52 protein-coding genes, 1 tRNA gene and 2 pseudogenes (1 of these 55 running past the window's edge) are annotated in these 57,671 nt (G+C 41.6%); 27 read left to right on the top strand and 28 right to left on the bottom strand.

Annotation, left to right across the window (positions count from 1 at the left end; genetic code table 11):
- Positions 1–77 carry the final stretch of an MFS transporter gene (locus ACKTT2_RS31275; protein WP_407894139.1) on the top strand. The gene continues 385 nt to the left of window position 1, outside the view, so the window shows 77 of its 462 coding nt (coding positions 386–462); its start codon lies off the left edge, out of view; it ends in the stop codon at positions 75–77.
- A gap of 162 nt (positions 78–239) precedes the next feature.
- On the opposite strand, the gene ACKTT2_RS31270 is transcribed toward ACKTT2_RS31275, so the two are convergent.
- The 5 genes from ACKTT2_RS31270 to ACKTT2_RS31250 all read right to left on the bottom strand — a co-directional run bounded on the left by ACKTT2_RS31270 (position 240) and on the right by ACKTT2_RS31250 (position 2,755).
- Positions 240–1,106, bottom strand: coding sequence for a pentapeptide repeat-containing protein (locus tag ACKTT2_RS31270; protein WP_407894057.1), 867 nt, complete (start codon positions 1,104–1,106; stop codon positions 240–242).
- A gap of 193 nt (positions 1,107–1,299) precedes the next feature.
- Positions 1,300–1,373 (bottom strand) — tRNA-Pro (locus ACKTT2_RS31265).
- Positions 1,374–1,425: 52 nt separating this feature from the next.
- Complete coding sequence (locus ACKTT2_RS31260; RefSeq protein WP_407894055.1) at positions 1,426–1,791, bottom strand: DUF1818 family protein; 366 nt, start codon at positions 1,789–1,791, stop codon at positions 1,426–1,428.
- Positions 1,792–1,961: 170 nt separating this feature from the next.
- The gene (locus ACKTT2_RS31255) at positions 1,962–2,519 is read right to left on the bottom strand and encodes a hypothetical protein (RefSeq protein WP_407894137.1); all 558 of its coding nucleotides are present in this window, start codon (positions 2,517–2,519) and stop codon (positions 1,962–1,964) included.
- Positions 2,519–2,755 carry a DNA-directed RNA polymerase subunit omega gene (locus ACKTT2_RS31250; RefSeq protein WP_026134604.1) on the bottom strand — a complete coding sequence of 79 codons (237 nt, stop codon included), beginning with the start codon at positions 2,753–2,755 and terminating at the stop codon, positions 2,519–2,521. Before ACKTT2_RS31250 ends, ACKTT2_RS31255 begins: the two co-directional genes overlap by 1 nt.
- 177 nt (positions 2,756–2,932) lie before the next feature.
- On the opposite strand from ACKTT2_RS31250, the gene ACKTT2_RS31245 reads away from it, so the two are divergent.
- A complete protein-coding gene (locus tag ACKTT2_RS31245; protein WP_407894052.1) occupies positions 2,933–3,355 on the top strand; it encodes a fasciclin domain-containing protein in 423 nt (140 codons plus the stop codon).
- A 158-nt stretch (positions 3,356–3,513) separates the two neighbouring features.
- On the opposite strand, the gene ACKTT2_RS31240 is transcribed toward ACKTT2_RS31245, so the two are convergent.
- Positions 3,514–4,974 carry a glycoside hydrolase family 13 protein gene (locus ACKTT2_RS31240; RefSeq protein WP_407894050.1) on the bottom strand — a complete coding sequence of 487 codons (1,461 nt, stop codon included), beginning with the start codon at positions 4,972–4,974 and terminating at the stop codon, positions 3,514–3,516.
- A 1,081-nt stretch (positions 4,975–6,055) separates the two neighbouring features.
- Here ACKTT2_RS31240 and ACKTT2_RS31235 point away from each other — a divergent pair.
- Positions 6,056–6,622, top strand: coding sequence for a PEP-CTERM sorting domain-containing protein (locus tag ACKTT2_RS31235; RefSeq protein WP_407894048.1), 567 nt, complete (start codon positions 6,056–6,058; stop codon positions 6,620–6,622).
- A 126-nt stretch (positions 6,623–6,748) separates the two neighbouring features.
- Here the strand turns inward: ACKTT2_RS31235 and ACKTT2_RS31230 are convergent, their stop codons facing one another.
- The 5 genes from ACKTT2_RS31230 to ACKTT2_RS31210 form a co-directional block, all read right to left on the bottom strand.
- On the bottom strand, positions 6,749–8,473 hold the full coding sequence (locus tag ACKTT2_RS31230) for a ShlB/FhaC/HecB family hemolysin secretion/activation protein (protein WP_407894135.1): 1,725 nt from the start codon (positions 8,471–8,473) through the stop codon (positions 6,749–6,751).
- 925 nt (positions 8,474–9,398) lie between these two features.
- The gene (locus ACKTT2_RS31225; RefSeq protein WP_407894046.1) at positions 9,399–10,535 is read right to left on the bottom strand and encodes a DUF3466 family protein; all 1,137 of its coding nucleotides are present in this window, start codon (positions 10,533–10,535) and stop codon (positions 9,399–9,401) included.
- 644 nt (positions 10,536–11,179) lie between these two features.
- Positions 11,180–13,042, bottom strand: a complete 1,863-nt coding sequence (locus ACKTT2_RS31220; RefSeq protein WP_407894044.1) for a S8 family serine peptidase — start codon at positions 13,040–13,042, stop codon at positions 11,180–11,182.
- A gap of 483 nt (positions 13,043–13,525) precedes the next feature.
- Entirely contained in the window at positions 13,526–17,875 is a 4,350-nt protein-coding gene (locus tag ACKTT2_RS31215; protein WP_407894042.1) for a beta strand repeat-containing protein, read from the bottom strand.
- Between the two features lie 316 nt (positions 17,876–18,191).
- On the bottom strand, positions 18,192–18,437 hold the full coding sequence (locus ACKTT2_RS31210) for a hypothetical protein (RefSeq protein WP_407894040.1): 246 nt from the start codon (positions 18,435–18,437) through the stop codon (positions 18,192–18,194).
- A gap of 68 nt (positions 18,438–18,505) precedes the next feature.
- Here ACKTT2_RS31210 and ACKTT2_RS31205 point away from each other — a divergent pair, with 68 nt between their 5' ends.
- The 5 genes from ACKTT2_RS31205 (at position 18,506) to ACKTT2_RS31185 (ending at position 25,558) form a co-directional block, all read left to right on the top strand.
- Entirely contained in the window at positions 18,506–19,186 is a 681-nt protein-coding gene (locus ACKTT2_RS31205) for a RibD family protein (protein ID WP_407894038.1), read from the top strand.
- 296 nt (positions 19,187–19,482) lie between these two features.
- A complete protein-coding gene (locus tag ACKTT2_RS31200; RefSeq protein ID WP_407894036.1) occupies positions 19,483–19,935 on the top strand; it encodes an Hsp20/alpha crystallin family protein in 453 nt (150 codons plus the stop codon).
- Between the two features lie 479 nt (positions 19,936–20,414).
- Complete coding sequence (locus ACKTT2_RS31195) at positions 20,415–20,762, top strand: hypothetical protein (RefSeq protein WP_407894034.1); 348 nt, start codon at positions 20,415–20,417, stop codon at positions 20,760–20,762.
- A gap of 254 nt (positions 20,763–21,016) precedes the next feature.
- A complete protein-coding gene (locus ACKTT2_RS31190) occupies positions 21,017–21,673 on the top strand; it encodes a hypothetical protein (RefSeq protein ID WP_407894032.1) in 657 nt (218 codons plus the stop codon).
- Between the two features lie 174 nt (positions 21,674–21,847).
- A complete protein-coding gene (locus tag ACKTT2_RS31185) occupies positions 21,848–25,558 on the top strand; it encodes a two-partner secretion domain-containing protein (RefSeq protein WP_407894030.1) in 3,711 nt (1,236 codons plus the stop codon).
- A gap of 71 nt (positions 25,559–25,629) precedes the next feature.
- On the opposite strand, the gene ACKTT2_RS31180 is transcribed toward ACKTT2_RS31185, so the two are convergent.
- Entirely contained in the window at positions 25,630–25,992 is a 363-nt protein-coding gene (locus ACKTT2_RS31180; RefSeq protein ID WP_407894028.1) for a hypothetical protein, read from the bottom strand.
- A 223-nt stretch (positions 25,993–26,215) separates the two neighbouring features.
- Here ACKTT2_RS31180 and ACKTT2_RS31175 point away from each other — a divergent pair, with 223 nt between their 5' ends.
- Together ACKTT2_RS31175 and ACKTT2_RS31170 are read left to right on the top strand one after the other, a co-directional pair.
- On the top strand, positions 26,216–26,629 hold the full coding sequence (locus ACKTT2_RS31175; RefSeq protein ID WP_407894026.1) for a two-partner secretion domain-containing protein: 414 nt from the start codon (positions 26,216–26,218) through the stop codon (positions 26,627–26,629).
- Entirely contained in the window at positions 26,565–27,542 is a 978-nt protein-coding gene (locus ACKTT2_RS31170) for a hypothetical protein (RefSeq protein ID WP_407894024.1), read from the top strand. The genes ACKTT2_RS31175 and ACKTT2_RS31170 overlap by 65 nt, the downstream gene beginning before the upstream one ends.
- A gap of 94 nt (positions 27,543–27,636) precedes the next feature.
- Here ACKTT2_RS31170 and ACKTT2_RS31165 read toward each other — a convergent pair whose 3' ends face one another.
- Positions 27,637–28,203: a Uma2 family endonuclease gene (locus ACKTT2_RS31165; RefSeq protein WP_407894133.1), complete on the bottom strand. Its 567-nt coding sequence runs from the start codon at positions 28,201–28,203 to the stop codon at positions 27,637–27,639.
- Between the two features lie 442 nt (positions 28,204–28,645).
- Here ACKTT2_RS31165 and ACKTT2_RS31160 point away from each other — a divergent pair, with 442 nt between their 5' ends.
- Together ACKTT2_RS31160 and ACKTT2_RS31155 are read left to right on the top strand one after the other, a co-directional pair.
- Positions 28,646–28,855 (top strand): hypothetical protein, encoded by a 210-nt coding sequence (locus tag ACKTT2_RS31160; protein WP_407894022.1) that lies wholly within the window; start codon positions 28,646–28,648, stop codon positions 28,853–28,855.
- Positions 28,852–29,118, top strand: coding sequence for a type II toxin-antitoxin system RelE family toxin (locus tag ACKTT2_RS31155; RefSeq protein ID WP_407894020.1), 267 nt, complete (start codon positions 28,852–28,854; stop codon positions 29,116–29,118). Before ACKTT2_RS31160 ends, ACKTT2_RS31155 begins: the two co-directional genes overlap by 4 nt.
- Positions 29,119–29,313: 195 nt before the next feature.
- Here the strand turns inward: ACKTT2_RS31155 and ACKTT2_RS31150 are convergent, their stop codons facing one another.
- A complete protein-coding gene (locus ACKTT2_RS31150; RefSeq protein ID WP_407894018.1) occupies positions 29,314–29,448 on the bottom strand; it encodes a DUF4926 domain-containing protein in 135 nt (44 codons plus the stop codon).
- 19 nt (positions 29,449–29,467) lie between these two features.
- Positions 29,468–29,611: a DUF6883 domain-containing protein gene (locus ACKTT2_RS31145; protein WP_407894016.1), complete on the bottom strand. Its 144-nt coding sequence runs from the start codon at positions 29,609–29,611 to the stop codon at positions 29,468–29,470.
- A gap of 192 nt (positions 29,612–29,803) precedes the next feature.
- On the opposite strand from ACKTT2_RS31145, the gene ACKTT2_RS31140 reads away from it, so the two are divergent.
- Entirely contained in the window at positions 29,804–30,685 is an 882-nt protein-coding gene (locus tag ACKTT2_RS31140) for a hypothetical protein (RefSeq protein WP_407894014.1), read from the top strand.
- 231 nt (positions 30,686–30,916) lie between these two features.
- Here ACKTT2_RS31140 and ACKTT2_RS31135 read toward each other — a convergent pair whose 3' ends face one another.
- Positions 30,917–31,828 (bottom strand): SDR family oxidoreductase, encoded by a 912-nt coding sequence (locus ACKTT2_RS31135; RefSeq protein ID WP_407894012.1) that lies wholly within the window; start codon positions 31,826–31,828, stop codon positions 30,917–30,919.
- A gap of 120 nt (positions 31,829–31,948) precedes the next feature.
- Between ACKTT2_RS31135 and ACKTT2_RS31130 the strand changes: the two genes are divergently transcribed.
- The 6 genes from ACKTT2_RS31130 to ACKTT2_RS31105 all read left to right on the top strand — a co-directional run bounded on the left by ACKTT2_RS31130 (position 31,949) and on the right by ACKTT2_RS31105 (position 35,900).
- Positions 31,949–32,914, top strand: coding sequence for a helix-turn-helix transcriptional regulator (locus ACKTT2_RS31130; RefSeq protein WP_407894010.1), 966 nt, complete (start codon positions 31,949–31,951; stop codon positions 32,912–32,914).
- 37 nt (positions 32,915–32,951) lie between these two features.
- Positions 32,952–33,230 carry a UPF0175 family protein gene (locus tag ACKTT2_RS31125; protein ID WP_407894131.1) on the top strand — a complete coding sequence of 93 codons (279 nt, stop codon included), beginning with the start codon at positions 32,952–32,954 and terminating at the stop codon, positions 33,228–33,230.
- A complete protein-coding gene (locus ACKTT2_RS31120; protein ID WP_407894008.1) occupies positions 33,227–33,481 on the top strand; it encodes a PIN domain-containing protein in 255 nt (84 codons plus the stop codon). The genes ACKTT2_RS31125 and ACKTT2_RS31120 overlap by 4 nt, the downstream gene beginning before the upstream one ends.
- A complete protein-coding gene (locus ACKTT2_RS31115) occupies positions 33,417–33,713 on the top strand; it encodes a PIN domain-containing protein (protein WP_407894007.1) in 297 nt (98 codons plus the stop codon). The genes ACKTT2_RS31120 and ACKTT2_RS31115 overlap by 65 nt, the downstream gene beginning before the upstream one ends.
- A 625-nt stretch (positions 33,714–34,338) precedes the next feature.
- Positions 34,339–35,241 carry a hypothetical protein gene (locus ACKTT2_RS31110; protein ID WP_407894005.1) on the top strand — a complete coding sequence of 301 codons (903 nt, stop codon included), beginning with the start codon at positions 34,339–34,341 and terminating at the stop codon, positions 35,239–35,241.
- Positions 35,238–35,900, top strand: coding sequence for a hypothetical protein (locus ACKTT2_RS31105; RefSeq protein ID WP_407894003.1), 663 nt, complete (start codon positions 35,238–35,240; stop codon positions 35,898–35,900). The genes ACKTT2_RS31110 and ACKTT2_RS31105 overlap by 4 nt, the downstream gene beginning before the upstream one ends.
- Before the next feature lie 198 nt (positions 35,901–36,098).
- Here the strand turns inward: ACKTT2_RS31105 and ACKTT2_RS31100 are convergent, their stop codons facing one another.
- On the bottom strand, positions 36,099–36,599 hold the full coding sequence (locus tag ACKTT2_RS31100; RefSeq protein WP_407894001.1) for a hypothetical protein: 501 nt from the start codon (positions 36,597–36,599) through the stop codon (positions 36,099–36,101).
- A 300-nt stretch (positions 36,600–36,899) separates the two neighbouring features.
- On the opposite strand from ACKTT2_RS31100, the gene ACKTT2_RS31095 reads away from it, so the two are divergent.
- The gene (locus ACKTT2_RS31095; protein WP_407893998.1) at positions 36,900–37,727 is read left to right on the top strand and encodes a class I SAM-dependent methyltransferase; all 828 of its coding nucleotides are present in this window, start codon (positions 36,900–36,902) and stop codon (positions 37,725–37,727) included.
- Between the two features lie 36 nt (positions 37,728–37,763).
- Here ACKTT2_RS31095 and ACKTT2_RS31090 read toward each other — a convergent pair whose 3' ends face one another.
- The gene (locus tag ACKTT2_RS31090) at positions 37,764–37,904 is read right to left on the bottom strand and encodes a hypothetical protein (protein ID WP_407893996.1); all 141 of its coding nucleotides are present in this window, start codon (positions 37,902–37,904) and stop codon (positions 37,764–37,766) included.
- A 372-nt stretch (positions 37,905–38,276) separates the two neighbouring features.
- On the opposite strand from ACKTT2_RS31090, the pseudogene ACKTT2_RS31085 reads away from it, so the two are divergent.
- Positions 38,277–38,484: pseudogene (locus tag ACKTT2_RS31085) on the top strand (hypothetical protein); the annotation flags it as partial.
- A gap of 908 nt (positions 38,485–39,392) precedes the next feature.
- Here the strand turns inward: ACKTT2_RS31085 and ACKTT2_RS31080 are convergent.
- The 3 genes from ACKTT2_RS31080 to ACKTT2_RS31070 form a co-directional block, all read right to left on the bottom strand.
- Positions 39,393–39,608 (bottom strand): hypothetical protein, encoded by a 216-nt coding sequence (locus ACKTT2_RS31080; protein ID WP_407893994.1) that lies wholly within the window; start codon positions 39,606–39,608, stop codon positions 39,393–39,395.
- 391 nt (positions 39,609–39,999) lie between these two features.
- Positions 40,000–41,109, bottom strand: coding sequence for a T3SS effector HopA1 family protein (locus tag ACKTT2_RS31075; RefSeq protein WP_407893991.1), 1,110 nt, complete (start codon positions 41,107–41,109; stop codon positions 40,000–40,002).
- A 36-nt stretch (positions 41,110–41,145) separates the two neighbouring features.
- Positions 41,146–42,279, bottom strand: a complete 1,134-nt coding sequence (locus tag ACKTT2_RS31070; RefSeq protein ID WP_407893989.1) for a phosphotransferase family protein — start codon at positions 42,277–42,279, stop codon at positions 41,146–41,148.
- Between the two features lie 517 nt (positions 42,280–42,796).
- On the opposite strand from ACKTT2_RS31070, the gene ACKTT2_RS31065 reads away from it, so the two are divergent.
- From ACKTT2_RS31065 to ACKTT2_RS31055, 3 genes are all read left to right on the top strand, one after another.
- The gene (locus tag ACKTT2_RS31065; RefSeq protein WP_407893987.1) at positions 42,797–43,897 is read left to right on the top strand and encodes an NF041680 family putative transposase; all 1,101 of its coding nucleotides are present in this window, start codon (positions 42,797–42,799) and stop codon (positions 43,895–43,897) included.
- A 466-nt stretch (positions 43,898–44,363) separates the two neighbouring features.
- Positions 44,364–48,536 carry a two-partner secretion domain-containing protein gene (locus tag ACKTT2_RS31060; protein WP_407893985.1) on the top strand — a complete coding sequence of 1,391 codons (4,173 nt, stop codon included), beginning with the start codon at positions 44,364–44,366 and terminating at the stop codon, positions 48,534–48,536.
- A gap of 180 nt (positions 48,537–48,716) precedes the next feature.
- On the top strand, positions 48,717–48,947 hold the full coding sequence (locus ACKTT2_RS31055) for a type II toxin-antitoxin system HicB family antitoxin (protein WP_407893983.1): 231 nt from the start codon (positions 48,717–48,719) through the stop codon (positions 48,945–48,947).
- Positions 48,948–49,256: 309 nt separating this feature from the next.
- On the opposite strand, the gene ACKTT2_RS31050 is transcribed toward ACKTT2_RS31055, so the two are convergent.
- On the bottom strand, positions 49,257–49,469 hold the full coding sequence (locus ACKTT2_RS31050; RefSeq protein ID WP_407893980.1) for a type II toxin-antitoxin system Phd/YefM family antitoxin: 213 nt from the start codon (positions 49,467–49,469) through the stop codon (positions 49,257–49,259).
- A 302-nt stretch (positions 49,470–49,771) separates the two neighbouring features.
- On the opposite strand from ACKTT2_RS31050, the gene ACKTT2_RS31045 reads away from it, so the two are divergent.
- The 3 genes from ACKTT2_RS31045 to ACKTT2_RS31035 all read left to right on the top strand — a co-directional run bounded on the left by ACKTT2_RS31045 (position 49,772) and on the right by ACKTT2_RS31035 (position 50,678).
- Complete coding sequence (locus tag ACKTT2_RS31045; RefSeq protein WP_407893978.1) at positions 49,772–50,014, top strand: antitoxin family protein; 243 nt, start codon at positions 49,772–49,774, stop codon at positions 50,012–50,014.
- 143 nt (positions 50,015–50,157) lie between these two features.
- Positions 50,158–50,385 carry an addiction module protein gene (locus ACKTT2_RS31040; RefSeq protein WP_407893976.1) on the top strand — a complete coding sequence of 76 codons (228 nt, stop codon included), beginning with the start codon at positions 50,158–50,160 and terminating at the stop codon, positions 50,383–50,385.
- On the top strand, positions 50,382–50,678 hold the full coding sequence (locus ACKTT2_RS31035) for a type II toxin-antitoxin system RelE/ParE family toxin (protein ID WP_407893974.1): 297 nt from the start codon (positions 50,382–50,384) through the stop codon (positions 50,676–50,678). The genes ACKTT2_RS31040 and ACKTT2_RS31035 overlap by 4 nt, the downstream gene beginning before the upstream one ends.
- Positions 50,679–50,769: 91 nt before the next feature.
- Here the strand turns inward: ACKTT2_RS31035 and ACKTT2_RS31030 are convergent, their stop codons facing one another.
- The 6 genes and pseudogenes from ACKTT2_RS31030 to ACKTT2_RS31005 all read right to left on the bottom strand — a co-directional run.
- Positions 50,770–51,786, bottom strand: coding sequence for a bifunctional riboflavin kinase/FAD synthetase (locus ACKTT2_RS31030; RefSeq protein ID WP_407893972.1), 1,017 nt, complete (start codon positions 51,784–51,786; stop codon positions 50,770–50,772).
- Positions 51,787–51,957: 171 nt separating this feature from the next.
- Positions 51,958–52,506, bottom strand: coding sequence for an NADPH-dependent FMN reductase (gene ssuE / locus ACKTT2_RS31025; RefSeq protein ID WP_407893970.1), 549 nt, complete (start codon positions 52,504–52,506; stop codon positions 51,958–51,960).
- Positions 52,499–54,205, bottom strand: a complete 1,707-nt coding sequence (locus tag ACKTT2_RS31020) for a tryptophan halogenase family protein (protein ID WP_407893968.1) — start codon at positions 54,203–54,205, stop codon at positions 52,499–52,501. Before ACKTT2_RS31020 ends, ssuE begins: the two co-directional genes overlap by 8 nt.
- 250 nt (positions 54,206–54,455) lie before the next feature.
- On the bottom strand, positions 54,456–55,502 hold the full coding sequence (locus tag ACKTT2_RS31015; RefSeq protein ID WP_407893966.1) for a methyltransferase: 1,047 nt from the start codon (positions 55,500–55,502) through the stop codon (positions 54,456–54,458).
- A gap of 105 nt (positions 55,503–55,607) precedes the next feature.
- Positions 55,608–57,194 (bottom strand): cyclic peptide export ABC transporter, encoded by a 1,587-nt coding sequence (locus tag ACKTT2_RS31010; protein WP_407893964.1) that lies wholly within the window; start codon positions 57,192–57,194, stop codon positions 55,608–55,610.
- Positions 57,175–57,465: pseudogene (locus ACKTT2_RS31005) on the bottom strand (hypothetical protein); the annotation flags it as partial. The gene ACKTT2_RS31010 and the pseudogene ACKTT2_RS31005, both read right to left, overlap by 20 nt.
- Positions 57,466–57,671 lie beyond the last annotated feature (206 nt).

Genomic DNA, 57,671 nt, shown 5'->3' with positions numbered 1-57,671 from the left:
CGATCGCCCTTGGCGCAAGCTGTACCCTGCTTATCGCAACTCTTGTGATTTTTCCGTCTTGCATCCGCACGCAATAAGACTATCAAGTATAATTTTTTTAGGGTTATTAGGTCTAATGAGAATTTAAATGCAAAATGCATCGAAGAAACCTCCAGCGTAATGTACTGGAGGTTTTTGGTTTTTGTCGCACTTGTCTCTATTTATATAAAACCAATTGGTAGAAGTGCGACATCTTGGATCTATTTGGATAACTCTGGAGGCAAACCCAATTGTTTACGAAATTCCTCATTGTATTTTGCTTTCTCCCAATTTTTGGCTTGTTTAACTTGTTCAGGAGTTAAGTTTTCGACAAAACGGAGGTCGGCACCACTGAGGTTGGCTTGCCAGAGGTAGGCATCACTAAGGTTGGCACCCTCGAAGTAGGCATCACTGAGGTTGGTATCAATGAGGAAGGTATCACTGAGGTTAGCATTACCGAGGTTGGCATTACTGAGGTTGGCACCGTTAAGGTGGGCTTCTGTGAGGTTGGCATCATTGAAGTTGGCACCACTGAGGTTGGCATTGTTAAGGACGGCACCACTGAGATTGGCACGCCAGAGGTTGACACCACTGAGGTTGGCACCATAGAGGTTAGTGCAGATGCTTTCTACACTAAAGTTTTTTATGGTATGGTTGCAGCCAAGTTCGATCCGATTAAGGTTACTACCTTTAACATTTATTTCAGAAAGACTAAATTCCTCTTTTCTTAATCTTTCTAACGCTAATCTGACCACACCTGATTGTTGGTCTTTTCCATCTTTAACTACGTTCCACGCCTCATAGATTGATTTTTCTCTACGCTCGCCAAATTCAATCAAAAAGACTAACATTACAATCAAAAAGCCAACTTTTTCAAGGATGCGGAATAAGTCAGCCTTGTCAACTAAGCTAGCCAATGGTTCTATCAGCCGTTTTTCTACCATTTTTAATGGGGCTAAGGTAGCAGCGACAAGTTTTTGCTTCAATGTTGGACGATCTGGTGGTACGTAACGCCCGGATCTTCTAAGGTGAAGAAGATCTTCTTCTGAGTAAGGGCGGCGTTTCTTCCGTTGCGGTTTCTCTGGCATCTATCCACCTTCAGAAATTTAAGGACGCCATCGCATTCCGTTTCTGTTCGTCACTCACATCCTTGAAAATTCTCGACAGAAACACTTCCGTAGTGTTTTCTTTGCCTTGTACCTTCTTGAAATTCCATACGGAATCCATACACGATTAAAACCAAAAAACGGTGTTATCAGTACTGATTTAGCCTTAAATCAATCGGAGCGGCGGGATTCGAACCCACGACCTCCACTACCCCAAAGTGGCGCGCTACCAAGCTGCGCTACGCCCCGTAGTCAACCTCTCAATATTAGCAATTAAAATTGAAATAATCAAGAGGTCAGTTTAAAAAACCTCAAGCATTCGAGTTGCTTGCAATAAACCCGGAACGGAGGAAGCTTCCCATTTGCCTTCCACCCCACGTCCCGTGTTGAGAATCAAGCGCAGACTGTAGGCATAAGGATAGCCTTCCACTTCCATCCATATGCGATCGCTTTCAGCTTCACAAGCAATTTTTTCCTCATCCATTAATTCATTTGCAATTTGTTGCATACTATCCGCTAGCTGAGTGAGTAACCGACAAAAATCATTCAACTCAGCTTCTGTTAATTCAATCGCCCAGTCATCTGTACCGACTAAGCCTTTAAATTCTGGTGCAGTTGGATTCCACCCAATACGCCAACCCAATCCGCTTTTTAGAACTCGTTGCATTTTTGCTAATGGCTAATGGTATTTGAACAATGAACCACGAGCAATTACTCCGCTTCGTGCTAGAAGCTTATCTATCAGCCTAGATCGAGCAATGCTCACCATTTAATTTTGGTGGGCAATGCCCACCCTACTAATTGCTTGAGGTATTTTAACAACTGGCTATTAGCAAATTACTTGAGTAGTTGAGCATCACCTGGTTGAGGAGGTCGCGAACGGGTTGGTGCTGATTCTCTTGGCTGCGATGGATTATCTGGGGGAGCAGGTGTACTTTCGGTCTTTGGACTGAAAACATTAACCAAAGCTTGTACCAATGCATCTCGTTGACGGCGGTTCAGACGTGCGATCGCTGCTCGATCTCCATCCAGAGGATTTTGCCGCAAAGTATCATTCCCTGGATACACCCCTTCATACATCACCTCATTTGCACCCAAGTAGTCAGCTAAAGTTAGCTTCCAATCCAAGCGAAAATTCGCAGGACGTGATTTCACGTAAACGTGATACGCTATGAGGCGGCTAACCAGGGTATTATTTTCTGCTTTTTTTCCACTTTCTTTGCTGATGTACTGATTTTCCCGTGGAAAGTTAGGCAATTGTTCGTAAACTAACCGCCAAGCATCACCAGTGCTGATTCTTTGAGCAGACACTGGTTGCAAACCCAAGCTTAAACTCAGAAGAATAACACTCACCAGTGCAGCGAACCCTAACCCTCGACTTCTCCCAACAGACATCATACTTCGCCGATAATTTCTGGTTGAGTCAGTTCATCAGACATCTCAATAATTGCCCGAAGTACTGGTTTCATCATGGCATCATCCGCACTGTCAAAGTCCTCATACCGCCGACGCTTAGCGCGATTTGCCACTTGAACTGTAATGCGGTAGCGATTTGAAGCTGCACTGATGAGTTCTTCAGCACGGTACATAATCTGAGATTGAGTTGTCTCAAATTTGGAACGCTTTAACATAATTACTGTTTTTTTGGAAGTCATGTATCTAAGTCTAGCAGTCGCAATTGAAGTTATTAGCGAAATAATGATAGCTGATTTTTCCGCAATCTCCCCCCTTGATAGAGGCTGAGACATTTTTACCGCTATATAAATAATTTGTAACATTACGCTAACAAATTTAAGTTAAAGCGTCTTATGGCTAACCTTGTTGAAACTGCTATCCAAGCCGGAAATTTCAGTACATTGGTAAAAGCTGTTGAAGCAGCTGGACTCGTTGAAACTCTTTCTAGTCCCGGACCCTTCACAGTATTTGCGCCCACGGATGAAGCATTTGCCAAGTTACCACAAGGAACTTTAGATTCACTGCTTCAAGATACCCACAAACTTAAGAGAATTTTAGCTTATCATGTCGCCAATGGCGATGTCAGGTCTGATGACTTGATTCAAATTGACCATGCAGAAACATTGGAAGGGTCAATTGTAGGAATCCAGTCAGCTGGTGGTAAAGTTACAGTGAATGACGCCAATGTTGTTAAAACTGACATTCTTACTGATAATGGAGTCATTCACATTATTGATGCAGTGTTGATTCCTGCATTGGTTGCAAGCGAATCATAAGCGATTTCCAAGAAATAAATTATGCATCTTCTGTGATGCTTATTGGATGCTTGTGGGATGGGCTTCTAGCCCGTCCTATATTAATGGCGGGCTAGAAGCCCGCACCACAAGACATTTTGATGATTTTATGTAAAAACTTCTAAGCAATTCATTAATGACTAACTACCGAGAATGCAACCGGAACGTGCTGGAAGATTTAAGATAAGCTGCTTAGTTTCGCCTTCTACATTCCATTCAAACTCAGCACTGCCATAAAGAAGCTTATTCGGTTGACTGCTCAAACTGCTAGTATCTACATTACCTTTTGTTGGTGCAGTCCCCGCATTAACCGCAACAATCAATTCTTCAGTTCCTAGAATCCGTGCAAAAATGTAAAGTTCTCCTTGTGCATAAAGAACTCTGTATTCACCAGTACGCAAGCTGGGATAAGAGTGACGCAATGCTATCAGTTCCCGATGCGTTTGGAGAATTTCTCTGTCCCAACTTGCTTCTAAAGGAAAACCTCGGCGAGAGTCTGGATCTATAGCCCCAGGTAAACCAACTTCGTCACCGTAGTAAATACTGGGCGCACCAGGAAAGGTGAGTAAGAGTAAAGTTGCTAATTCAACGCTTGGTTTATCTCCTCCCGCAATCGTTAGCAATCGTGCTGTGTCGTGACTGGCTAACAAATTCAATTGAGTAAGTGCAATTTCCCAAGGATAAAGCTGTAGGAGGTGTTCCATTTTTTCACCATACTCTTTCGCAAACAAGGGTGGATGGGGTTCGTAAGAACGCCCTTGCACTTGTTCTAAGACTACGCGATCGCCTGCCGTAAACGCAATGGTTGGTCCTGCAAACAAATAATTCATCACCCCATCAAATTGGGTTCCATCCAACCATTCACGAGCATCATACCAGACTTCACCAACAATATAGGCATCGGGATTGATTGCTTTGACGCGATCGCGGAATTCTTGCCAAAAGCCAGGAGTTTTTACCTCAAATGGTACATCCAACCGCCAACCGTCCATACCAAATTTTAGCCAATATTCAGCAATTTCCATAATATATTCCCGCACTTCCGGGTTATCATGGTTGAATACTGGCAAAGCACGATTATCCGCCCAACCTTCATAGTTAGCAGGATATTCGCCATTGTAGGGAGAAACAGGCCAATTATGGATTTTGAACCAATCCACCCAAGGGGAATGAGGACCATTTTCCAAAACATCGTGGAAAAAGAAAAAGCCACGGCTAGAGTGATTGAACACCCCATCCAACACGACTTTAATGTTACGCTGATGGGCGGCGTCTAACAATTCCTTGAAAGCAGGGTTACCCCCCAACATGGGGTCTACCTGATAATAATCGTGAGTATGGTAGCGGTGATTGCTTGCAGATTGAAAGATAGGAGTGAAGTAAATGGCATTAATTCCCAGATTCTGTAGATAGTCTAACTGTTCCATCACGCCCCATAGATCTCCTCCCTTGTAACCTTGGAGTGTTGGCATAGCTTCCCAATCTTCCCAACTAGCACTCCGTAACAGTCGTTTGCGGAGTTGTTTGCTTTTTGCAAAACGATCTGGAAAGATTTGATAGAAAACAGCGTGTTTAACCCAATCTGGTGTTTGAATCTGCATAGTTACTCTGTATCCCTTCAACGCAATCGTTACAGATCCCCGGTACTTGTGACTCACACTTTTGGTAGAAAGTGTTCGGAGTTAGTGGTTAGTTGTTAGTTGTTAGTAACCCAAGTTGCTAGTTATTGATTCAGAGATGATTTATAAAGTAAACATTAAGACCTTGTAGGTTGGGTTTCGTTCCTCAAACGCCACGTCACTCAACTCTGGGAACCCCCGCACGTGAGTTCACACCTTCGTTAATACTTTTAACAACCTTTGCAATCGTTACTTTTTCTTTGCTCCTGTTTTAATCGACTCCATCTTTGATAAAGATGGTATTGCTTAGGAGCAGACTTAAGTAAGTCAGCACAATTAAAGTTCACTAGTGAGGAGCGTCATTAGTCATTGGTAAGGATTTCAGGTGTGTTTACCTGCTTGTAATGTAGTTCTGTTTATTTCCGCCTAGCTACTTAAACCTATAGGAATGCAGCATAAGTAGATCGTCACAAAGGGCGCTAACTAATCAGTCCTCGTCATTTGTCATTTATCATTTGTCAAAAGTAAGGGTTTTAGCGTGTTTACATATTTTTACATAGTTCGGTTTTTTCTCACCTACCTACTTACCTCACGAGCGTCTAAAATCTATTCTAAGTCACACTCTACAAAACTTTATAATCGATTATGCGATTGGCATGAGAAGTGCTTGCTGATGGAGCGATTGCTCAGGCTATGTAAAAGTTTTAGCATCTTCTATTGAATTTACTCTTTCCAAGGTGACTTAAGAGGGTTATCAACTACTTTAAAGTTTTTGTGAAGCCAGTAAAGAAGACAACAAAAAGTTTAGTGAATCTACTATGATACGGGTGATTTATAAGGATGCTGTGGTGAGAGGAAATTAGTAGGGAAACCATGCATATCCAGCTATCTCCACAAAATCAACCTAGTTTTATTAAACGAGCGCTCAGTTTTCTTGCTGCCTGAGCGGGGGAAATTTTGTGCTGACGATCGCCAATTAAATCCCTTGCTTCCATCCCGTGCATCTTCAAGTTCAATCGGCTTGCTTTGATGATAGTAGTTCTAATCAGGAGTCCATTCTATCATGAAAACCAAAAAGTTCGCACTCTCGACTATTGTGGCACTAGCTACCTTGGCTGGTACTGGAACGGCTGCACAAGCAGTCTCGCTCGTCAATCAAGCCTTAGACGTTCTCGAATCGCCTCCTTTAGGTGAACCAGTCTTCACTTTCACCGAGCTAGGAGATACGTCCCTGCCATATGTTAGTCCTATTCTCACGACGGGATCTGGACCAGCACTTAGCATTAACAATAACCTGAACAACTTGGATGTCTCTGTCGGTGATATTGTGTATCGTCTGTTAAGCCCTGATGCTCAGTTTAGCACTGTTACTTCAAACCTTTACAAGGTGACGCTATCTGAAAACAACTCCGTTGCAACATTCACAGGCGCACGTGTCAACCCTGGTGAAGTGTTCCGCATTGAGCGCTTGATCAGCGATGGATCGCCTGTCGATTTTATCTTAAGATTATCTACCGCCAATGAAACGAACACGGCTGCTGTTCCCGAACCGACCACAATTGCAGGTCTAGCGCTCGCAGGTGCCGGGGGTGCCTACATCCGTTGGCGCAAACAGCAAGCCGCAAAGTAAACAGCAAGCCGAGATCTCCGACTTCTGAGTTGCGACCCCGATTCTAGGGACGATCCACATCAAGCAGTCGGATATCTGGTTAATGGTAGCTACAAATAACTACCAACTACTAACTACTAACACGCATCAAAACGGCTGATACCGCAGAGAAAAGTAAAGCCCCTTATCTTGCAGTGAGTCTCCTTGATTATCAATGTCTATTAAAGGGACTCCATAGTCCAAACGTAAATACAAAGTTCGAGAAGGTTGCCAAATTAACCCTAAACCCAAACTAGCAATTGTCTGTGGATCGGGATTCTCTGCTCGATTGTTCCAAGTTGTACCAATATCGAAAAAGGGTGCTAACTGCAATGCAGTGTAGCTAGATATTGGGGGAAAGCGAACTTCTAGCGAACCTGTTACACCATTATCTGTAACAAGTTGGTTCTGACGATATCCGCGTACTGTGTCGAATCCACCAATACTGAATTTTTCTAGAGAGAGTAATGAGTCTCCTGTTAATTGTGCGTTCAGTCGTGCCAGTAGTAAAGCTTTTGGTGATAACCTCTGTACCCATTGAAACTGTCCTAACCAGGAAAAGAATTGTCCATCAGTACCCGTATCGTTATTTGTGGCATCAAAAGCATTGATACCTAAGCTAAACTGAGAACGTGCAGCTAACACTCTATTAGCGTTACGATTTACCCAATCTTGAGAAAACCGAACGACTGTCACTTTTGATTTGCCATTTTCAGGTCCTTCTGAAAAGGAATAGGGAAGATCGTCAAGTATAAAAGTTTGATTTCGACGCAAGTCTAAGGATAAACCAAGGGCAAATTCGGAAGTTGGAGTTCTGTATAAAGGTTGACGAATACTAAGGGAGTAGGTCTGTGTTTTACTCTTAATATCTAGTTCTTCAAATGGATCTTCAATAATACGACTATCAGTATTGCTATATCGAAATCCTATAGTACCATTTAGTGAGTTAATAGGGACAGTGTAGTTAATGTCGTACAGATTAAGTCCTTCTGTTCTACCGTATTCGGCATTGAAGCGATCGCCAAAACCGAGTACATTATCATGAGTAATGAAAACGCCTCCTTGTAGGGAACCAATACTAGGGGACTGAGTGTTATCTATAGAGACTCCGGCGTGAAAGGCTTGTGCTTCTTGTATTTGTACTTGTAATATATTTCGACCGGGCGTACTACCAGCTGTTAGCTCTGCATTCACCCGACTGATGAGAGGATCGAGTTGTAGAAGTTGTAGTGCTTCTTCCAAACGTTTCTGATTTAAAGGTTTTGAGGTAGCTCTTCGCAAACGCGATCGCACGTACCCTCTTTGTAACCTGTTTAATCCACTCAGTTCAATATTCTCTAACTCTCCCTCAACAACTTGAATTTTTATCGTTCCACTACTAATATCTTGATTGTTTGGCAAAAATGCTCCACTAGTAACGTAACCATTTTTTAGATACAGTTGAGTAATTTCAGAACGCAATTGAAGCAATTCTTCAAAAGTTACTTCTCCCTTCTTTTCCAAAGGCTCGATTAATTTTTGAATCTTGTCTTGCAAAACCGTACTTCCTCGTACCTCTATTTTCTTAATTAGAATGCGAGTTCCTTGCCTAAATGTAGAATCAGGTGATTCTGTAGTGGGAGGAGTTTCAAGACTAGGTTTTGGTGGTTCTGCTGGAGGTTCTTGAGGAAGAGGGTTTGGTGATTCGTTTGGTTGAGGAGTGATGCGCTCAATTGTGTCAGGTGTTTCTGGAGGAATTGTTACTCCTGGCGGCGGTGCAGATTGAGCAAATGCAGTGGAAGATAAGCAAACAAGAGTGGAAAGAATTACGGTAACATTCGTTACCAAATTTATAGATCTGCAACAGCTAGCGCTGATAATACGCTGTTTTCGTTTTGGCGTTAGGGGTATAACAATATTCTTCAACAGTAGACTCTCCTGTATGACTAACAACACTCTCAAGCCAAAAAATAGCTATGCTAAAAGACAGGCAATTAAAAGCTTGCGATTCTGCAAGCTATATATTGAAATCAATAATACTTGTTATTGATTTAGCGTATTTTGAAACTAGTATTTTTACTGATATTCAAATGGAAAATATCACATTAGGTTTTTTTTTGCAAGTCAATTATCTGATAGTGGCATAACAAATACTCAAGAACCTTTTTTTGAACTGCTCGTTGTCATTACTAGAATAAGGAAAGTAACTGGATAGTACATTCACTATTTCTGCTGAAGCGGTTGCAACTTAAGGAAGAAGAGATTGCAGGAAACTGTAAAATCAGTTTGGTAAATTAAATAAATCTTAGTTAAACAAAAGTATTGGCTCGGCAGTCAATACCTGACGGTTGTACTCCTTCGGTGCCATTCGATTACCTACGGGCGTAGGGTGGGCATTGCCCACCATTTAATGTTGGTGGGCATTGCTACAGTCCTGAAATTTTTTCATAAATTACTTATGATTCTTACATAGCAATCCTAAAAGCATTTGTAAAAAGTTAGATGCCCGACTTCTTAAAGAAATCGGGCATCTGGACAGTACGATCGCAAGATCGCCTTTAGCGCAAGCCATACCCGGCTTATCGCACTATAGCGCTTTTCACTTGAATCCAATACAGTTCTTGTGGGGCGGGCAAGATGCCCGCCTAAAACGTCTGGGACAGACGTTCCACAAGACCATTATTCATGTATTGCAGCCAACTGAAAACCGCTATATTAAACGAACATTTTAAGATACTTTAAGATCGAGAATTTTCTTGAGGCTTAGACAAGAATGCCATTATGGTGCTGGAGCAGCAGTCACATTTGTAGGTTGTAAAAGAAAAGCACGAGTTTGGTTGTTGTAAGTTCCATAACCAACAATCTCTCCTCGATTGTTAATTCCGCGTGCTTCGACTAAAGACCAACCACTGTTGGAATCGATTAGAGTATTGAGATTGGTTATTTTCCGAGTCGTACTATCCCAAATAGCAGCAAATGAGGGTCTATATCTAAGGTTGACATAACCAACTATTTGACCTGAGTTATTAATGTCATTGGCGATGTTAAAGTATGCCGGGGAAAACTCCAGAGCTTGCATTCCATTTGTACTATCCCATATGAAGGCGGGATCGTTTCTGTTGATAGAAGGTGCGTATGCTCCACCAACTACTTGGCTTTTGTCGTTGATGCCATTGGCACTTCTTCCACCTGGTGAAGGATTGCTTAATGCGCCCAGATCTTGCATTCCGTTAGCACTATCCCACAAGAAAGCACCACGACCAGAAATACTTTGAGTGGAAAAACCAACCACTTGACCTTGGTTGTTAATATCGTTAGCGCGGCTATTGGTTAAGCTGCCATTACTACCCAACACGCCCAAGTCTTGTATCCCCTTAGTACTATCCCACAAAAAGGCGCGATCGCCATTCAGGGTAGATGAGTAGCCCACCACTTGATGATTCTTGTTGATAGCATTGGCGCGGCTAAAGCTTGTACCAGAACTATTACTACCCAACACGCCTAAGTCTTGTATCCCCTTGGTAGTGTCCCATAAAAAGGCGCGATCGCCATTCAGGGTAGATGAGTAGCCCACCACTTCACCTTCATCATTAATACCATTTGCGTAGCTAGCGCTTGTACCAGAACTGGTACTTCCCAATACACCTAAATCTTGTATCCCCTTAGTACTGTCCCATAAAAAAGCGCGATCGCCACTAGCAGTAGATGAGTAGCCCACCACTTGACCGTTATTGTTGATGTCATTAGCGTAGCTTGAGATTGTGCTAGAACTGGTATCTAACACACCTACGTCTACAATTGTGTAGGTTGCTGTGCCTGTAGCAGTCATAGTGCTAGTGAGAATTAACACCATTGCAGTACATAACGCCACACCTATTCTGATAATATTTCGTATTTTTCGATGGTTGAAATTCATTCTGGGTTCTCCATTTTTTGTCCACCATACATAACTCAATACCGAAATCCACAAATGAGAGATTGACAGAATAGCCAGTATAGCAGTGCATAACACTACACCTATTCTGGTAACATTCCGCATTTTCCTATGACTGTTTCTGGTGTATATCGGCTCAAAACACTGGACATTTCGTAGCTTATCTCGATATCAAAGACACTATCTGGTGACCTCCATGACCGATAATAAGCCTTCATCAATTGTGACTTTTAATGCTGTACTTTACTTAATATCTCCACACTTGCTCAAATACTTTCCTTAGTACGAGCAGCCAATTGTTGCACCCGATGCTTGCTTATCTTATCAAGATACTTACTTGATTTTGTCTTACCTTGTATTTTTAACTCTAATGATAGTTCTACAGAGAATATTTAATAAATCTTTACTTAAATAGGAAAATTGGTAGTTTGAACATCACCTCTTTCTGCCAAATACTGAATGAATTGAGCTTGAATTTAATCTTTTATGCCCTTACTCCCGAACCGTTAGAAGATTACCATTACACGTAGGGTGGGCACTGCACTGCCCACCATTCGCGCTTTGGTGGGCATAGCCCAACCCTGTAAAGAGAGGTAATTTTAGAGCCTAAAGGGCTAGTAGCTAATTTATGCGACACCTTGTGCTAGTGCCAACGCTCGCCTCACTGCAGCATCAGCATTGATAAATCCGCTACCGTATTCTATATCGTATCCGGATACGCCCAGATCGTAAGCTGTTTGTGAAAGAATTTGCTTGACTTGAGTTGCACTTAAATTGGGATTGGCACTCCAAACTAAAGAAGCGACACCTGTGACGTTTGGAGTTGCTGCGGAGGTTCCGTTAAAGCGATCGCCACTACCAGTGTAATAGTCAAACTGTACTGTACCTGTTGGAGAGATTGCCCTAGTACTGACAACTTCCGATGGTCCCATCAGCGTTAAGCCACTTCCGTACTGCGATCCCCACCCATCTTGCACAACATTGTACTGAATTCGTTCTCCAGGAGTTTTAGCAACACCGTTGCGATCGCTTGTTCCCCACGAAGCACCAACAGCAATAACATTATTGTATTGTCCTGCCAATATTGCCGGATAGGTGAGACTCGTCACACCCGAATCAGCATCATTACCAGAGGCAATAACAAACAGAACATTGGGATTATTGGCAACGAGTTGATTAAATTCAGGGCTGTTAGGATGTTCTAGACTCAGATTAATTATAAGGCGCTGTCCGTTTTGGTTAGCTTTGTTGATTAAGTTTCCTGTCGCTTCAGTCAGCGAGCGATCGTTGGTATCACCACCCAAAACATCTATATTAAAAACAGGAGAATTCCAATTGATCCCACTCATTCCAGATCCATTATTGCTAAGTGCAGCAATAATACCCTGCACTCCAGTACCGTGAGAAACATAGGATTCATCTTTATAGTTATCAGTATAAATAGTTGTGTTACCCAAATCGCTGTGAATAGAGCCAGCGCGATCGCTTGCCAAACCCGTATCTTCAATACCTACCAAAATCTTATTTGAACCAGTGGTAAACCGCCATACATTTTGAACCCCCATCATATGCAAATTCCATTGTTGACCAAACAATGGATCGTTGGGTATCACTGAGAGATTGAGAGTTTTGTCTGCAAATTGAACGCTATCAATTCCTTCAAAAAGGATTTGACTCCCGCTACTAAATGTAATAGTATCAAATAAACGAGTCCCATTACCAGGGTTGTAAAGTAAGCCACCTCCACCACTAGCATTACTGAAGGTAACCGTATTAGAGTAAATACTGGAAAGATCCAGTAAATCTCGCCTCCCGCTACTAAAATCCACATTGCCGTTACCAGAAATCACTGTACGGCTAAAACCAGATTGAAACGTAAACTGGTTAGCGTCTAAAGTTCCCAACACAGTGCGTGTATTATTAACAATAGGTGTTGCAGATAATCCAAGACGGTAGTTAGTGTTGCCAATATTTTGATAAACGCGAACGTAATAAGTTCCTGCTTGCAAACTACCATCTATGCATTCTGTGTTTGTGCCACTAAGTGCAGAAAATGTCAGACGAGTGCCGTTAACATCATATAAGTCTACATTGGCATCTGAAGTTAAACCATTTAAAGACAGGTTAAAGCTACTATAACTTGACAAGTTAAAACTGTATATGTCAGAGGTATCATTAATGCCAACAAAGTCCGTGAAAGTTTGGGGACGTGATAAGTTACCAATATTGTATGCAGCGTTAAAAACACTACCAGGGTCTGATGCAACTAGAGGACTCATCTCTGTTGCAGATAAGCTATATGAGTTATCAATAGCATCAGTAAAGTTGCTAGCAGAAAGATAATCACCATAATCAGTACTTGAACTAGAAGTAGGATACAATCCGTCATTTAGCCCTTCTAGTGTTCCTGGCGATCGCCATGTTAATGAGTTATCCAAATTGGTATTCAGATAGCTAGATCGACCTAACAAATCAGAGCATTCAAACATTTACTTCCTCCTTGCTTAGTTTGTCATCTTTTACGGTAGACTTTCCAAAAATCCTCTAAGAACTTGAAGAGACAACTTACCATCCAAGCGTTCTAACTCCGTAGTAAAAGTGTGTGGAGCACCTGATTATGGTCGCTTTCGTATTCATAATGACCTCAGTTGAAGTATAAATTTGATTGCTTGATGTCTAGAAAAGCTACATACTTAAGAATCTTTTAGATTCCAGTTTTATTTAGATTTTTGTCTGTTGTTTGTTTGTTTGATTCTTATTATAGAGAGAGCTTTTGAGCGATGCATTCACGGTTTCTGCTAAGTGAAGTGCAACTATGGGAAGAATAAATAGCTGAAAACTGCATTTATGGCTAATGAAAACAGTGATTAATAGGTCAATGGGAATTTGCCTTGTTTGCAGTTTAATTAGAGACGGGCGAGACCCCGTCCCACCAGAAAAAATGTCAAATGTGTGACGATTATAATAGAAGTCTAAGAACATTCTCGACTCAAAATAAGTTTCCCTGAAGGCAAGCGATACACGCCAGATGGTTCCACAATAGGATCGCCCTTTTGCCATAAACGCGATCTGCTATCAACAGTGACATTACGTATATCACCTGTGGTATAAGATGAAATAAATACATCCCCAGGACGATTGGGTAAGCCTCCAGAACCTGTGATAGTGAATTTACCCTCAAGTTTACTACGACTACGAGCAATGCAACTATTGGCAATCAGCGCATTGGTATCAATGGGATTTTCTGAGAGTTCGCTGAGGCTGTTTTGAATGGAGCTATCGTCAGGTGTTGAGATTTTTCCAGATGCGATGCCCCCAGTGGCGTTGACATCTACACGATTGTTACCATCAAGTGTTTGAGGGTTAGTAGCGCGCTGTGCGGGTTGATAACCAGAGCCAAAGAAAGCTCTTGTGTTGAGATTGATATCGCCACCTCTACCATCACGAGCAAAAGCCAGGATATCGCTGTCATCGAAAGCAATGATGGAATCAGCAGTTATAGTAATATTCCCTCCTTGGTTTTCACCACTCGCAACATCTGTTCTGATGTCACTGTCTCCAAAAAGGCGAACATCTTTTGCACTAATTCTCATTTCACCTCCTGAAGAATTGGTAGCACTAGTTGTGATATCGCTATTATTAGCACTTAAGGATTGACGAGCAGCGATCGCGATATCACCTGCATTCCCTGTACCAAGACTGCTAGTAGAGATTTGAGAGCGATCGGTTAACGAAAGGGTATTGGTTTGCAGAGTAATTGTCCCACCATCACCGGTTGAGTTTGGGAGAGTACTGGCAAATAGTCCACTTTCACCCCTACCTTCGTTAATTGTGACAGCACGAAATTGCTCGAGTCGCCGAGCGAACGTTCGATCCCATCCAGAGAGGGTGATTCGGTCTTGGACATTCAAAGTAACGTTGCCTGCACGTCCACTGCTCGCAGTAGTAGTCACAATTTGTCCACCATTAATTGCTTCAAATGTGTTGGCGTTGATAACGATATCTCCTCCACGTTCAGTATTTGCTGTGCGAGCATTTACAGACGCTCCGTTAGTGACACGGAAGGAATCTGTGGTAATTGCAATGTTTCCACTTTGTCCCTGTGCTTTGTCATCAGTATCTGTAAATATTCCACTAGAGACTCCGTTGGTGTCTACACCATCTAGCGAAACAGAATTGCGAGATTGGATTGCGACATTGCCTGCATTGCCCTGTCCAAAAGTGGTGGCGCTCAATACCGCTCCATTAGTGAGGGACAAAGAGCCTGTGGCGATTTCGATATTGCCTCCGTTCCCAACCGCTCCCGGCAGCACACTGCTGAAGACATCACCACCATCCAAAGCTATCCGATCGCGAGCAGTGATGATGACTTTACCAGCATCACCCCGACCAAGGGTACTGGCAAACAGTTGCGTCTGGTTGTTGAGGAAGAGGGAACCTGTAGTAATTTTGATATTACCTCCATCCCCTATTGCTCCTGGCTGCACATTGCTGGAGATATCAGCGATTGACTGTCCTTCTGCACTTGCTCCGTCTATGGAGATGCGATCGCTAGCAGCGATCGTGACATCACCTGCATCTCCTTGCCCTGCTGTGCTAGCAAGCAGTGCTCCTTTGTTGAGGGAAAAGGAACTTGTAGTGATTTCGATATTACCGCCATTCCCGATTGCTTCTCGGAGTACACCACTGAAGATATAGCTATTTTTTAAAGAGACATCATCGCGAGCCGAGATAATGACATTGCCTGCATTTCCCCGATCGAAGGTATTAGCGAGCAGCGTCCCCTGATTAGTGGAGAAGAATGAGCCTGTGGCGATCGCGATGTTGCCACCATCACCTATTCCTCCTGGTGCTACGCTGCTCCCGATAGAACTACCGTCTAGTGAAATGAGATCTCGAGCCGCAATATTGACATTGCCTGCTTTACCCCGAGAGCTGGTTAGGGCAGACAGTTGCCCCTTATTGGTGAGAAAAAGGGAACCCGTAGCGATATCGATATTGCCGCCATTTCCCTCTGCTCCTTGCTCTACAGTACTAAAGATGCCACTGGGATTCCTCTCTGGGCTACTGCCGTCTATAGAGATATAGTCAAGAGCAGAAAGCCTTACATTTCCTGCATCACCTTGTCCAAAGGTTCCAGTACTTAACTGCACTCCATTGCTGACAGACACGGAGCCAGCAGTAATTTCAATACTGCCCCCATTGCCCACTGCTCCAGGTTCCACGCGGCTGCGAATAACGCTCTGCGTGTCCAAAGCGATATGGTCACGGGCAGTGATGATAACATCGCCCGCTTTACCTTGTCCAAGCGTGCTAGCAGACAGTGCCGCTTTGTTGCTGAGAGACAGAGAACCTGTAGCGATCTCAAGAGTACCACCATCGCCCACTGCTCCTGACTCCACAGTACTGAAGATACCACTGGGCGACCCATCTGCGCTTGTTCTATCTACAGATATATTGTCACGGGCAACGATCGTCACATTGCCTGCATTTCCTTGTCCAAAAGTCCCAGTACTCAATTGCGATCCATTTGTAAGGGATAGAGAACCTGTAGTGATTTCAATACTACCCCCTTTACCTATTCCTCCTGGTAGTAAACGACTGGAGATAATACTACCTTTACCATCTAAGGAAATGCGATCGCGAGTATTAATTCTCACACTTCCTGCATTGCCCTGTCCAAGGATGCTAGCACTTAGTTGCGCTCCATTGCTAACGGACAGAGAACCTGTAGTGATGTCAATGCTACCCCCATTACCCATTGCTTTTGACTGCACGCGGCTATAAACAACACTACCAGTATCCAAGGAGATGCGAGCGCGAGCATTAATTGCTATGTTTCCCGCATCACCTTGTCCGACTGTACTAGTAAGCAGTCCCGCTAAATTATTAAGGAAAAGCTCATTTGTAGCGAGTTGAACATTTCCCCCCATGCCGTTCCCTGTCTGTTCAATGATACTTGAAATATACGCATTATCTAAAGAGACGCGATCGCGAGCTTCAATGATGATATTGCCTGCCTTGCCTTGCCCGGAAGTGTTGGCTCTTAATTGAGCACCCTTAGTTAGGGATAGTGACCCTGTGGTAACGCGAACCTCCCCACCTTGTCCAAAAGCATTCTTTTCTACATTACTTGAAATAGCACTGGCAAGAGATCCCAGATTGCCTCCATCCAAGGAAACTTGATTGCGAGCATTAATCGTGATGTTTCCCGCATTGCCCTGTCCAAAAGTGCTAGTACTTAAGATTCCCGCATTGGTAAGGGACAAAGAATCAGTTGTGATATCTATATTACCACTGTTACCCACCTCACTCGCATTTTCGACAGAACTCAATCCTTTAACTTCGAGTGTTCCTGTTGAATTCAGAGTAATATTTCCTGCCAGACTGTCAACTGTCCCTACTCCTGACCGAACACCAGCTCGTATAAAACTTAATGATGAAATCCCTATATTACGAGCATTAATTGAAACACTACCACCGTTACCAGCCGCTACGTCAATTTGAGATCGGGAAAGTGAAACATCTGCTCGTGGGATATCAATGGGAAACCTCAAGCTACCATCTGAATTCAGCGCAACTGTCCCAGGTCCTGCAACTGCGCCAATTTCCACATGACCTCCAAAGGCTTTTAGCCCACCGCTCATACCTACATTACCGCCTAGAAGAAGCAAATTCTGACCGTCTGGAACTCGCAAGCCGCGCACTGTAAATCCTGAAGGAAGTAATCCTGCAGGTGCATTAGAATTATTGATGATAGTTCCAGTTGAAATTTGACTGAACAGAAAAGCAGAAGGATTAATTGTTAATAGCTTTGGAGCTTCAGGGTTAGAGGCGCTGAAGAAACCTAGTTCAGCAAACTGAATGGCATTGGCAGTTGTTGCGAAAAATGAACCACTGACATCTAAGGAGGCATTTTGTCCAAAAATAATACCATTTGGATTAATGAAAAACAAATTGGCATTGCCTAAAACGCCGAGTCTGCCAAGTATATTTGAGGGGTTATTGCCTGTGACGCGGCTGAAGATATTTTCGATACCTGTTGAATTGGAGAAGTAGGCTCCCCGTTGTACTCCTATGTTGAATTCCTCAAAGCTGTGGAATAGGTTTGTACCTCGCGTAGCACCACCGTCGATGCGATCGCCTAAAATTCCTCGAATTAACACATCACGAGTAACCGTGGAATTGTCCGCTCCCAAAGTTGTATCTGGCGTGATTTGGGCAAGAGCAATATTCGGGAATCCCAGAATTGCCCCTAAAGTGGTAATAGCCTCTGCTAAACTCCACCACCAACTGTAAGTCGAGCCACTTCTACTGACCACAAAAATCACCCTCTCGCTAATAGAACGTAAGAACGTTGACTGGTTTTGAAGTCATTGTAAGGTATAACTGTTCACCGTGATAGTCCTCTACTCTTACGTATGCCAGTCCCTTAAACATTGCTAAAATCATTTATACAAAGCTTAGAAAGCTAGGAAAAGAACGTTTTGTGCTAACTACTCTGCATAATATAGAAACATTGATAGCACTTTTAGGCTGTCAATCATGCCCAAAAGTGCCTAGTTTTTCAAGACAAGAATGAATAATGGTGTAAATCCGCACGCGATACGGCTTAAGCCGTTAAGCTTCGCTTATCGCCTATACAAATTCTTTTGGAGAACTGAACTTTTGCTCCAATTCTGTTTGCGTTACAGTGACCATCTGCATCGAATAAAAATCAAAATGACCAAAGCGATCGCCTTGTGGTTCTACAATTGGGTCGCCTTTTTGCCACGACAAAGATACACTACGATCTTGTACGTTACGTACATCACCTGTGGGATAGGATGAAATGACAGCATCACCAGGACGATAGGGTAAGCTGTCAGCACCCCTGATGACCAAGAGTGGCAGGAGGTGATGGCAGCATGGGATAAGATCTGCTTTGAATCTGACTACAACAAATTGTAACCATGACAGCTATCCAAACAACCGTGGTTCTTGCTATGACGGCTGATGGAAAGATTAGTGCCGTAGACCCTAGAGCACCACGCGATCCCGATCCAGTCGATCGAGCACACCTAGAGTACCAAGTATCCCTTGCCGATTTAGTTTTGGTGGGGGCGGGGACAATTCGATCTGAGGGAACGACTTTCACAATTAGCAATCCCGAACTGTTAGCTGCACGCAACGTTCGGGGTCAGTCTCCCCAACCCATTACCTGTGTTGTTTCGGGATCTTTAGACCTACCCCCTGACCTGCCTTTTTTCAATCAGGACGTTGAACGATGGATATTTACGACACGGGCTGCAATGGATCGCAAAACTGAAGCAACAATCCTGCACAAGCTGGCTGATGTAATCGCTCTGGGAGATACAGACCTGGACTGGGATCGAGCTTACGCCTTGATAACAGAACGGGGTATCCGCAAGGTCGTTGCTTTGGGAGGTGGGTCTTTGACAGCTGCTCTCATACAAGCAGGGCGAATTGATGATTGGTGGTTGACCATTTGGCCAATCATTTATGGAGGAAAGAACGCGCCAAGCCCAGTAGAGGGAGAGGGTTTTGTACCTGATGCTGCTCCTCACCTCGAACTCGTCGAAACTCGTCAGGTGGGAAGCGATCTGTTTCTGCACTATCGCACACTTAAATGATGCAGAATACTTAATAGCCTGAGGCTGCAAGATCCCCGACTTCGTAAGAGTTGTTGGGGATCTGAGTGGTTACGCCACACCGAAGTGCGATACGGCTTAAGCCATTAAGCGAAGCTTATCGCCTTATTTACCGTACCAAAAATATTCAGTTAACCGTACTTATAATAGTCTTAATTTTTTAGGCGGTAATCATCAATTATTGGGTGATTAAAACCGAATCAATATGGATTTTATGAGCCATATTATAGGAATTGAAAGTAAACAAGACTGAATCACATAAATCATTTGTCCTAACTATGGCACTAATTCGTTACAATCCTTGGCAAGAACTAAATGACCTACAGCGTCAAATGAATCGTTTATTTGAGGATACCAGAGTACCATCTACAGTCTTTGAAAGAGACTTTGTCAAAGTTCCTGCTGCTGAACTTACCCAAACAGATGATGCTATTCACTTAAAATTGGAAGTTCCAGGAATCGAAGCGAAAGACTTGGATATTCAAGTTACAGAAAATACTGTTTCTATCAGTGGCGAGCGCAAGTCTGAAAATAAGACTGAAGAAAAAGGTATAACTCGAACTGAATTCCACTATGGCAAGTTTCAACGTGTCATTCCTTTACCTGCTAAGATTGAGAACACTCAAGTTATAGCAGAATACAAAGATGGTATCTTGAATCTAACACTTCCTAAGACTTCACAAGAGAAGAACAAAGTCGTCAAAGTTAATCTAGACCAAGCTAGTGCATAATTTAGCGAAGACCGTAGACGCAATCAAGCTGTAGTCACCTAACTGTTGTCAAGTCCAGTCTCGATTGAGACTGGGCTTTGCCATACACACCATCGCATACCAGATCCCCGGCTTCGTAAGAGTTGTCGGGGATCTGACCAGTAAGTGAGCTAAGCATAAATTTGACTACTCCTGTTCCACCAAAAAATACTTAGTTTTTTCCTAAACTACCGAGAGTACAGAGTCACAAAAAAATGAAAAGATTCGTTAATTTAACGGTGAAAAAGGTTATTAAAATTTTTTAATTTTGTCCCGACCGCAATAAGACAACAGTGTTTATACGTAATGTAGCCATCCTATATCATTTGTAAAATTCTCTCTTCTCTCTTGTCTTGGCGTTTTTAGGCGTATAGGCAGTTGATAATTTTTACATATCTAATAGGACTGCTATACACCGTTTTCATTAACTCTTATCAGAATAAAAATTTACACGGGTTGCTATGAACAAGTTTTTGCCAATTCAATTGCGATTTAAGACTTATATTCTGTTAAGTTTAATAACGCTAACACTGCTACCGCTTTTTCTTGGAGCTTATACTCAGGCAAAAGCTCAATCTACTACAGAAGAAGTGGAAGTTCTATCGATTCCACCACAAGAAGCATATTATATAGAAGATAAGACGCAAGAATCTTTTAGTAGTGATGAGCCTAGTTCATATCCGGAGGAAGAGTTGGATGATAGCAATACACCAACGTATACACCTAACGATTTAGAAAATATAGATAACCCTCCCGCCAATATCGACGAATTCCAAACTTACACTCCCAATTCTTTAACCAACAAATAAAACTCAGTGTAGACTTGAAAAGAAGTCTGAATTAAGAATTCAGACTTCTATTACCATTTCAGACTTTGAATCAGGGGATGCAAGCTCAAAAGGGAGCATCCCAAATGTGTAAATTCCCCTTAAAATACTTTTACTTTTATTGAGTGGGGGTGCATTCAATAGCATTATACCGATCTTGTAGTCATCTGTTCATTTTTCTGTTATCCTTACGTTTTGCTGATAGCAAGCCAATTGGGCTACAACGTTGTTTAAGTATGACAAAACGCCGAAAAAAGTCTGCTCTCAAAAAAAAGAAGCGATCTCTTTATCCTTGGGAACAAGAAGAAAACCTGGAAATTGTAGGAATAAAAGGTGATTTTATCAGCACGGATGCAGGTTGGGAGGAATTGACATTTCTTCAAGCTTGTAACTATTTTAGCCCAGAGGAAATTAGAGATTGGTATCAGCAGTATTGGGAGGGGGCGGAATTGGCTGAGTTATTAGTTGAATTGGATGTAGATATCGACTTAGACAATGAAGAAGCTGTAGATAAATTTTTTGAAACTTATGACTGGACACAGCAGTCGGTACAGGTAGTTGTAGCCAAAGCAGTGTATGACAGTCATAGATGGACTCTTGTCACAGCAATATCTACTCCGTGGATGGAAGAACGATGTTTTGAGAATCACGAGCATACTGCAATAGAACTCGGAATACATCTAAGGCGTTACCTGAATAGGGATAGCTTGCCAATCGTGAATGATTCTCAAGATGCAGTCAGGCGTGCGAGATGGCATTACAAGAACATCGGCTGGTTACCACGCAAAGCAGTGAAGGATGCTCATAACCTTAAACTACAACAAGCATCTAAAATTTACAGTAATACTCTATGGGATCGAGAATATATTAATGAAATAGAAGACGATATGTAAATACGCTGTTAACTCTTACCAATGACCCTTCGGGTAATGCCTCTCATTGCAGAGGGAGCGATCGCCTGATGGAGATCGCCTTGCTTGAGGTGACAGTAAATTTCACAGTAACTCATGTGATTGCTTTTTCATCCCAAATCATTAGATACTCCAAATATATGGGGAGTGAGTCCAATGAAAGCAAAACGCTGGTTGGGTTATTGGCAGTTGAGATTTGTAGGACTTTTGACATCGATAGGGGTAAGTATCTTTGCCGACAAAGCCTTGGCTCAGAGTACTCCTAGTAATATCCAAGCTGATGACACACTTGGGATTGAATCATCTCAAATCATACAGAATTTTCAGGGACAACCAATTGAGGTCATTACTGGTGGTGCAACTCGCTCAATAAACTTGTTTCATAGTTTCAAAGAATTTAATGTCAGAGAGGGAAGGGGAGTTTATTTTTTCAGTCCTAATGATAATATCCAAAATATTTTGACACGAGTCACAGGTGGAAACCGCTCTGAAATTTTGGGTGTACTGGGGACTTTTGGCAACTCAGTGCCGAATTTATTTCTCATTAATCCCAATGGGATTATTTTTGGAGAAAGTGCCAGATTGAATGTGCAAGGTTCCTTTGTTGCAACGACTGCGAACGGAGTTCAGTTTGGACAAGGATTTTTTAGTGCTACCAAGCCAGAAGCACCATCGTCGTTACTAACTATTAATCCAGGAGCGTTATTTTTTAATCAGATTAATCAAACGTCATCTATTCAGAATAATTCTGGTTTGCTGCGCGTTCCAAATGGCAAGAGTTTACTGTTGGTAGGTGGTAATGTGAGCATGGATGGAGGAGTAGCGCTCGCGAATGGTGGAAGAGTTGAGTTAGGAGGATTGGTTGGTGTTGGAGCAGTGGGATTGAATGAGGATAGTAAAAATCTAAGTTTGAGTTTTCCTGAGAATGTGGAAAGAAGCAATGTTTTCTTGAGTAAAGGTGCAAGTGTCAGTGTTCTTTCAGGAGGAGGCGGCGCAATCGCAATTAACAGCAAGAATTTAGAACTGAGAGAAGGAAGTACTTTGAATGCTGGTATTGCTGGCGGTTTGGGTTCCCCAGACGCTAAAGCAGGAGATATTGTTATCAATGCTACTAATCAAGTGACTTTTGATGGCATAAATCAAAATGGTATTCCTAGCGGTATCTACAATTCTGTAGTTAATCAAGGTATGGGCAATACGGGGAACATCAGAATCACCACTGGCAATTTGTCTTTGACTAATGGAGCAATATTGCTTTCTGGACTTTCTGGAGAAGGTAAGACTGGGGATATAATAATTAACGCTCTTCACAATATTTCCTTGGATGGCAACACTCGTATAATTAATACGATCGCACCCACTGGAACGGGTAGTACGGGGAATATTAGTATTAGCGCTAGAAATTTGTCTCTAACTAATGGTGGTAATATCAACAGCAGCAACCTTGGCGGAAAAGGAACTTCAGGTAATATTGCGATCGATACAAGCGATGTCCTTTTTATTGATGGAGGGCTGCAACAGATTGTTAGTGCGATCGCTAGCAGCGTTCTTAGTCCAGGTGTCGGTAATGCAGGAGCTATTGATATCAATACCAAGAATCTCATTATTAATAATGGAGGTGGTATCGACAGTTTGATAACTGGAAACGGTAACGCAGGAGATGTCACTATTAATGCTAGGGATAGTATCTCTTTGGATGGAAATAATCAATTTCTTCCTAGCTACATCAGTAGTAATACTGGTGGAATTGGCAACTCAGGTAACATTAAAATTACTACCAAAAATTTGTCTCTTACTAATGGCGCTAATATAGGATCTGAAACTTTCGGTAGAGGAAGTGCAGGTAATATTAGCATTATAGCTAGCGAGCGTATTTTTCTTGATGGTAAAACAACAGTAAATCCAGATTTAGTTAGTGCTATTTCAAGTAGAGTGGGTAAAAATGCCATAGGGAATGGTGGGATTCTTGAGATATCTACTGGCAATTTAAAACTCAGCAATAATGGTAATATCAGTACTAATAGTAGTGGTGTTGGCAATGCTGGTAACGTAAAGATTGAGGGGAAAGAAGAAGTTGTTTTAGATAGTGGACGAATTGACAGTTCTTTACTCCCCACTGCTCAAGGACAAGGTGGGAGTATTGAGATATCTACTGGCAATCTGAAACTCAGCAATAATGGTAACATCAGCGTTAGTAGTTCTGGTAAAGGCAATGCTGGTAATGTAAGGATTGAGGCGAAAAACGAAGTTGTTTCAGATAGTGGGCAAATTGATAGTGTACTACTCCCTAGTGCTCAAGGACAAGGTGGCGATATTAGTATTAATGCTAAAAAAGTCTCATTATTTAACAATGCTTTTCTTGAGGCTAGCAGTTCTACGAAGGGAGATGCTGGAAATATTCAGATTAATTCTACTGAAAAAATCATTTTGAATCGAAGTAGCATCAATAGCAGTATACTATTTGCACCAGAATTAAACTTTTTGGGAGAAGGAAATGCAGGGAAAATAGAAATTAAGTCTCCTCAGATTTTCCTAGATAACAATGCTTCAATAACTACTAATAATGTAAGAAAAGGAAATGCCGGAAATATTTCCCTCGAAGCTAGCGATCTTTTTTCTGTAACAAATGGTAGTGGAATTTCTAGCAGTCTGGGACAGCCCGGAACGTCAGCAGAAGGAAAAGTTGGCACTATTACAATATCCGCAAAAAATGTTTCTTTTACGAATGGCGCTCAATTGCAGGCTCTATTTTACTCTAATTCTAGAGGGGAATCAGGTACTATCTCCATTCAAGCTACTGATTCTATCTCTTTTGATGGTAACAGTTCTCTTTTGACTGCTGTAGCTCCAGGGGCGAGTGCTAATGGTAGTGATATTAAACTTGAAGCTAATTCCATCTCGATCGCTAATAGCTCTCGTTTAAGTGCAAGTAACCTTGGAAAAGGAAATGGAGGAAGTATTAGGATAACTGCTAAAGATACTGTCTTCGTCGATAGCGGTTCAATCGATAGTGGAGTAGGGAGCACAGGAGAAGGAAATGGTGGTGAGATTGATATTAAAACTTCCAAAATGTTTTTTAACAATGGAGCACAACTCAGTACTGAATCTTTAGGACAAGGAAATGCTGGAAACATCAAGGTAAGTGCAGATTCCTTCACCCTCGATCGCAATTCATCCATACTCGCGTTAAATACACCTTCAGTAGTAAGCTCGACTAATTTATCTGGTGGCAATATTACCTTGCAAATTGCCGATAGATTACTCCTTCGCAATAACAGTGATATATCGACTCAAGCTAGTAACAATGCTAATGGCGGCAATATAGACATAACAGCATCAGCAATTATCGCTTTTGATGACAGCGATCTCTTCGCTTTTGCTCAACAGGGAAAAGGAGGAAACATTACTCTCAATACTCCTGCTTACTTCGGTTTTAGTTTTAATCCTGCTTCTTCTCAAATTAAACCCAGCCCTTCAAATAACTTCTTGAATGGCAATAATCGTGCTGATATCAATGCAACTGGAGCAATTTCATCAGGCAATACCTTCATCCCTGATACTAGCTATATCCAAAATAATCTGGCAGAATTAGTGCAAACTCAAATTGATACCAACGCCCTGATTGCCAATAGTTGCATTACTCGCAGTGGTAAACAAGAAAATACATTCACCATCACGGGTTCTGGTGGTTTGCCCAACCGTCCTGGGGATGTTTCAGTTTCAATCTATCCCACAGGTGATATTCGTAACATACAGACTGAGAACGTATCGCGTCCTTGGCAAAAAGACGACCCAATTGTAGAACCACAAAATGTGTATTACTTGCCTTCGGGACAGCTTGTCTTGAGTCGCGAATGTTCTCAATGATATATATGATTAACGCTTATTGCGGAGAGAGCGATCGCTCTTAAGGAATCGCTCCCTCCGAACAGATAAAGCTATCGGTAATCGCCACCATGACCATAGAAGGTTATTCCGTAAGTTTGGCAAAGATTAGCACGACTAACATCATAAGTCCCATCAGTGTAAACCGCTTTGATATCATAGACACAATGGTTGCTGTTATTACCAAACGTTATCTTTCCAGAATCGCCACTAACAATATCTGATTGGATAATGTTTCGACTCCAGTACTTTGAATCCCCAGAAGAAACATACAATTTCGTAATTTCTAATTCATTCTTGTTATGAATAACGAAGTCACGGCGGTCATCTGCTAGGGCATTTTGGTTAGCGAGTGGTAGCGTGGGTAATGCTAAAGTCATTGCGAATAAAATGTTACGAACAGAATTGGTAATCATGATAAGCTCCTTTTTTTCTCTAATAGTCTTGGTTCTCACTCCACAGCAAATTCTTGAAATTCACGTTGAAGTTTTGAATTCATTTAGAAAACTATGAGTTAATGTAAGACTTTTCTTGAATTAGCTGTGGGTTTAATAAATATATTGAAAGAATGATATAAAAATTGCATTCACCGTTTATGCATACTAAAATACCAACATTATCAACTTGGATTGTTAAAATATGCAATTCACTAGACAGAAAAGTGCAAAGTGCGAACTAATTTTTTCTGATTTTCACCCCTATTTTCCTGACACCAAGCAGTATTGGGGTTGTTGGCAGTTAAAGGTTGTATTATTTTTGACATTAATCTGGATAAATGTATTGACTGGTAAAGTTTTGTCTCAGAGTACTCCCAGTAATATTCAAGCGGATGACACGCTTGGGACTGAATCATCTCAAATCATAGAGAATTTTCAAGGACAACCACTCGAAGTCATTACTGGTGGTGCCATTCGCTCAATTAACTTGTTTCATAGTTTCAAAGAATTTAACATCAGTGAAGGAAGAGAAGCTTATTTTTTCAGTCCTAATGAGAATATCCAAAATATTCTGGCACGAGTCACAGGTAGGTGCAACCACATTTGGTGCAGGTAAGGGCGGGAATTTGACTGTCAATGCTTCAAATAAAGTGGAACTGATTGGTACCTCTGCTGATGGTCGAGCTATTAGCATTTTGAGTGCTTCTGCTGAAAGAGGCTCAACTGGCAATGCAGGGGATTTGACAATTAGTACCCAAGATTTACTCGTGCGGAACGGGGCACAGGTATTGAGTAGTACATTCCGTGTAGGAAAGGGAGGGAATCTGACTGTTAATGCTTCAAATAAAGTGGAACTGATTGGTACCTCTGCTAATGGTACTAGCAGTAGCTTAGGTACTTCTACTCAACAAGACTCAATAGAAAATGGAGGAGATTTGACGATTACCACCCAAGATTTACTTGTACGAGATGGGGCACAGGTGAGTACAGCTACATTTGGTATGGGCAAGGGAGGGAATTTGGCTGTCAATGCTTCAAATAAAGTAGAACTGATTGGTACCTCTGCTGATGGTCGAGCTATTAGCATCTTGAATGCTTCTGCTCAAGCAGGCTCAACTGGCAATGCAGGAGATTTGACAATTACCACCCAAGATTTACTCATGGGAAACGGGGCACAGGTATTTACTGGTACATATGGTACAGGCAAGGGAGGAAGTTTGACTGTCAATGCTTCTGATAAGGTGGAATTGATTGGTACCTCTGCTGATGGTCGAATTAGAAGTGCCTTAAGTACTTCTGCTCAAGCAGGTTTAACTGAGAATGCAGGTAATTTGACAATTACTACCCAAGATTTACTTGTGCAAGATGGGGCACAAGTAAATGCAGGCACATATAGAAGCGAAATTTCCACTACCGCAAGCACAGCCCAAGCAGGTGGCAATGGTAGCAACATCACAATTAATACATGCTTCTTCATTGCAGTTCCTGATGAAAAAATGTTTTTTCTTACCTATACTGAAAACGGCTAATAGCTATCGCATTCTGGAACTTGCAGCGATCGCCTTCCACACTCAACACTACTGAGAATATATCGCGTCCCTGGCGAAAGGGCGATAACTTGAACTAAATAAAGAACCGTGCAACACAACAGGTAAAGTTTGGCAGTAGCGGTGAGGTGAGTTCATCTGTAGCAAATAACGTTGTGACTAATCTCAAAATACCTTTTTCCCTTCGATACACCTCAACTTGTTGCAATCGCCAATCTAAAATCCAATATTCCTGTACTCCTCTGGAAGTATATAGCTTTAGTTTTGTCTCGCGGTCTCGCTGCTCGTTGTTCGTACCTGGTGAGAGGACTTCCACAATTAGTTCTGGCGCTCCTGTTAAATGTCCGGCATCGTCAAGTAAGATAGAGAGGCGTTCCTTGCTCACCCAGACTACATCAGGAATGACATTATCTGCATCAGTAAAAATGAGTCCTGGAGTGGGTACAGCCTCGCCCAAACCCGTTGACAGCGACCAAGCTCTTAGCTCAGCATAAGCGTTTCCACTAGCTTTTTGATGTCCCCAATGTGGTGCTCTCGTCACAAATAGCTCTCCATCAATAATTTCGTAACGATTGCCGTTATCGGGCAATAGCTCTAAGTCTCTTGTTGTCCAACGGACTCGTTCATCAATGCTTTGACTCATAGGGACTATTTTGTTGAGTAATACTGATATTGTAGCCATCTGTTCATTTTTCTGTTAGCCTTATGTGTTGCTATGGTCTTCGTGTAGCACTCTTATTAATATAGTTATTAATACCAGTATTTTAGTTTCGGCTGCAATGACCAGAAAAAATCTAGAAGCAGTGATTTTGGTCGAAATGACTTTTGCCTTTCTCAAGTTGTTAGTATCAACCTCTCGTTACTGAGATTGCAACTACTATCTAGAAGACATCTCCGGAAAAGATGTAGTGGTGATGAGCCGAGAGTGTCAGTAGTTACAAGGAATAACCACAGCGATACCGTCGGTACTTTCAGCTAACGCACAGCGCTAATACAAGATAAAATAAAAAAGGTAGTTAAAGGGTAGTATGACAGTAAAAAGCTATGCTAAAAGTATGAAAACAGTAATTACAAGAGGTGTAAGGATGGAAACTGCAATCAATAGACAAGAACTACTTCAACTGATTTATGCTCATTTAAACATAGCACCAGACAACATTTTAGAAGAAGTTCTAGAACTTTTAGAAGAAGAACAAGACCTTATAGACTATGACTTAGCAATGGAAGATATCAAAATAAATGGAACAGTTCCTTGGGAAGAACTTAAAAGAGAAATGAAAAAGGACGTAGCGTGAGTTATAAAATAGAATTTTCCAATGCAGCGTCAAAACAATTTAGAAAGTTATCGGAAAGCCTTCAGGCACGCATACAAATAAAGATTGATGAATTAGCCACAGAACCCCGCCCAAATGGGGTGAAAAAGCTAAAAGATAGAGAAAACGCTTATCGAATTCAAGTAGGTGCTTATCGAATTTTATACAAAATTGTGGACGATATTCTATTGATAAGTGTCATAAAAATAGGGCATCGTAGGGATGTTTATAAAGATGAAATTTGAAAGCGTGGTGTTCACAAAAATGAACTCTCACTACACGATAGTCATTCAATAGTGTAGCGATCGCTTCCTCTGGAGGCAGTTTACACTACCGCCATTTCAGAAGTTGAATTAGGGGCAGCAGGCTCAAAATGCAGTATCATGAATTGGTCTGGACGTAAACCAATTGACTCATAAGTACGCCCAGTGCGATCGCGCTCACTCAACTTCAAACGCATTACCACCAGCTAATACTTCCACTACTGTACCTACCTGTCCGCGTAATAGATTGTAATCGGGAAGGTCAATTGTCAATGCAACAATATCAAGTAATTTGACTGAGTTTGTAGTCATCTGAGATCGCCCTCAACAGTTACAGAGGATAGCAAGTTGTTAATTTTGGGATGTCAGAACCATCCTCAATAATCCAACCACTCCGAATGGTCTCACTTCTCCCTTGCCATTCTAGCAAGAAATCGAGCATATAGCGTTGCCCATACTTATTACGTCGTCCCAATTGGTAAGCGGAAATAAACAGAACTACGACAAAAAGTAAATATATTTTAAACTCTTACCAATGACTAAAGACAAATAACTAATGATGCTCCTAACTAGTTCATTTTAATTCTGACGAGCTACTTATTTTCTGCAAATTTTTTAGTAAAATACAATATTGTTACCCAACTATTACGCCTGTATTAAGAACTGAATGACTCGCTTTATTCATGACCAATTTGCGAAAGATTATCTCGAAGAATTATTAAATTCTTACGGGAATGTTAGCCCATCTCGTCCGGTGACTGGAGAAGTACAAGAAATAGATATTTTGTTTTTTCCTTCAATCAAACAAAATCCCAATCTAAAAGTTTTGGGATTACTTGGAAGATTTGCAGAATACCCCGCTATATTTGAACCTTTTCGGAACGCTGCATCTGAAGATGAAATCGGAGATTGCATTTTTAAATTGTGGCAGATAAAGGCTGAACTACGGCGAGAGGCTAAACGAGATAACACTTCTCGTCAGGAGTCAAATATACCAAAATTATGGGTACTCACTCCAACTGCGTCTTCAAAAGTATTATCTAGCTTTGGTGCTACTCAAAAAAAAGGTTGGTTACCTGGAGTGTATTTTACCGTCAATGCTTTACGAACAGCAATTGTTGCAATTCATCAACTTCCTGATATCTCAGAAACATTATGGCTAAGGATTCTTGGACGAGGAAGCATACAAGAAAAAGCAGTCTTAGAGTTACAATCATTATCAACATATCATCCATTCCGTCAAGCTACGCTAGAATTAGTTTACAATTTGCAGAAGAATTTAAGAGTTAGTCAACCTTTGGAACCAGATGATAGGGAGTTAATTATGCGGCTAGAACCACTTTACCAACAAGACCGAGAGCTTGCTAAGCTTGAAGAAAGACGACAAATTATTGAAAATATGCTTGAAGTCCGCTTTGGTTCACTAGATAGCGAACTGATAACTCTCGTATCAGCAATATCAACTTTACCAGCAAAAGAATTTACCCCCTTACTTATGCAACTATCTAGAGAAGAATTAATTGCAAGATTTGGTACTCAATCTTCATAAATTCTTGGAGAATATAGATGAACAACGGATATTTGTTAACCAAGTTCCACTCATAATCTTAGGATCGGAGTGAATAATTTGTCGCTCCCGTAAATGCGATTGAATGTCCATCTTTGCCATACTAGCCAGAAATCGAACATAAAAAAAGTTATGTAACCGCAGCCTGTAGCAGCCCGTAGCAGATAAATCTGTACTTTATTCAAGTGAGAACCGCTATAGTCATGTATTTTCTTACCTATATCCTGTAGCATCGGGAGGTTTACCAACTTCTTGCACCTCCTGAATGTAACGCAAAGCATCAGGTTGAGAGCCGTCGAGATCGGTAAAGCTATAGATTTGTGCCAATTGACCGCTTGAAAGGGACTGACCGTTCCATCTAGCAACTTCCAAATCACCAGCTAGATGAGCGATAGCTCGTCCGATGTAATGCGGCGTTTCAGAGATGACGAAGTGCGGTTCTTTTGCGATCGCATCGAGCCAGTTTGTTTCACTCACTCCGAAATGCTCTAGCATAATCTCCGAGCGCATCCAGCCTGGAGTCAGAGCCACAGCGGTGCAGTTATAAGGCTGAAGCTCTTGTGCTAGCGACCATGCCATACGTATTACAGAAGTTTTGGCAAGGTCGTAGAACAGTGAGAGTCGGTAGTGGGTGTCGTTGTATTCAGCTGTACCATCAGTGACTTCCACCACTAACGAGCCTGGATTTTTGATTAAAAGCGGTAGTGCAAAGTGGTTAGTAATAATGTGAGTGTCGATCGCTAACCTTAACATCCGAAGTCCTTTGTCGAGAGAGTGTTTCCACACTGGAGTATTCCACTCTGCTAAGTATTCCGCTCCCCAAATATCGTTAACTAACAAATCCAAACGACCTTGCTCGCCTTCAATACGAGCTATCAGTGCTTGCACTTGCACTGGATCTAAATGATCGACTTGAATGGCGATTCCCTGTCCGCCTGCTTGGGTCACTAGGTTTGCAGTCTCTTCAATCGTTTCGGGACGGTTGTACTCCGAGCGTTGAGTACTTGTGGTGCGTCCGGTAACATACACTGTTGCTCCTGCCGCTCCCAATTCTACTGCAATGCCACGTCCTGCTCCGCGAGTCGCTCCAGCAACGAGTACAATCTTATTTTTCAATGGCTGCATAATTGACCTGCTCCATAATCTTCGTCTTTTTGCAGCATAATTGCTATTTCCTGACATCCATTGTCATATTTAAGGATAAACTTAAAAAAAGTGTAACTATACCTCTGTCCATCCCTTGCTATGCGAGCCGATCGCCTTCTCTCCATCCTGATGCTATTGCAGGTTCATAACCGTCTGACAGCACGAGATTTGGCAGAACGATTAGAAGTTTCTGAACGCACCATTCACCGAGATATGGAGGCACTCAGTAGTGCTGGCATACCAGTCGTAGCAGAACGCGGTATTGGTGGTGGTTGGAGTTTAGTTGACAACTACCAGACTACGCTGACTGGACTCAACCTTGGGGAGATTCAAGCGTTGTTTTTGCCCAAGCCTGCTCACTTATTAGCCGATTTAGGCTGGACTCAGGCATTTGAGGCAGCCCTACTTAAGCTTTTAGCTGCTCTACCCTCTGCCAATCGTCAGCAGGCGGAAGCAGTTAGTCAACGCATCCATCTCGATCCAACGGGCTGGCATCGGTGGGAAGAGGAAATGTCAGCGTTTCCAATTCTTCAAACAGCAATTTGGCAGGAGCGGCAACTACACCTCAGCTACGAGCGCGGTGATGGCAAACTCTTAGAGCGGTTGGTCAATCCGTTGGGGCTAGTTGCCAAAGGCAGTGTCTGGTATTTAGTAGCTGCTGTGGAAGAGGACGTGCGTCAATATCGAATCTCACGGGTGCGCCATGCTGCGATCGCATCTCACTCTTGTATTCGTCCGCCTAAGTTCAACTTAGCAGAGTATTGGCAACGCTCAATGGTTGAGTTCCAAGCTAATCTACCCCAATATAAAGTTAAGGTACGTGTTGACCCAGAAGTCATACCTCGGTTGCGGTATGCTGGGTACTTTGCACGCATAGAGCAGATCGAGCCACCCGATACTGATGGCTGGATTCCTGTCTCGATTCGATTTGACTTGGAAGCAGAGGCTTGCGCCTACGTGTTGGGGTTTGGCACGCAAATGGAAGTGATTGAACCACCCCAACTGCGCGATCGCATTTTGGAACTTGCATATGCTGCGATCGCCTTCCACACTGAATGCTTATAAAAAATTAAGTAACATAGGAATATAATGCACACAGGAAATAAAAATATGCGTTCTTACGATCGAACTCCCCGACGAACTTGCCAATCAGCTCGAAGCCAGCCTCGGCGACCTGAATCGCCGTGCGCTAGAATCGTTCATTGTCGAAGCATATCGTCTCAAAATTCTTAGTGCCGCTGAAGTTCAACGTATTCTAAAGCTCCCCTCCCACCTAGCTACCGATGCTTTTCTCAAACAACATGGCGCATATCTTCACTATACTGAAGCTGACTTAGTACAAGACTTAGACAACCTCGAACGTGTGCTTAGCGAACGATGATTGTCATTTGCGACACCTCTCCTCTGTGCTACTTGTTATTAATTGGACAAGTTGGTATTTTACCGCAACTTTTTGGACGCATCATCATCCCTAATGCTGTTCGGGAAGAACTTTTAAATGAAAATGCTGATGCGATCGTCCAAAACTGGATTGCTCAACCTCCGAATTGGTTGGAAATTCACAAAGTTGAACATTTACTCTCAGATTTACCAAGCAAACTTGGTTCTGGCGAGTGCGAAGCCATTTCGTGATTCAGTCGCGTTAAAAGCAAATCTTCTCATCATGGATGATTGGGAAGCACGACAAGCAGCGACTCATCGTGGATTTACAGTCACTGGACTGTTAGGTATCCTCTATCGTGCGGGAATAAACGATCTACTTGATTTTCCCCATGCCATCTTTCAACTTCAATCTACAACTTTTCGAGCTTCGCCTTCTCTAATTGAGAGTTTCTTGAGCCGCTACAGACAGGAAAAACGTTAGTAGAAATTTTAGTGGAATACAAGAGTGTTTTGAGTCGAAGTCATTTAGGGAAATCTTTGAAAATTAAGCATTGCTTGTTTGTTTATCTTCTTCTAGCAGTATTGCTAATTTTTGAGCAGCCTCATGAGAGTTGTATAGAGACCATACATGATAAGTTTCACCAGACTGTAGCGACAATATTTACTCTTCAGTAGCCATTTCTTGAACTAAAAACTGCATCACTTTCAGTTTGTCTGCGCGAGACAGCTTTTGCAAAGTTGGTAATAAGTCAGCAATGCTCATATTCATCTACAATGTAATAACTATATACTTTTCTATTTTCTCATAGATACTATCTTTGTCCAAAAGCTTTTCCACAAATAAAAAATAAAACGAATAATTTTTTTGAAAATCTCGTCAAAACGCACAAAGTCAACATCATAGTTAGGCACACGATGCTAATACGCACGTTTTAGTTTTCAGTCTCAAATAAAAGCACAAAACTTGTAATATTTTTATTAGTCACTATAGAATAAATATTTATTTTAATCAAAATTAGAAAATCGCAGTAAGCTAATTTTATGTAAATCAACTAATTCGTTTTAAAATTATACAGAATGGTCTACAAATTTAGCTTTAATAATATATGAATTTCTGGATTTTAATAGCGGAAAGTGGCGACATTACAGAAGTACCAAAAGGCACACCTGGTGCAATTGAGGTTGCATTGGACGAACTTGCGAAGCTTAAAAAAGGAATTATGAGTGATGAGCAACTTCAAGCATCTGTCAGTAGAGGGTTTGCCAATCCAGAGCATATGGAAAAATTGCTTAAACGCAGTGATATTCCTTTGTCTAAGGTTTTTCGTGTACGTGTAAATTTGTCGTCAGCACTATCGAACAATAAAATACATAAAGAAAACTGGCAAGCTATTATCAGTAAATTAAAATCAGCTAAGACAGTAGACGAATTTGACCAAGTATTTGCAGAACTGCGTCATCCTAATCGTCTTGTACACTTAGGTATAGTGGCTGAAGATTCCTTAATTTTTACAAGTGCAAAGAAAGGGAACGACTACACGTTAGGCTTAATAAAAGTTAAAATTAATCCAGTATCTGAAGCAGATACCCTGTATATTGATAATAATGGTATTATCCACATTGATGAGGTAAAAAATACTGCTAATGCCCTGCGTGATAAACTGTTGAAAACTCCGGAGCAATTAGAGAGAATGAAGGACTGGTGCAATTTGGATTCCGTTAATAGAGAAATAGGAGTTGTCATCGAAACAGAAAATGGTTGGACAAATTTATTTGCAGCTCGTCCTGGGGAAACATCTGTATTAAGAACTTTAATTGATGAACGAGTGCCACTTACTATTGGTTCTTATAATATCAGTGTTTTTCAGATGGAACAATTATGGAATGCTGTAGCAAGAAAGTCAAAACAACTTAAAAAACAAGGCGATTGGTCAAATTGGAATGATTTTTACAACAAAATGTCAACTATTTTAGATGCAGAAACTTTTTTAGGAATTTCTCTTATATGAAAACTAACAATTTCCCGCATATGTTACCTAGACTTTCTTATCCCTGGCAGATAAGTAGTTATACACAGCGTCGCCATAAAATTCAAACACTAAATTACGGTTACAATGAGATTCAAGAAGCTCTCAATGCTTTAGAGCAATGCTTAGAAACTATTTCACTACTTACGCTTCCCCCCATAGAATCTATTCCAGAATCTATAAGGGAGTCTTGGGATTTTTCAACTGAAGAATTAGCAGAAAGGATGCCAACATTAGATGACTTCAAATTTAATCAAGTCACAGAATTTTTAAAAGAAGAAGCAGCTGAATCTATTTCTAGACAAATGATTGAGGATGTCGCAGCATGGTGGATTTGGTCAGTAATACAAGATATTATTAAAGTAATTTTAAGATGGCTGGAAGACTCTTTGAGGAAGATAAATAATGATGTTTTAGTTTCACGTTTTCTTAATATTGCTCAACATTATTGGCTGCGTATTGAATCACATTTAGCAGAATCTCTCTTAAGCCGTAGTGCTATTATAGGTTGGGAAAAAGCTTTACCTCTTCTTGAATCTGTAGAAACTAACGCGCAAGCTTTGTCAAAAGTAAAAGCTACAGCACAAGATTATAAAGAATTGATATTAAGAGTTAGTCATAAAAATTCAAGTTTTGGTTAGGTAGGAACAAACAAAAATTATCCACGACTAAAAGCTTTCTGCATCTGCGAGTGCGGTTGGAGTAATTTTAACGAGGTATTCCATTTCATGTTTCAAGCGTAATTTCTAAGTCTCTGAAGTTTAGACTAACGCATGACAAAATGACTCAGCAGTAGTGAGTTGACAAGTTACACGTCCCACAGTAGAAAAACTAAAAGGTTAAGCGGACTTGGGTTGTTCTTTTTTTGGTGTAGTAGTACTTTTTCTGACTACAGGATAGCGAATTCTACGTAGGCGGGCTTTGCCAGTAGGCCAGCCAGGTGACTTTCCACGGGGTTTGGGTGGATGTGATGGTGTACTAATCGCGGCGAAAACTCCGGCCATTGCCTGAGCCACCCGTCCTGGCGACAACTTGGACTGTTTCTTTTGCCAAGGTAAAGGATTGTCATGTACAATCCCATGTGCAAGCCAGAGTTGCCAAGTCATCAGGGGTAAAAGGTCGCTCCAGGTTTGACATTGTTCTGGAGTACTCAGTTGGGGCAAAGTCCAATGCAAGCGTTGTTTTGCAAAACGATACCAGTGGTCAATGGCAAACCGACGGCAGTAAAGCTGCCAGAATGAGGATAAAGCAGGCATCTCTAGTCCTACCCATGCCAGCCATAAAGGTTTGGTTTTTGGCACACCAAACTCATCTAAGCGCTGAATTTGAATCAAATTCATGGAATGATCTTTGGACTGTTGGAAATGAAGATTACACCAGAGACGGATAGATAATCGACCCATTTTTGAGTCGTTGACCTCGACGATTTGGTCAGCTGCCCACCAGGTAGTAGAGTCATTGAGTTTAAATTTATCACCGGGGGCGACTGTAGACGGGGTTAAGCCGGGATACGCGCAAAATAGGACATATTGTAAATAAATGTTACACAACCTACTTTCTTGCTTTACTAACTTGCCCCTATATGGTATAAAATGCGACAAAAGAGTTAAGCTTGAAAATGACTTGCACGGGTAAGAATCATGGCAGATTCGGTCAAAATATTTAATGAGTATTCAAATCGAGACTTAGAGCAACGGAAGGTTTGGTACACGCCAGTTGTGGAAGCTTATGATCGAGGCAGACCCCGCTATCCTGAAGCACTAATACAGCGAGCGATTGAAGCCGCTCACCTTTCCCCTGACTCAACCATTCTCGAAGTCGGATGCGGGTCAGGAATTGCGACGATTAACTTTGCTCAGTTGGGATGTGCAATCGATGCGGTAGAACCGAATCGAGATTTCTACCAAGTTGCAGCACGTCGTCTTGCAGCATTTCCGAAGGTTCAACTCTTTCAGGAATCCTTCGAGGAGTGGCAAGTTCAACCACAAGCGTATGAAATTGTACTAGCAGCAAATGCTTGGCACTGGATATCATCCGGTATCAAATATGTGAAAGCATCACAGACGTTACGAGAGGATGGTTCTCTCGTTTTACTTTGGAACCTGACGCTTGAGCCAAGTCATGAAGTTCATCAAGTCTTGAATCAGGTTTATCAAGCTTACGCGCCCGCGAGCGCACCTGAGTACGAAGGTCGAGAGAAACAAGCTGAAATTGCCGCAGGCTTGGGAAAACCTGTCGGGGATTCAGGATTGTTTGAGCCTCCCTCCACAGAAATCTTCCCTTGCGAACAAACCTATAGCGTTGATCGGTATCTCGATTATTTGAGTAGCGGTTCACAATACGTAGCCTTAGAGTCGCAAGTGAGAGTAAATCTATTTTCGGGATTGAGAACTGCGATCAAACAGCAATTTAAGGGCGAAATTCACCTGTTTAACTTAGCTGCATTTCAAATTGCGCGGAAGATCTAAATATTATACCGCAGACATTAGATGAGATTGGGGCTTTTATTTTAACTTAACCGACTCCAGCATCCAATGAAAGAGCCAAAACACGCCTAATAATCGTTGTTTGAGTTCTTTCGGTGATTGCATTTGGACAAGGCTGACGATCGCACGCCTCTGATATGTCTGAGATTTTTCAGCCAAAACTGTCTTAAAATTATCAGTTTGATTTTTCCTTGATATCACATCATAAAATTTAAAGCAACTTTTTTAACATAACTTTGTATCGTGTCCCATTTTGCACGTATCCCGGCTAGACCCCGTTCTCAAAAGAACTAGAGAAATCTTTTCGTTTTGCCAAATATCTTCAGGAAAGATGAATTTTTGAAAATGATTTTATCAAAAACCATCTGCATCGGAGCGAATCAAAGTATGTTCACTGTGTCCATGTTTTTTCAAACATAAAGAAGGACTTTGATTCGATGTTGCGTCAGAGATATGAAGTGGATAAAGAATTTATTATTTTGATTCAATTACTTGGAGAACTGGATGATTCCATGTCAAAAATTGATAAGATTTAAAAAAGCTCGTCATTGGCACCCAGGGCGTTGAGGGACGTATCAGTTTTCTGAAACGCTCCTTTGGATTAGAACGTTGTTTGTATCGGGGAGAACCTGGATTTTCTCGTTGGGTTGGCTGGGGAATTATTGCTCATAATTTAACTATTATGGGTCGCTGTCTCGTCCAAAACGAATCCTCAAAAAATCACAAGTCTAGAAGTTGAAAGCTCACCACAACTCAATCTAAGTGTTTAGAAAGATGGAATGACAAACTCCTCTATCATCAGTCTCTTCCAAAATATTTATAGCCAGTCAACCACAAACTTTTGGTCAGCTTCTCTCTAATTTTCCGAACACATAATCACAGTCAACACGATTTGAATCTCACTTTTGTTGAGTTTAGTCCCCATATATTAATACTGATGATTTATCAAGTTTTGTCACTAATTTGTTCAAGAGTTTCGCACCGGAAACTAGTCTAAAGTCCAGGAGTAAGTTGTTAGTTGAAATCGCTATAGCAGTCGTAAATGATATCATGTCCGGGTGAACACTTATAAAAAACGAAGAACCTCACCCGCCTACGGCACCCTCTCCTTATTAAGGAGAGGGTATTAAGCGGACTTGATATGATTGTTCAAGAAGGCAGAGGGCAGAAGGGAGCCAATTGGAAGGGGATTGAAACCCCTCCCAATTGGGAGCTACCAAATCTTCGATTTGGAGGGGGCTTCATACCCTTACTCCTTTCAGTCGTGGGCAGAGGTCGGAGGCATTCCTTCTGCCTCCTGCCTCCTGCCTCCTGCCTTTCCCGGTGAAAAACAAGATCCCCGACAACTCTTACGAAGTTGGGGATCTGAAGGCTAATCAATATTCAAACCTTGAAAACTGCGACAAGATAGCGATTATCCGCCCAAAGCCGCTGTACCGAGACATAAACCAAAAGCAACACCAGCCAGCCTTACTGGGGAAGTAAGCTGCTGGCTGGTAATAAAATTATTCGGATGCGAGGTAAGCACAAATGTTTATCGGGTCAATTGACACTTTGGGAGCAGTGCCAGGTATTGATACGCCTGCGAATAGTGTGTTTTTGATGCACCTTATAGTATGAGAGGGTTATTTGGTAATCAAACCCTCCTTACAGCTCAGCATAAACTCCAGGGATTATAATCTGTGCCAGAAATGAAACTTGTACTTCCCCTCCCCCGACGTGTGTTCCAGCTCCCCCGGCTATTGTCTTTAATTCCTCATCTCCGAGTGAGTCTGACAATTCCCAATTTCCAAAAAGTTCCCGTCCTTTGGAGGCTTCAGTTGTATTGGTTACTGCTTTTTGTTTGTTCATTTTGTTAAACATAACGTTCCTGTGTTTTGTGAATGTTAAATAGTTGTTACATCGCTAATTTACACAATTACAACTTGATGAGCAATACCTTTTTTAAATGTCTTACTTTTCCTACTTTTCCTACTTTCTTTTCCTACTTTTATTACTTTCTCCACTTTGATTAGTCAAAAAATTTTACTTCAATAAAAACTGTTTAAAAGGATGTTTTAAAAGCTGATTTTTATGTATCCTGGCGATTAAAATCACGGCTATACAGACAAAACCTGGCTTCGCAGGTTCTGAAACTCTTAATTTTTCATTAGTCCACGGAGGTGGACTTTGCCTGTGTAGTAGCGTTCGCGTAGCGTGCGCCTTAGCGCATATTATATTCGCCCAATACTTTTGAAACTTTCAAGTACAATTATCAGAATAAGCTTGTGTAGACATCAGTTGAGTTTGGATTCAAATGCACACGCTTCAAGTCAATATTCAAACGAGAAAACTGCGACAAGATAGCGATTATCCGCCCACTAGCTGTACTGAAGCCTTGCTCTGTAGCTTCTAGCAACCCCTGCGCGACAATTGAAGTGCGATTCGTTCCAAAGCTTTCTTTGACAGCAAATTTTTGGTCTGGTTCCTCAGCCAATCCTAACCCTGGTGCTAGTTGCAAGGTGAATAGCGGCACTTCTGACTTAAAATACGATTCGTTCTCTTTGTAAACAGTTGTTATTACCTGCTTAATTCGGTCATATTGACTTTTCTCAAAATACAAAACTCCTGAATCATAGCGCTCATAGTCTTTTGGGTTGTATAAAACTTTAAAACTAAAAGGAATCGCTATTTCATTTAAGCGCCGCGTTAGGCTTCCCATCACCGCAACAGCACCAGATGGAGTCAAATTGAAATAAATTCGTACTAATGGTAGTTGACTTTTTGTATCCGACCGACTTTTTAACCCCTGATTGCCAACCGCCATGTAAAAGCCATTTTGCACTCGATTCTTAGGCAAAAGGACAGCGACTACATCACCCACACTCGCTGTATGTTCAGTAGATTGAAGATGGCGCAACTTCTCGATATGTAGCCTCAAATTATTTTTACTGACTGCTAATGTACCATCAGTTTCTTCTTTGACAACAGACCAACCACGGTCAAAGTGACCTTCTCCACAATTACTTTTATGCAATTGCTCATAAAAGTCCACATCTACCCCTAAATAAGTATTATTTTCTAAAGTTGGGGGCAAATTATTTCCCGACCCATCTAGTGCTAACGCACGTCGCAGAGAACCGTTGTAATATATGCCGTAGAGAAAATTCTGTAATTGCAGACTCAGATATTTTTGCTGCATTTGCGGATTGAGTTTCTGAAAACGGGCAGCTGCCTCAACTGGCAATTCCAATGGTTTGTAATCGGGATGAGATATCGAAAAATTTGCTCCAATTTCCACTTTATGAGCAATATCTTCTAAAACGGACACTAATCGCTCACTTACCCCAGCCTGAATCAAAGTTTGAGTAGAATCGGAATGCATAATTATTGGCAGAATTTTCTCAAAAAGTACATTCATTCAACTTAATTCAACAGCAGTACCAAAAATCGTTGGCATTGACTGTTGTGGATTGCATAATAACGTCTTCGCAACCTGCAACATAGCAATACCCGTATTGCTAAAAGATTTTTGATGCTGAATTGTTGCCTGAATCTGTTGAATCAAAGCAAAACCCACATATTGCACCACTCGCTGCCAGAAATCGGGGCGATGTTCTAAAATTTTGGGAAACGTATTCTCATAAGCATAAGCCAATGCAGCGATTGAAGGCTGAACCTGTTCCAAAGGCGTCACAGCCAAGCCTAAAGATTCCTCAAGACTTAAAGACTTGCTGATAACTAAGCTATCCAGCCAGATTAGCACATAGCTACTAATGAGAGTTCCTAAATCCATTGCTGGATCTCCCCACGCAGAACGTTCCCAATCAATCAGCCGTATAATATTTGTACCCCCATGCTGCCAATTGTTGTGCAAAAGAATATTATTCAGTTTTAGGTCATTGTGAGTCAGACAACTTGCACTAAAAGTACTACCTAATTGGGCGATCGCTTGCCCCAAACTATCATACCGCTGGTAGAGGGCAAAAAACTTCAACCCCTCATCTGGTACTGAACCAAAAATTTCTGGCGGAATCCTTTCTAAGCTGCCGATCAAATTCTTTACAAACTCAGAGGCAGATTTTTGAGAATTTTTCTGGAAAAATTCTTCATATTCCAGGCGGTTGAAAGTGTCACGATGAATAGTTGCAAGTATTGTACCAATAGCGTTCGCGATTTCAGTGTTGAAGCTATTTTCCTTTTGGTAAAAATTACTTAAATCGTCATAGTCATCTCTATAAGTCTGGACAATAATAGAATTCTCTTTGTCAAAATGCAGCACCTCTGGCAAAAATAAGCGTAGGTGATTGAGTTGGTGAAAATCGCTGTAAAATTCTTTCAGCAGCCACTCACCCAAAAACTCACCCGCTGCTTTCCCTTGTTTATGCGGCTCTTGCTTAACCAAAAGCTTACGAGTGTCATTTAAAGTTACTAATAAGTTAAAGTTTTTAGCTACAAGTGGCTCTACCTTACTGGTTGCTTGTTCGGAATTATTGCACAAGCCATGCTCAACTAAATACTCGAAAACATTATGGGAATTTAACAGGAATGGCATAAGTATACACTGGTAACAGAAATGGTTGCAAAAACTATTGAAATGCGATCGCTCAAGCCGTAGAAGGTTAAGTAGTTTTGCATAACCCTTGGTATTGTAATAGATATATGGAAGTCCTGTATAGACAAATGGAGTAACTTGTTAGTTGAAATCTCTATAGTAATCCTATTTGATTTATAAAAATCGCACATGCTCAAATTCCCGACTTCTTTAAGAAGTCGGGAATCTTATATCTTGCACCTGTAGGGATAACCCGTAAATCAAGAGGCAAAAGTGTAACAAGGCAAAATAAAAGAAACTTAAGTACTCTATCGTTATTAATTTTTCTAAAATTAGTAGTGTTATCGCGTAGAAATACTCCAAGCGCTATCAAACAATTGAACTGAATAACTGGACTTTAGACTAGAGAAGAGCGATCGTTAAAAAATAAGTATGCAAAAAATGAAGGGATGCTTGTAATAACAAGCACCGCAGTAGCGGAAGATGAAAGAAGCACTACCAACCTTCATCTACCGTTATGGATGTTTTTGCACAATTGAGAGAGTTCCGTCAAGCAGCTTATGATTATTTATGCTGGGCAAAGGATGCAACATTTGAATTGATGGATGCAATATTGCTCACACGTAACGCATACAGTCTGGCAGATTTATCGATGTGTCCAGCATTCCGTCGTCAGTGGCCAAGTATCTATGAAGCAATACAGGATACAAGACCACAGCGTCACAAATTGATGCGACTATACGCCAAAAACATCCCAAAACAAGAACGTATTATCCTAGCAGGAGATTATACTGCATGGTCAAGACCTGATGCTCCGACTCTTCGAGAAAGAACATACGAGCATTATACTACTGGTGGAAGAGGTAGTCGTCCCATTACCGCAGGATACGGATACAGTACCATAGCCTGGATACCGGAAACTGAAGGCAGTTGGGCATTACCATTAAGACATGAGCGCATTACCAGTTGGGAAAATCCGATAGATAAGGCTGTATGGCAGCTAAAACAAGTGTGTCAAGATTTACCATCGCGACCAATCACATTATGGGATACCGAGTATGGATGTGCGCCATTCGCGATCAAAACAGCCGATATTAACGCCGATAAACTAATGCGGTTGCGCTCCAACCTATGTTTATGGGGAGAACCACTACAATATTCGGGACGGGGAAAACCAAGAGTACACGGAGATAAATTTAAACTAAACGATGCCAGTACATGGTCTAACCCGGAACAAACAATTGAACTTGAAGATACAAAGCTGGGTAAAGTCAAAATTCGCTTGTGGACAAGAAAGCATTTTCGTCTTTCCCCACACCATCCAATGTCTATTATACTGGTGGAAAGGCTTCAAGAGGATGGCTCCCCACGAGTCCATAAACCAATGTGGTTAGCATTTTTTGGTGAGGAAATGCCACCTCTGTCTGAACTGTGGAAACTTTATTTACGACGTTTTGCAGTTGACCACTGGTATCGGTTTATTAAACAACGTTTGCATTGGACTCTACCTCAGCTTTCCACTCCCCAACAATGTGACCGATGGAGCGACTTAATGCCACTTATGACTTGGGAGTTATGGTTGGCGCGTGATATCGTCAATGACAATCCCCTCCCTTGACAGAAACAAATCAATAAACTTACCCCAGGACGAGTTGCACAAGCTATGCCTGGGATTTTGGTCAGAGTTTCTACTCCTGCCAAACCACCAAAACCACGTGGTAAATCTCCTGGTTGGAAGAAGGGACAGTCTCGCTAACGTAGAATTCGCTATCCCATAGTTAAAAAACGTACTTCATATTCACGTAAAGCCGAGCCGAAACCTGCTTGATTTGAAATCTTTCTATTTTTTTAGTTTGCTTCTTTTCAACTCAGGGAAGCTGAGTCATTTTGTGCTTTTTAGTCTAAAGTCCAGTAAGTCTGCATAGGTAGAAAAATGTATTCTTTGTTGCAGGTCTAGGCAATTCAATTTTCAAACAAAAGGTGGTATCGTCAATAATGGGTAGTTTAAACAGTGTGGTCTATTTAAACGCAATTGGCTGTGAGAGATTAGCAATCAATCGCTGATATGATTTTGGGGGACTTTTATGGCTCAGTGTTCGCAGCGACGGAACTGGAAATTATTGCTGGTCAGTACATTGGTGTTTTGTGGAGTCAGCACCAACTCTAGAAATTGTGCTCTAGCCCAACTCGCACCGGATACCACTTTAGGTGCTGAAAGCTCTGTTGTTACTCCCAATATTCTTATCAACAATCTGCTTAGCGATCGCATTGATAGCGGAGCGATTCGAGGAGCAAACCTATTCCATAGTTTTAGTGAATTTAATGTTGATAATCAACGGGGTGTGTACTTCACCAATCCTGTTGGCATCCAGAACATTTTGAGTCGTGTGACGGGGAATAATCCCTCCAATATTCAAGGGACGCTCGGTGTATTGGGTAATGCCAATCTGTTTCTAATTAACCCAAATGGAATCATTTTTGGGCAAAATGCCAGTTTGGATGTGAATGGTTCGTTTGTGGCGACGACAGCGAACGGGATTCAGTTTGGAAACTTAGGGACTTTTAGTGCGACAAATCCAGAAGCACCTTCATCGTTACTGACTATTAATCCTTCAGCGTTGTTGTTTAATCAGATTAATCAAACTGCATCGATTCAGAATAATTCAATTGCAGATGCAGGAAAAGACCCTGCAGGTATTGGCACCATTGGTTTGCGGGTTCCAGATGGTAAGAGTTTGCTGCTTGTTGGTGGTAATGTCAGCATGGACGGGGGAGAATTGAATGCTTATGGTGGGCGAATCGAGTTGGGAGGATTGGCTGCTCCTGGTAATGTAGCACTTTTGTCAGATGGTAATAATTTCAGGTTAACCTTTCCTGAAAATGTTCCGCGAGCAGATATATCTCTGACCAATGGAGTTGGGGTATATGTGGAAGCTGCTGGTGGTGGAAGTATTGCTATCAATTCCCGCAATTTAGAGATTTTAGACGGTAGTGAAATTGTTGGAGGGATCGGACCAGGTTTAGGGACAACAGGAACTCAGGCAGGAAGTATCACAATTGATGCTACAGGGCAAATAAAACTTGCAGGGACAAATAGCGTAATTGCCAACGCAGTTCGAGAAGAAGCAGTAGGTAATGCTGGTAATATCACGATTAAAACTGGCTCTCTTTCTGTGACTGATAGTACTCAAATTAGTTCGTTCACCCGAGGACAAGGAAATGCTGGAAATATAACGATTCAAGCAAGAGATGCAGTCACTTTTGATGGAGGACTTTTATCAAGCGGAGTTGATAGCAGTGCAGTGGGGAATGCTGGAAAAATTGACATCACTACTGGTTCGCTTTCTCTAACAAATGGCGCTCAAATAATTTCCTTAACTAGAGGACAAGGGAATGCGGGCAATATAACCATTCAGGCAAAGGATGCAGTTACTTTTGACGGCTTTAAATTTTTGAACGATAAAAGTAGTTTTTTTACAGTCTTACTGAGTAATGTGGAGGCTGGTGCAGTAGGCAATGGTGGTAATATCGATATCACTGCCGGTTCATTATCTCTAACTAATGGTGGACAATTATTGGCTGGAGTGAATGGAAAAACTAATACGCTTCCCGGTGGGCAAGGTACTGCTGGTAATGTAAAGATCAACGTGCGTGACTCCTTTACAATCTCTGGGACAGATAGCAGAATTTCTGGACGTTTGGATACTGGAGCCGTAGGACGAGGTGGAGATATCAACGTTCAAGCTGGAAATGTTTTTGTAAAAGATGGTGGGGAAATCGCTGCTTTTACTGACGGGAAAGGGGATGCAGGTAACATTTCCATTGGATCTCGTAATGTAATTTCTCTAGATAGAAGTGCCGTTGCAAACTTAGTTCTTAGTCGTGAAGCTATTGGTAATGCAGGAAAAATTGACATTACTACTGGTTCACTTTCTCTAACAAATGGCGCTCAAGTAAGTTCTTCCACTCGTGGACAAGGAAATGCGGGAAGTATCACCATTCAGGCAAAGAATGGGGTTACTTTTGACGGATTCCAATTCTTTGACAATAAAAGTAGTATTTCCTACACGGCAATACTTAGTGAGGTGGACGCTGGTGCAGTAGGTAATGGTGGTAATATCAATATCACTGCTGGCTCATTATCCTTGACAAATGGCGGAACATTACAGACTGGTATTCGTGAAAAATCTGAGACTCTTCCTGGTGGTCGAGGTATCGGTGGTACAGTAGATATTAACGTGCGTGATACACTGACAATTTCTGGCGCAGATAGTAGCATCCTTGGAAGTTTAGGTACTGGTGCAATTGGGCGTTCTGGGGATATCAAAGTTCAAGCTGGAAATGTTTTCGTAAAAGATGGTGGGGAAATAATTTCTAGCACTTTTGGTAAAGGGAATTCAGGTAATATTTCTATCACAGCCCGTGATGCCATATCTCTAGATAAAACATCATATATTGCTAACAGTATCCAGCGTAAAGCAGAGGGTAATGCTGGAAAAATTGACATCACAACTGGTTCGCTGACTGCAACTAATGGCGCTCAAATAAATAGCTTTACTCGCGGACAAGGAAATTCAGGAAATATCACGATTCAAGCCAGGGATACAGTCATTTTTGATGGGAAAGGTGATAATGGATTTCCCAGTGCTTCATTTAGTAATGTTTTAGCTGGTGGAGTGGGTAATGGTGGGAATATTAGTATCACTGCCGATTCATTATTTTTGACAAATGGTGGAACATTAGAGACTGGTATTCGTGGAAAATCTGAAACTCTTCCTAGTGGTCAAGGTACCGGTGGTACAGTAGATATCAACGTGGGTGATGCACTGACAATTTCCGGTGCCGATAGCCGCATCCGTGGAAGTTTAGAGACTGGTACAATTGGGCTTTCTGGGGATATCAAAGTTCAAGCTGGAAATGTTTTCGTAAAAGATTGTGGGGAAATAATTTCTAGCACTTTTGGTAAAGGTAATGCAGGTAATATTTCCATTACAGCTAGTAATGCCATATCTCTAGATAAAACATCATATATTATTAACAATGTCCAGGATCGTCAAGCTGAAGGCAATGCTGGAAAAATTGACATCACAACTGGTTCGCTGACTGCAACTAATGGCGCTCAAATAAATAGCTTTACTCGTGGACAAGGAAATTCAGGAAATATCACGATTCAAGCCAGGGATACAGTCATTTTTGATGGGAAAGGTGATAATGGACTTCCCAGTGCTTCTTTTAGTGATGTGCAAGCTGGCGCGGTGGGTAATGGTGGCAGTATAAATATTACGGCTAGCAACTTGTCTCTAACAAACGGTGGACAATTAGGGGTTGGTGTCTTCGGAACCTCTGACAAACTTCCACCTGGAGAAGGTAATGGTGGCATCATAAACATAAACGTGCGCGATACACTTACCCTTTCAGGGACGGATAGTAGTATACGATCGGGTTTAGGTATTGAAACTTTAGGGCGTAGTGGCGATATTGAAATTAAAAGTGGGAAAGTTGAAATCATAGACGGTGGAATTATCACTAGTCGTAGCAGAGGAAGAGGTGCAGCAGGCAAGATTGATATCAAAGCTAACTCTGTCCGCCTCAATAACGGTCAAATCATTGCCCAAACAGCTTCTACTGATGGAGGCAATATCAATTTAAACCTTGGACAATACTTATTTCTACGCGATGGAAGCCAAATTTCCACTACCGCAGGAACAGCCCAAGCGAGTGGTAATGGTGGCAACATCACAATTAATACACCCTTCCTCATCGCAGTTCCTAATGAAAACAACGACATCACAGCCAATGCCTTTAGGGGTACAGGTGGTAATATTAACATTAATGCTCGTGGAATTTTTGGTATTGAAGCGCGTTCCCAAACATCAAACCAAACAAATGATATTACTGCAAGTTCAAACCTTGGCTTACCGGGAACTATTAATGTTAATTCTCCTGATAACAGTTCCATTCAAAATAGTCTCACCGAACTCCCCACAAACGCGATCGATACCAACACACTTATCGCTAATAGTTGCATAGTCCGCAGTCAAAAAAAACAACAGAGTAGTTTCACCATTACGGGTACAGGTGGTTTACCCCATCGTCCCGGTGAAGTGTCAGTGTCAAGTTATTCTACAGGTGATATCCGTAATGTCACGATTGAAAATACATCACATCTTTGGAAAAAAGGCGACCCTATTATTGAACCACAAGGAGTTTATCGACTCTCAAATGGTCAATTGGTAATGAGTCGAGAGTGTCAGTAGTTACTGTCAAAAGTCCTTTGTCATTGGTCATTGGTAAAAGTTTCAAACTTGTTTACGTTTTGTAACATAGTTTAGGGCAAAGATGGAGATGATGCTAGATCTTATCAGGAAAAAGACGTAAAAAATGCAATTTGATTGGGTAGAAACAATTAGAAAAGCTCGGCAGGAGGAAGAACAAAAATGAATTCTCACTACACTATAGTCATTCAATGGTCTAATGAAGATAACTGTTATGTCGTTAGTTTTCCCGAGTGGGGAGAGTTCTGCCATACTCATGGAGATACATACGAAGAAGTACTGCAAAATGCTCAAGAAGTTCTAGAAATGTTAATTGAAACATCTATAGACGTCGGTGAACCTTTGCCAGAACCAAAAACTCTGGGGCAATCTTTCCAAGTCCAAGTCGTCTAAAAATAGGAAGTCTGCCCTCATGTCGTTAGCAGAATTTTTGCTAGAATAAAAACGCCGACTTTTTAAGAATTAGGTTAACGGATAGCCAGATCGATCGCTTGGACATCACTCTGTAAATATGTTGAGCGATTAGTCCCTTTCCGCCATAAGATTACCGATCTTCTTCTCCTCCTTCTTCGTGCTCTTTGCGTCTTTGCGGTTTATTTAATTAAGTAATCTCCCTTGCGGGATAGGAGTAGTCGAGTATAGTCGCTCTTGTATGTCAGCGAGGTCTTTCATTACATTACGGAGAATTTGAACTGTGTACACCTATACCTCTATACCCAATTCCGCTTTCGCTTGCTCCCAAAGAATAGCCTCCCCCTTTTGTTCTCGTACTTGACAAATTTCTTCGGCGTCTTCTAAGTCTTCTAGAAGAGTCAACAGTTGTTCCCAATCTTCTAAACTGAGGAGTACGGCAGACTTCTTTCCTTCGGCATTAATGACAAACTGAACTTTCTGTGATAACTGTATGGTGTTCATCGTTTCATTACATTGTAATCTTTCACTGAAATATTTGAGGGAGTGCAATGCCTGACTTTACCCAATTGTAGAACCGTAAAATGTATATTACTTGCCTTCGGGACAGCTTGTCTTGAGTCGCAAATATTCTCAACAATTATAAATTGAGTTAAATGCGATAAGCCGGGTACGGCTTGCGCTTCGCGATAAGCCGGGTACGGCTTGCGCTTCGCGAACGCAAATGCTGAATTTTTTTGTAATGCAAGTACTCAAAGCTAAAATAGTGGTATTTAATCGCAATGCTTGGCAAGGAGTTTTCCTATATGCCCCATGCCCTTAAAGCCATTTATCGTAATGGCACGTTTATTTTAGAAAGATCGTGTGATTTGCCTGAAGGGGCTGAGGTAGAACTGCTCATCCAATCACCTCAAACTGTGTTACCACTAATCGCCGATCCTTCAACTAAGCAACGTTTTTTACAAGCTTTAATTGAGCGGATGCAGCAGAATCCGATTCCACTCAATGCTCCTCGTTTAACACGGGAAATGCTGCATGAACGCCGTTGACACCAACATCTTGATTTACATTAACTGTAAGAGAGCTACAGAAATAAAAAAGAACTCACCTAAGCAGTCCTGAATGATTCAAGATGGGCGATTAACCTAAATTCATCTTAGAATCAAAATACTGATTAAAAAACACGACTACCATGAGTGCTCATCCCCTCCTCAAAATTGAAATTTCTCAACTTAGTATCGCTGAGCGCATCCAACTAGCCGAAGATCTCTGGGACAGTATCCTAGAGCAGCAAGACGAAGTTCCTTTAACCGACGCACAGCAGCAAGAACTCGATCTCCGCCTAGAAAGATATCACCAAGAACCTACCTCTGGCTCGACATGGGAGGAAGTCAAGCAAAGATTAGGCTTTTCCCTATGAGCTATAAACTTATCATTCGTCCAGAAACAGAATTGGATATTCAAGACGCTTTTGAGTGGTACGAAGCACAAACTTCAGGGTTAGGCTCTGAGTTTGTCCGAGCAGTCGATACTTGTTTATCTGGGATTGGACGTAACCCCCTCATCTATCCAATGATTTACAAACAAGCACGACGAGCATTAGTTCGACGTTTTCCCTATGGTATCCTTTACGTGTTTGACCAAGACATCGTTTCTGTCATTGCCTGCTTTCACAGCAAACGTAATCCTAAATCATGGCAAGATAGGCTTTAAAGACTATCACGTTTTCATCTGCGTGCATCCGCGTGTATCTGCGGTTCCATAACTTTTTTATGAATTGCATCCAAGTAAGAACAAAGAAATTTTATTCAGATCGCAAAAATTTTTCTAGCTTCACCACTAGCTTTTTACCATACAGATCGCCGAACCAATTTAGCAGATGTACTTCTACACATGGATAAGCGCTATTCATCGTCGAACCGTTGCTTATATTCATCACACCTGGGTAGGTAAGGGGAATAGCATCTAATGTCTCATCTATGTCAAAAACACGGACAGCATAAACACCTGGGCGGGGTAAAAATTTTTCTTTTGGTAGTTGCAAGTTAACGGAGCAAAAATCAGTGGTTTTGCCACTAAATCTTTGACTTTTAACGACTTCTCCAATAAGGGTGTAAGGTCGTCCTAGCAGTTGATTTGATTGTTGAATGTCGCCTCTTTCCAAATGGTGGCGAATCAGTGAACTACTAATAGGTTCTTCTGTAGTGTCTGTGGAAAAATCTCCTGCACAAGTTGTGTGCAAGGGAACGATGGTGACGGGGATGTCATATTGAGCAGCGAGGAATTGCAAATCCTTGGCAGTACCACTGCGCTTTCTGCCAAAACAGAAATCTTGCCCGACGCTAATATGCCGACATTGCAGTTGTTGTACTAAAATCTTTCTGACGAACTCTTCAGGAGTCAAAGCAGTCAATTCTTTGTTAAAGGGGAGTAATACCAGTTGTTCTACTCCAAGCGATCGCAACAGCTGGACTTTTTCATCTAATGGTGTTAACAAAGCATGGGTTCGTCCTGTAAAAAACTCTTGTGGATGAGGATGAAAGGCGACAACTGTAGGGTAAACATATTCTTTGGCAAAGGTGAAGGGTATCTCCTCAAGCAACTGACTCCTTTTGTTGGCTAACCCATGAAGAGCAGATGGTCGGGAAACACCAGTCGAGCATTCCCCGCACCTGACTTGATTCAAAACAGGTTGAATGACCCGTTGATGTCCGCGATGCAAACCATCAAACTTTCCGAGAGCAACAGCGGTTGGGGTTAACGCCTCAGAAGTAGAGTAAGCCACTCTCACATTATTGGTATAATTTGCTATTTTTTCCATCACTATTACAGTATTTCTTAAATAAATCCACTGGCAATTCCTCGTCTTTTTTCTCTGCGCTCTGGTGCGCCCTCTGCGGTTTATAAGTAATTTAACCGCCCAGACGCAGAGTACACAGAGAGAAGGGAGTAATTGAGTCTTGGAATTTGACTCAATTACTACGGCTGAAAATTACGCACTAACCAATTGCTTCTGCTTCACAGTATTGATAAGTTCTTGGATAGAAATTTGTAATCTTTCCTCAATCTCAGTGTCTAATTGAATATGTCCTTGCTCATCAAACTGGATTTGTGAACTAACAACGTAAACGCCTCTAAGGATGTGGGTGGCTCCCATTGTTGAGAACAAGGGCTTCATCGCATAGTCAATTGAGAGTAAATGGTTGATTGACCCACCTGTTGCAATTGGTAGAATAGTTTTTCCAGCAAAAGCATACTGTGGCATCAAATCTAACAAAGCTTTGAGCGCTCCTGTGTAAGAGGAATTATAAACAGGTGTGGAAATAATAACTGCTTTGGCTTCCTTTATCAGAAACTGTAGTTCCTTCAGCTTTGGACTTTCAAAATTGCTGTATATCAGATCCTCTGGTGGTAAGTCGCGGACTGTAATAGACGCTGTTTCTAATCCATGTTTGACAATTAGCTCTTCAGCATATTTCAATATTGCGCCAGAGCGAGAAGTAAGGAAAGCATTGCCGTGAATGGTAATAATTTCATGCATGATTGTGAACCAGGGGTTGGGGGACGGGGATTAGGGAAGAAGAATTTTCATTGGTTCTGGTGTACGAAAGTGTATTTTTAGCGAGAGAGAGAGAGTTATTTTCGCTAAGATACTCCGATCGCTCTTGAGACTCGATAGCGTATGTTAAATATTCATACTGAGACGGTAAGGTAGCAATTAAATGCTTGGCTCTTTGTTTGATAGCATTAAATGCAATGATGGCGCTGTGTTCGTCTATATGATTCAAAGCAGGTAAATTGTTTAGAGGTACGTGATTGAGTCCAAGCAACATGACAGAATAAGAGTAAGACTCGAAGCCGTGATAATTTGGATTGATGTTCTTGTTGTTTGGCAATCGAGTTTTCCACAATCGCAGTTTTTCACTCAGTTCTTCCGGAACCCTGATTTCGTGCTTTGTTGCTTTCCAAAACGGCGTATCCACTCTGTCACTAGCACAGTAATGCATTACCAAGAAGTCACGAACACCATCTATGCATTCAGCGATAGTTTTGTTGTAGCTTTTAATCAATTCCTCATTAAAGGTTTTGTCTGGGAAGTGACCGATCAACTCTTCAATACCATGTTGGATAAAGAATATGCCAGTAGACTCTAAAGGCTCCACAAATCCACTGGATAGACCGATCGCAACACAGTTCTTCACCCAGGAATCGCGGTTTCGCCCTACTCGAATCTTGATGTGCGATGCTTTGCAGTTCTCTGCAACTGGTCCTAAGTGCTGGCGAAATTCTTGTTCTGCTTTTTCTTCTGATAGCAACTCACTATAGTAAACATACCCCGTACCAATTCTGCCGTATAAAGGTATATTCCATACCCAACCAGAGGAGAGAGCCGTAGCTGTTGTATAAGGATTGATGCCATCTTTCTTGATGTTGGTTGGGACTTGCATTGCGATCGCTCTGTCGCACAACAAGGACTCAGAGAAAGAGATGAATGGCTCACCCAAAGCTTTGTTAATCAAAAGACCCCGGAAACCCGTACAGTCTATAAACAGGTCACCATTAATATAACCATGCTCTCTGGTGATAATGCGATCGATATTACCATTCTCTGCTAACTTAACGTCTACAACATCGTCAATAATTTGCTTAACACCCCTTTGCTTTGCATAGTCTTTTAAGAATCTTGCGAGTAAATTGGCATCAAAGTGGTAAGCGTAGGGAATTTGAACCTTGTGATTTGCCAGTACACTTTTCTTTGACCCGGACTCACGGGAGAATATGTTTTGAACTTTATCGTCAAAAACGGTACCATCAAAATATCTGGGAGAACGCTTATTATCGCACAACCACGGGATAAGGAAGCAAGCATAATCAAATGGTTCTTCATCGCGCTTCATTTTTAGCCACCATTCGGCGATATCGAAACCTTCTACTGTTTCATATCTTTGGAAAGGATGGTAGAAGTGTTGTCCTTGTGCGTTCCAATTGATGAACTTAATTGCCATTTTGTAACTAGCATTACATTTGGGCATCCATTCATGTTCTTCTAAACCGAGAAAATCGAAGAATAGTTTGATGGTACTGAAAGTTGCTTCACCAACTCCAACTGTTGTGATGTTGGAAGATTCAACTAAGGAAATCTGAATATTTTTATCTAAGGCTTTGCTTAAATATGCTGCAGTCATCCAACCTGCAGAGCCACCACCAACGATTACGATGTTCTTGATTTGCTGTGACATATTGAAATTCCTCCTAAAGGTTTTGATGAGTTATGGATTGTCAATTTCAGGAAAGGTTAAGCAGGTGAGTAAAATAAGTCCGAACGAGGCTTTTGAGCTTCTTTACCCCACCCTAGCCCTCCCCTTGTAAAGGGGAGGGAACTTAATCTTTTGTCTCCCCCCTTTACAAGGGGGGATTAAGGGGGGTAAATCTTTTGACAAGGGGGGATTAAGGGGGGTAAATCTTTTGACAAGGGGGGATTAAGGGGTTTTAAATTTTTACAGCTTCGATAACATCTATGGGAGCTTGGGTAAAGATAACTTTGTTGACCATGAAGCCAGCTGCAGCTAAAAGTTCTTGATATTCGGTTTCTGTGCGCTCTTGACCTTCACCCATTAAAAGCATATGCAGATCGAACCATTTACTTAAAGATCGCTTGTTGGCAGGTGGAATCACTGCCTCGAAAATGATAAGTTTACTATTCTCGTTCATTACCTGGTGGCAGTTCTTGAGAATGGTTAGAGCACTCTCATCATTGCAAGTATGAAGAATCTGCTTCAAGATATAGGCATCACCTCCGCTTGGCACGAACTCGCAGAAGTTTCCTCCCATAATTTCGCAGCGTTCTGCAACTCCTTGTGCTTCGATATAACGTCTTGCTCCTTGAGCAACGGGTGGTTGGTCAAAGAGAATACCCTTCATTGTTGGGTTTGCCTTGAGAATTTCCGCAATGAAAGTGCCTTGTCCGCCACTCACATCCACAATTTTGCCGATCGCTGAAAGGTCATAACTAGCTAGCAGAGCAGGTATAATCGACGAGGTAAAAGCATTTATCGCTTCGGATAAAATTTGCGCTCTTTCCGGGTGCTGTGCTAAATATGCAAAGGGTTCCATCCCGAAGACATTCTCAAACGCATTTTTTCCGGTTTTGACGCTATGGAGTAAGCTTCCGCACACTTGCCAGAACCAAGGTTCGCCAAGAATGATTGCAAAATCACGCATTGAACCTGGAATATCAGTTTGGAGACATTCTCCAAGAGGTGTTAGCTGAAATTGTCGATTTTCTCCTTCTGCAAATATACCATGACTGGACAAAGCACGCAACAACCGATATAAAGATTGAGCATCAACATCAGTTAATTTTGCTAGTTCATCACTGCTTTTTGCACCGTCTTTGAGTAAGTCAGCAATACCTAGCTTGGCTGCTACGTAAATTGTTTGTGTTACAAACGTACCATTGCTCATTTGTAACAGTAATTCGGGTAAGTTCATTTGGTTAGTTTGGTTGGTTTTGTTGATAGTTTCTGTTGTCAACATATTGGTTATTTGTCATTGGTTCTTGGTCATTTGTCATTGGTCGTTTGTCATTTGTCATTGACCTGTTTATTCCTGTGTGCTGACTTAACTTGAAATTAAATGAAATTACAGAGCTAAGCTGACAGGATATTGGTCATATTCGAGTTTGCCGTTATCAAGCTTCACAATTCGGTCTGCTAAGTGGAAGTAGTGGTCATCGTGGCTGATGACTAAAAGTGTTTTACCATGCTGTTTCAATTCTGGTACTAGTTGGGTGTAGAAAATCTCCTTAAACATTGGGTCTTGGTCAGACGCCCACTCGTCGAATACATAAATAGGTCGGTCTTCTAAATAAGCCGTCAAAAGTGCGAGGCGTTTGCGTTGACCTTGTGATAGTGCAATACTAGAGAAAAATCTATCTTTAACTTGCACTTTTTTGTCTAGTTGGAGTTGATTTAGGTAGTGCTGAGTTCGTTTATCTATTCGTTCTCCTTCAAATCCTAAAAGGCGATCGAACAAGTAAAAATCTGAAAACACTACTGAGAAATGCTGGCGATACCACTCTCGATTATTATCAGTAATATTTTCTCCACCTAGCCGAATTGTGCCACTTTCAGGAATGTAAAGTCCGGCTATTAACTTCACTAATGTAGATTTCCCACTACCATTACCACCAACAATAAAGACCAATTCTCCGGGAGAAAATGTTAAGTTAATTGGTCCTACAACAAATTGAGTTACTTCCGCTTCTCTTTGATATGCATGAGTCACTCCCATTAACTCTAGTTTTTGATGTTGAGGCTTTAAATCTGATGAGAGAGAAACATTAGGTTCGGTTGTTTGAGCAACTAGCGATAATCCCAAAGATTCTATCTTATTTAAAGCAACATTGGCTTTCGTTAATTCGGGTAACATTGCTGCTATCATTTGTAGTGGCATAAGCATGAAGAGTATTGTCAGCACATAGCCTGATAAGACACTTATTGGTATGTCACTTAGTAAAGGTAAAACAAAGAGCAACAACCCTATCGGAACACATAGCATGAGCAGTGCTGAACCCCCAACAACCGCAAATATAGTCATTGCTGCTACTTGGTATCGTCGAGATGCTGTAGCTGTAGCTTGTACGTCTTCGCGGAAAAATGCTTGACGGCGCTGGTAGTGTAGTTTCAGTTCTTTGATACCTTCAGTTGTGGTTTGGAAGTGGGTAAACAAGCGATCTTGCTGTTCGCGTGCTAGTTGAAACAAATGCCTGCCTTTTCCCATGAAGAAGCCACCGAGCGAGATGCCCAGAAATATATACACTACTAACAGTAAAAAGACTTTTACTGAGAGCCAGCTCAGATAAAGCATACATCCGAGCAAAATTGCCAGATTGAGGCATAGAATGGAAAGGGAAAGGGAGGCTTTAGAAATGGCTTCCACATCCTCTGTTAAGCTGGCGAGTAATGTTGGGATGCCAAGCTCTTCTAATCGGCGCAAGGGACAAGCTAGAATGCGTCGAGTTAACTGCATTCGTAGATCGAAGACGATCCGTTGTGCCAATATGGTAAGAAATATCTGAGATGGTGCATTAGTGAGCAATATCAGCAAACACAGACCTATAAAACTGTTAGCCAGAACTGATTTTGGTAGTTCTGTATTCGTTAAAGAGATGTTGATAATAGCAATCAGACCTGTACTACTTGCTCCACTAAGTAGTCCTGTTAGCATGGCTAAAGCCACGTTCTTCCAAGAAGTTTTTAAAAGTAGCTGTATGAGTTTCATTCATCATTATCCGGTTATTTAGAAAGTTTTGCGACCAACGACTAACAGTTTGACTCATGACAGCCATCTGTTGCATCAATTCGTCATATTGCTGTGGCGTTAAAGATTGAGGACCATCGGAAAGAGCTTTTGCAGGATCGGGGTGAACCTCTATCATTAAGGAATCGGCTCCTGCTGCGATCGCTGCTAATGCCATTGCTGGTACATATTCTGCGTAGTTCTTGGCTGATTCGTTGAATTTCTTGGACAGAAGTTCCTGTTTCTATGACTACAATCATTGTTTGCTCAATTCCGGTAAAAAAACTTTTTTCTTGAGATTCATAAGTGAAGCCTAATAAATGTCTGTAAATGTTGGGTTTCGTTCCTCAAACGCCACGTCACTCAACGGGGGAAACCCCCGCACTTTTTGTGGCTCCCCAACCT

It is taken from the genome of Scytonema hankhaensis NUACC26 (assembly GCF_045865695.1).
In the GTDB taxonomy this organism is placed as follows: Bacteria; Cyanobacteriota; Cyanobacteriia; order Cyanobacteriales; family Nostocaceae; genus Scytonema.
The sequence above is the reverse complement of the archived record's forward strand: the minus strand, read 5'-3'. Positions and strand labels throughout refer to the sequence as shown.

Bases quoted from the DNA above. Each gene is read 5' to 3' on its own strand.
- ACKTT2_RS31060 (WP_407893985.1), top strand. From the start codon at position 44,364: ATGGCTCAGTGTTCGCAGCGACGGAACTGGAAATTATTGCTGGTCAGT.
- ACKTT2_RS31245 (WP_407894052.1), top strand. From the start codon at position 2,933: ATGGCTAACCTTGTTGAAACTGCTATCCAAGCCGGAAATTTCAGTACA.
- ACKTT2_RS31030 (WP_407893972.1), bottom strand. From the start codon at position 51,786: ATGGAAAAAATAGCAAATTATACCAATAATGTGAGAGTGGCTTACTCT.
- ACKTT2_RS31250 (WP_026134604.1), bottom strand. From the start codon at position 2,755: ATGTTAAAGCGTTCCAAATTTGAGACAACTCAATCTCAGATTATGTAC.
- ACKTT2_RS31200 (WP_407894036.1), top strand. From the start codon at position 19,483: ATGGCACTAATTCGTTACAATCCTTGGCAAGAACTAAATGACCTACAG.
- ACKTT2_RS31035 (WP_407893974.1), top strand. From the start codon at position 50,382: ATGAGCTATAAACTTATCATTCGTCCAGAAACAGAATTGGATATTCAA.
- ACKTT2_RS31055 (WP_407893983.1), top strand. From the start codon at position 48,717: ATGAATTCTCACTACACTATAGTCATTCAATGGTCTAATGAAGATAAC.
- ACKTT2_RS31235 (WP_407894048.1), top strand. From the start codon at position 6,056: ATGAAAACCAAAAAGTTCGCACTCTCGACTATTGTGGCACTAGCTACC.
- ACKTT2_RS31165 (WP_407894133.1), bottom strand. From the start codon at position 28,203: ATGAGTCAAAGCATTGATGAACGAGTCCGTTGGACAACAAGAGACTTA.
- ACKTT2_RS31080 (WP_407893994.1), bottom strand. From the start codon at position 39,608: ATGTTTAACAAAATGAACAAACAAAAAGCAGTAACCAATACAACTGAA.
- ACKTT2_RS31135 (WP_407894012.1), bottom strand. From the start codon at position 31,828: ATGCAGCCATTGAAAAATAAGATTGTACTCGTTGCTGGAGCGACTCGC.
- ACKTT2_RS31040 (WP_407893976.1), top strand. From the start codon at position 50,158: ATGAGTGCTCATCCCCTCCTCAAAATTGAAATTTCTCAACTTAGTATC.
- ACKTT2_RS31160 (WP_407894022.1), top strand. From the start codon at position 28,646: ATGGAAACTGCAATCAATAGACAAGAACTACTTCAACTGATTTATGCT.
- ACKTT2_RS31075 (WP_407893991.1), bottom strand. From the start codon at position 41,109: ATGCATTCCGATTCTACTCAAACTTTGATTCAGGCTGGGGTAAGTGAG.
- ACKTT2_RS31180 (WP_407894028.1), bottom strand. From the start codon at position 25,992: ATGATTACCAATTCTGTTCGTAACATTTTATTCGCAATGACTTTAGCA.
- ACKTT2_RS31020 (WP_407893968.1), bottom strand. From the start codon at position 54,205: ATGTCACAGCAAATCAAGAACATCGTAATCGTTGGTGGTGGCTCTGCA.
- ACKTT2_RS31260 (WP_407894055.1), bottom strand. From the start codon at position 1,791: ATGCAACGAGTTCTAAAAAGCGGATTGGGTTGGCGTATTGGGTGGAAT.
- ACKTT2_RS31225 (WP_407894046.1), bottom strand. From the start codon at position 10,535: ATGAATTTCAACCATCGAAAAATACGAAATATTATCAGAATAGGTGTG.
- ACKTT2_RS31100 (WP_407894001.1), bottom strand. From the start codon at position 36,599: ATGAATTTGATTCAAATTCAGCGCTTAGATGAGTTTGGTGTGCCAAAA.
- ACKTT2_RS31150 (WP_407894018.1), bottom strand. From the start codon at position 29,448: ATGACTACAAACTCAGTCAAATTACTTGATATTGTTGCATTGACAATT.
- ACKTT2_RS31120 (WP_407894008.1), top strand. From the start codon at position 33,227: ATGATTGTCATTTGCGACACCTCTCCTCTGTGCTACTTGTTATTAATT.
- ACKTT2_RS31195 (WP_407894034.1), top strand. From the start codon at position 20,415: ATGAACAAGTTTTTGCCAATTCAATTGCGATTTAAGACTTATATTCTG.
- ACKTT2_RS31185 (WP_407894030.1), top strand. From the start codon at position 21,848: ATGAAAGCAAAACGCTGGTTGGGTTATTGGCAGTTGAGATTTGTAGGA.
- ACKTT2_RS31105 (WP_407894003.1), top strand. From the start codon at position 35,238: ATGAAAACTAACAATTTCCCGCATATGTTACCTAGACTTTCTTATCCC.
- ACKTT2_RS31070 (WP_407893989.1), bottom strand. From the start codon at position 42,279: ATGCCATTCCTGTTAAATTCCCATAATGTTTTCGAGTATTTAGTTGAG.
- ACKTT2_RS31065 (WP_407893987.1), top strand. From the start codon at position 42,797: ATGGATGTTTTTGCACAATTGAGAGAGTTCCGTCAAGCAGCTTATGAT.
- ACKTT2_RS31240 (WP_407894050.1), bottom strand. From the start codon at position 4,974: ATGCAGATTCAAACACCAGATTGGGTTAAACACGCTGTTTTCTATCAA.
- ACKTT2_RS31255 (WP_407894137.1), bottom strand. From the start codon at position 2,519: ATGTCTGTTGGGAGAAGTCGAGGGTTAGGGTTCGCTGCACTGGTGAGT.
- ACKTT2_RS31050 (WP_407893980.1), bottom strand. From the start codon at position 49,469: ATGAACACCATACAGTTATCACAGAAAGTTCAGTTTGTCATTAATGCC.
- ACKTT2_RS31190 (WP_407894032.1), top strand. From the start codon at position 21,017: ATGACAAAACGCCGAAAAAAGTCTGCTCTCAAAAAAAAGAAGCGATCT.
- ACKTT2_RS31015 (WP_407893966.1), bottom strand. From the start codon at position 55,502: ATGTTGACAACAGAAACTATCAACAAAACCAACCAAACTAACCAAATG.
- ACKTT2_RS31270 (WP_407894057.1), bottom strand. From the start codon at position 1,106: ATGCCAGAGAAACCGCAACGGAAGAAACGCCGCCCTTACTCAGAAGAA.
- ACKTT2_RS31170 (WP_407894024.1), top strand. From the start codon at position 26,565: ATGAGAATATCCAAAATATTCTGGCACGAGTCACAGGTAGGTGCAACC.
- ACKTT2_RS31130 (WP_407894010.1), top strand. From the start codon at position 31,949: ATGCGAGCCGATCGCCTTCTCTCCATCCTGATGCTATTGCAGGTTCAT.
- ACKTT2_RS31175 (WP_407894026.1), top strand. From the start codon at position 26,216: ATGCAATTCACTAGACAGAAAAGTGCAAAGTGCGAACTAATTTTTTCT.
- ACKTT2_RS31010 (WP_407893964.1), bottom strand. From the start codon at position 57,194: ATGCTAACAGGACTACTTAGTGGAGCAAGTAGTACAGGTCTGATTGCT.
- ACKTT2_RS31220 (WP_407894044.1), bottom strand. From the start codon at position 13,042: ATGTTTGAATGCTCTGATTTGTTAGGTCGATCTAGCTATCTGAATACC.
- ACKTT2_RS31205 (WP_407894038.1), top strand. From the start codon at position 18,506: ATGACAGCTATCCAAACAACCGTGGTTCTTGCTATGACGGCTGATGGA.
- ssuE (WP_407893970.1), bottom strand. From the start codon at position 52,506: ATGCATGAAATTATTACCATTCACGGCAATGCTTTCCTTACTTCTCGC.
- ACKTT2_RS31140 (WP_407894014.1), top strand. From the start codon at position 29,804: ATGACTCGCTTTATTCATGACCAATTTGCGAAAGATTATCTCGAAGAA.
- ACKTT2_RS31045 (WP_407893978.1), top strand. From the start codon at position 49,772: ATGCCCCATGCCCTTAAAGCCATTTATCGTAATGGCACGTTTATTTTA.
- ACKTT2_RS31095 (WP_407893998.1), top strand. From the start codon at position 36,900: ATGGCAGATTCGGTCAAAATATTTAATGAGTATTCAAATCGAGACTTA.
- ACKTT2_RS31110 (WP_407894005.1), top strand. From the start codon at position 34,339: ATGAATTTCTGGATTTTAATAGCGGAAAGTGGCGACATTACAGAAGTA.